Origin of the sequence: Metabacillus mesotrionivorans, assembly GCF_052171315.1 — a bacterium.
Lineage (GTDB): Bacteria > Bacillota > Bacilli > Bacillales > Bacillaceae > Bacillus_P.
Window position 1 is genome coordinate 1 of the sequence record NZ_JBQMFF010000007.1, and the last position, 57,671, is coordinate 57,671.

Genomic DNA, 57,671 nt, shown 5'->3' on the forward strand with positions numbered 1-57,671 from the left:
TTTTCCAGTAAACATTCTAACCAAATTAACCTACGATGTTACGAGTAAGGAGCTAGTTTCGTTCATGATAACTCGCTGCGCTTGCGGGGTCTCCAGCGCCCTCTTCATCCCGCAGGAGTCAAGTGCCTTCCGCTGCAGTCCACTAAATTTCTGATTGTATTTACTCAAAGCAGAGCTGTTCATAAAAAGAACCTTCATCATTCTCCCTATAATCCAAAGTAGTTTCTTCCCGCTAGTATCAAACAAGTTCCTGCTTCCATATATATAGAGAAAACGTCCATGAGGAGAATGCTCCATGCTCGAAGCGATTGATTGGAAAGCGGTCACTTTCGTTTGTGTAAGTCTTGCACATGAGATGGTTGTCCATCTTAACATGCCCCGGGTGTATTATTTTGAACAGGAAAAAAAAGAGCTGATAAAGCAGGCAAAATAAAAAGAGCAGGCTTTCCGCCTACTCTTCAAGTTTTCTGAGGAATTTTTTCGTCCGTTCTTCTTTTGGCGAGTTGAACAAGGCTACCGGTGTGCCCTGTTCGACAATGACTCCCCCGTCCATGAAAATCACTTCATCAGCTGCTTCTTTTGCAAATCTCATTTCATGCGTTACGACAACCATTGTCATTCCCTCAGAAGCGAGATCCTTCATTACTTTCAGTACTTCACCCACTAATTCCGGATCAAGCGCAGAGGTTGGTTCATCAAACAGCATCACCTTAGGTTCCATTGCAAGAGCTCTTGCAATGCCTACACGCTGCTGCTGGCCGCCTGAGAGCTGAAACGGATAGAAGTCCATTTTGTCTCCCAGGCCAACTTTCTCAAGCAGGACCTTCGCTTTTTTTTCCGCTGTTTCTTTGTCTGTTTTTTTAACAATCACTGGCCCTTCAATGACATTTTCCAGGGCAGTTTTATGAGGAAAAAGATTGTAGCTTTGAAAAACCATTCCTGTATTGCTTCTGAATTCTGTAATGGTTTTCTTAGGAACAGGCTTCGTAAAATCAAGTGTTTGCTGATCAAGCGTAATCCTGCCTTTATTCGGCATCTCAAGCACGTTCAAACACCGCAAAAACGTTGTTTTGCCCGAACCTGAAGGACCGATGACAACGACTACTTTCCCTTTTGGAATATCAAGATCGATTCCTTTTAAAACGTCCAGTTCACCAAAGCTCTTGTGCAGCTCTTTAATTGAAATCATGCGTATTCTCCTTTCTTATTTTGCAACATAGCGGTCCAGCTTTCCTTCAATCTGCTGCTGAACGACAGAAAGGATAAAACAGATGATCCAGTACAAGAGTCCTGCCATGGAATACATCAGCAGAAATTCGTAATTCGTTGAAGCAATTTCCTGAGCCTTTCTGAACATCTCTGTTACAAGAATTAATGAGGCAAGTGACGTATCTTTCACCAGACTGATGAACGTATTTGAAAGCGGCGGTATCGACACCCTCGCTGCCTGCGGCAGAACGATGCGTTTCAGTGTCTGGGAATAGCTCATTCCAATGGAGTATCCCGCCTCCCACTGGCCTTTCGGCGTTGACAGAATCGCCGCTCTCATAATTTCAGAAGCATAGGCACCGACATTCAAAGAAAAGCCGATAATTGCTGAGATGAACGGACTGATTGTCACCCCGATACTCGGCAGGCCGTAAAAGATAATGAACAGCTGGACAAGCAGCGGCGTGCCTCTGATAATGGAGACATAAAACCGTGCGATCCACTGCAGCGGCTTAACCGTTGAAATTCTCGCAAGAGCTGTCAGGACGGCTAAAACCAGCCCAACTGTAAACGTAATAAGCGTTAGGGGAAGGGTATAATACAAAGCTCCCTTCACCAAAGGGAGAAGGGAACTTTGTGCAATATTGGCCAAACGTTCTAAACGTTCAGGATCTGCAAAAATGTTATTCAGATACATCTTCGCCAAACCATTTCTCTGAAATCTTCTTGTACGTGCCGTCTTCTTTCATTTCAGCTAGTGCTTTATTGACTTCTTCCACTAATTTTCCGCTGTCTTTACGGAACATCAGACCGCTTTGTGCAGCATCCTTGCTTTCATCCACGATTTGAATCGGTGCGTTTTTGCGCTGATTCTGGAAATCGAGAACAGAAAGCTTATCATTGATGGTTGCATCAACTCGTTTGGAATTGATTAAATCGATTGCCTGTGTAAACCCTTCGACACCTACAAGCTCAGCTCCGTTTTCTTTCGCAATTTCACCGTAGTTGCTTGTAAGGGATTGAGCCGCTTTTTTGCCTTCAAGATCTTTAAATGACTTAATGTCTTTGTTGTCTTTATGAGTCACAAGTACAGCTGCAGATGAAATGTACGGATCAGAGAATGCATACTTCTCTTCGCGTTCAGGCTTAATGCCTACCTGGTTTGCAATCATGTCAAAACGCTTGGCATCAAGGCCTGCAAACATGGCATCCCACTGTGTTTCTTTAAATTCGGCTTTCACGCCAAGGCGTTTAGCAACCTCCTGTGCAATTTCCACATCGAAGCCTGTCAGTTTGTTGCTGTCATCATGAAACGTAAACGGCGGGTATGTACCCTCTGTACCAATCACAAGCACGCCTTCTTCTTTTACTTTATCGTAAAGTCCGGCGTCACCAGCCTGCTCTCCTCCGTTCTTTTTATCGCCGCCTGTTCCGCAGGCAGCTAAAATCAGCGCTGAGACTGATAAAAGTGCAATTAAGCTGAATAATTTCTTCATTGTTAAACCCCCAGTAACCTTATCGGATTTTATATTCATTACGTTAGAATATTACTCGGATTGCATATGGCTGTCAATCTATTTGTTTCCGCTTTTTTAGTGTAACCAGTTCTGGACTGCGTATGTTTTTATTCTGAGGGTATTTTAAAGTACACTAAAAGAAAAGAACTGGAGACTGATACGATGAACATTGCTTTATTCGGAGGAACCGGAAGAGTCGGCAGAGCTTTCTTAAAAACAGCTTTAGAAGAAAACCACCATGTGAGGATGCTTGCCCGTGATCCGCAGCAAGTTGAGGCTCATGTACAGGTCATTGCGGGAAATGCGAGAGAGCTTACAAGCATTGAAAAAACGTTGACAGGCTGTGACGCAGTAGTAAGCTGTCTTGGCACTGACGGCAATGATACTCTGACAGTTGCTGTGCCTCTGATCATTTCAGCTATGAAAAAAGAAGGCATAAACAGGATTATTACAATTGGAACAGCCGGAATTTTGCAGGCAAGAACGTCACCTGATCTGTACAGATTTCAGTCAGGCGAATCCCGCAGAACCCTCACCCGCGCAGCTAACGAACATTTAAATGCCTATTTATCCCTGAAAGAATCGGGGCTGGACTGGACTGTCGTGTGCCCGACCTATTTGCCGAATGGGGAATTGACAAAAACATTTAGAATGGAAGAAGATTTTCTGCCTGTGGAAGGAAAACAAATATCTGCAGAAGATACGGGGTATTTTGCCTATAAAGTGCTTGCGGAAGATCTTTATGTGAAAAAACGTGTTGGGATTGCTTACTGACAACATGAAACAACTTAAAAAGAGCGCCCGATGAGGACGCTCTTCTTTTTAACCTGCAAGGGAATTTTGTTTCCCCTGCTGCAGTTCATACATTTGATAATACTTTCCTTTTTGTTTCATAAGCTCGTCATGGCTGCCCCGCTCGGCAATCTCGCCGCGGTCGAGCACAAGAATCTGGTCTGCATTCTTAATCGTTGAAAGCCTGTGGGCGATGATAAAGGTTGTTCTTCCTTTTTTCAGCACCTCAAGCGCTTCCTGGATGACCGCTTCTGTTTCGGTATCTATACTCGCTGTTGCTTCGTCGAGAATCAGGATGGCGGGATCAAATGCAAGTGCTCTGGCAAATGAAATGAGCTGCCTTTGTCCGGAAGAAAGCGTGCTTCCTTTTTCAATAACCGGTTCATCGAATCCAAGCGGCAAATGTTTCAGGAGTTTGTCAGCACCTACATCAGTTAGTGCCTTTTCAACTTGCTCACGTGAAATCGCAGGGTTGTTCAGACTGACATTCGCGGCAATGGTTCCGGTAAACAGGAACGGGTCCTGAAGCACAATCCCCATATGCTCCCGCACAGTCTGGCGCGGCATCGACATGATGTCTTTTCCGTCTATCATGATTTTCCCTTCCTTGGAGTCGTAAAAGCGGAAGAGAAGATTCATTATCGAACTTTTTCCCGAACCGGTATGGCCGACAAGCGCAACCGTCTCGCCCTGTTTTGCCTGAAAGTCAATATTCTTCAGGACATATTCGCCTTCCTTATAGCCAAACGAGACATTTTCAAATGTAACATCGCCCTTGTAGCGCGGCTCTTTCTTTTCGCTGACATCGATCCCTTTTTCATCAAGCAGCGTAAAGACTCTCTCTGCTGAGACACGTGCTGTTTCAAGCTGGGCAAACTGATTGACAATGCCTGTAATCGGCTGAAAAAGCCGGTTAAGATAATCAACAAACGCATAGAGAACTCCGATTGATACCATGGAACCGACACCGATCGAGGCGCCCCCAAAATACCAGATCAGTGCAACAAAGGCACAGTTTCTCATAAATCCGACCATGTTGTGCGAAAGTAGAGAGTTCAGGCTCAAAAGCTTGTTCTGATAATGAAAATGGGAATCATTCATCTCTTCAAATTCAGCTCTAGTTTCTTCCTGTCTCCGGAAAGCCTGGATGATCGTCATCCCCTGGATGGATTCATTGATCATTCCGTTAATGTCACTGACGAGCGATCTGATCTTATGGTTGTAATCTGATGCATACTTTCTGTATACCACACTCCATACTGCAAGAATCGGAAGGATGACCATACAGATCAAGGCAAGTTTCACATCAAGCAGGAATAACGCAACAAAGATTCCTGTAATATAAATCGCACTTGTAAAGAACGTCGACAGAACCGCAACGAACAGCTCTCTGATCGCCTCTGTATCATTTGTAATCCTCGCTACGACTTTCCCTGCTGGGAGGTTGTCAAAATAGACAACCGGCAGTCTTTGAATATGGGCAAAAACATCCTGGCGCATTTTCTGTATAATCCTGTTGGATGTAACCTGGAGAAAATAACGCTGTCCGTAATGAAAGAAAGAGGCAAAAACAAGCAGGCCGAAATAAATAAAAATTAACGTCAGCAGCCCCCCGATTTCAGGTTCATAAAAAGCAAACAGCTCTTTAGAAGACAGCTTCGTTCCCTGATACGACTCGGACTGCTCTCCCATTGCAATGGTGACTGTATTTCCGTCAGCATTGCGCTCTCCGTCAAACTGAAGCTCACCTGGGATAAAATAATAATCCCGCTGCACTTGGAGGATGTGCACTTCTTTCCCTTTTTCCTCACCGGACTCAAAATAATCTTCCCGTTTGTAAAAGGAGCCATTATAGGCAGCCGTCTGCTCCCCTTTTTCTGTTTCATACCATGTTTTTTCGATGCCCAGAATATGGTCATCAATCATTTTCTTGGCGATGAAAGGACCGGTCAGCTCTGCACCTACGGCAACCGTAAGCATCAGGAGAGCTGCGATCAGCGTTTTTTTATAAAGGGCTGCATAGCGGAATAATCGTTTTCCTGTGCTCATGCTCCCACCCCGCCTTCGTTTTCAGCTTCAATCTGCTGGCGTTCGAATTGCTCCTTGTACCAGCCGTTTTTGGCAAGCAGAGCTTCGTGCCTGCCTTCCTCGATGATTTTCCCTTCATCAAGGACGATAATCCAGTCTGCATGCTCAACCGCAGAAAGACGGTGCGTTGTAATAAACGTAGTTTTTCCGGCACGCTCGCTGCGGATATTCGAAATAATGGCCGTTTCCGTTTTTGCATCTACAGCTGACAGCGAATCATCCAGAATTAGTATTTCAGGATCTATCAGAAGAGCACGTGCAATGGAAATCCGCTGCTTTTGGCCTCCTGACAATGCGACTCCCTTTTCTCCGACGAGTGTGTTAAGGCCCTCTGGAAGCATCTCAAGATCTTTTCTGAAAAATGCAAGATCAATGGCCTTATTCAGTTCTTCATCAGATCCGTCTTTTTTCCCGAAGAGTATATTTTCTCTTACCGTTCTTGAAAAAAGGACATGATCCTGCGGGACATACCCGATAAACCGCTGCAGCGTTTCAAGAGGGATTTTTTCAATTGGAACACCGGATATCAAAATCTCGCCGCTTCCTGCAGGATATTGTCTCAAAAGCTGTTTGACAATCGTTGTTTTTCCGCTGCCGGTTTTGCCGACAATCCCGATTGTTTCTCCCCGCTTGACCGAGAAGCTGACGGCGTTTAAATTCCCCACGTTTGAAGATGGGTACCGGAATGTCACATTTTTGAATTCAATGGATTTAGGCGAACTTACCTGCACCTGCTGATCGGCATTTTTCACATCCGGCTCATAGGAAAGAGTGTCATTGATTCTGTCCAGAGAGGCATTGCCGCGCTGCATAATATTGATCAGCTCGCCAATCGCAAACATCGGCCAGATCATCATGCCAAGGTAAACGTTAAAGGAAACAAGTTCTCCAAGGGTAATTTCATTATGGAAAACAAGATACGCTCCGTATCCGAGACCAATTAAGTAGCTGATGCCGACAAGCAGCTTAATCGTCGGTTCAAACAAGGCATCAATTTTGGCTACATGAACATTCTTTTTATAAACATCATCAGTCAGTTCGTTGAATCTGTTCACGTCAGCCTGTTCCTGAACATACGCGCGGATTACCCTGACTCCTGATACTGATTCCAGCACCTGATCGTTCATTTCGCCAAATGCATCTTGAGCAGCCGTGAACCGCGTATGAATCTTCTTCCCGTAGATCCCCATGGCGATTGCCATGATCGGCAGTGGAAGAATGGCCGCAAACGTAAGCTTCCAGCTGATGAGAATCCCCATTGTTAAAAGAATCGTCAGCATGAACATGCTTGAATCAACCAGTGTCAGGATCCCAAAACCGGCTGTAGTCGATATCGCTTTTAAATCGTTTGTCGCACGGGCCATTAAGTCACCCGTTCTGTTTTTTTCATAAAAACGCGGAGTCATGACCAAAAACTGGCCCATGAGCTTGGATCTTAAAATCCTCTCAGCGAGATGAGCTCCGCCAAATAAACTGTACATCCAGAAGTATGATAAAAAATAGACAAGTACACCAAGACCGATAAATAATACAATGTACTCCACAAGCAAATTGCTCGTAAAATTCCCTGTCTGAATATCATCAATCGCGTTCCCGAGCAGCTTTGGAGGAATAATCTCCAGAACATTTACAACGAGAAGCAGAATAATCGCTGCTGTATAGCGCTTCCAGTATTTCTTAAAAAACCATCCTAATTTCACTAAAACTGCAAACATGCTTTCATCTCCCTTAAAACTTCCTTTTAAGTAACTAGCCGCTTTCCGGATCGCCTTTCTTCACGCGTTTTTCAGCTTTGCTTACCCAAACATTCATTTCATTTCCTCCTTCTTTTGTTTTAAAAATATAAAAAAGGCACATCTCCGTCAGAGATCTGCCTTTTTACACAAACATAAAAAGGCACATGAGTATACAGTGCAGCATACCCCGTGCCTTTTGCTTACAAGTATTTAGAGCAAAAACTCTAAATAGCCGGAAGGCAAGGCGGGGCTGCATAAAAACGGTTTTTGCGATCGAACGGACGTGCAATGAACTTTTTCATGTTGTACCCCTCCTTTACCATTTTTTTGATTTTATTCCTAAAATAGATTACCATTCGTTTCATTATTTTGTCAATTAAGATTTTTCGCTATTTTTCTCATTTTTATAAAGACAGGTTTCAACATCTTAAAAACAAGGTAAAGAACACTATCAAACGACATAGGAAAATCAAAGGAGGAACATGATGAGCCAGTTAGTATCCACAAGTCTTTGTACTCAGAATCCATTCAGAATGGACCAGCTGATCAGTTTGAATCAGCTTGCCAAAAATTATAGCGGGAAGGTGTACTTCATAGCTGGAAGACGAAACATTGTGGATGTTTCAAAACTTCCTTCTTTGATAACGTTCTCTCTTATGACGTCAAGCTCAAAGCAAATAAAAGTTTTAATTGACGGTGAAAATCCAGGCGAGCTACTTGCTGAGATGGATGACATCTGCTCAACAGAATCACGCTTTACATCAAGCTTTCTGCATACAGCTGAAAAAGTAAAGGTATAAAGCTCCAGGGTTTTTACAAAAGATAATGTCAGGACACCCTGTTTTTAATCCACCACAGAAAAGGAGACCGCTGCTATGATCAGAACTATTTTAATCGTAATTGGAGCAATCGTCGTAATCGGCTGGCTGCTTAACGTTATCCTATAAAAACCAATAAGGGAGAGGAACCTTATGTCTGAGCACAAACAAGTAAATGTTGAACGAAAAGAAGAGCACAAGACAAATAACAGCCTTCTTGGCGCCACTTTTATCAAATACACAGCATATCTTGTAATTTTCTTCGGAATTATATGGTTTTTAATTACTTATATTATGCCAATGTTTTAGGATAAAGAGTTTTAAAACCGCGTTCGTACTTGGATGCGGTTTTTTGTTGTGTTTTGTTTTGTGTTGGTGGTGATGGGAGCTGGTGCCGTCAAGCTTCCGGTTTGCGGGTTTGATGGTTCTATTCCACCCGTTCGGAACCACCAGACTTCTGGTTTATGCTTTTGATGGATCTATTCTGCTTGTTTAGTGCCATCAAGCTTCTGATTTCCGATGTTGATGGTTCTATTCTGCTCGTTCGGAACCATCAAACTTCTGCTTACCCTTTTTGATGGTTCTTTTCTGCCTGTTTGGAACCATCAAACTTCTGCTTACCCTTTTTGATGGTTCTTTTCTGCTCGTTCGGAACCACCAAGCTTCTGCTTTCCCGTTTTGATGGTTCTATTCCACCCGTTTGGATTCACCAATCTTCAGGTTCATGCTTTTGATGGTCCTATTCCCCCGTCCAAAAAACACCCGATCGCAAGCCAGCCATTCCAACCGAAATCCGCATAAAAAACCGAACAGGAGTCTCCCTGTTCGGTCTAAAATTAACCGCCCCCGCTGTCTGCCGGAGGTGCAGCAGGCTCTTCAGGCTCGGCTGGCGGTTCCTCAGGTTCTGCCGGCTCAGCTGGCTCTTCGGGTGCTGCCGGTTCCTCAGCTGGCGGCTCGGCTGGCTTTTCTTTTTCTTTTTTCTTCTCTTCTTCTTTTCTTCGTTCCTCTTCTGCTTTCCGTGCTTCTTCTTCAGCTTTCCGCGCCTCTTCTTCTGCCCGTTTAGCTTCTTCTGCTGCTTTTTTTGCTTCCTCATCCTGGCGCTGTTTCTCGTCTGCTTTTCTCTTTTCTTCATCGGCTTTTGCTTTTTCTTCCTGCTTCAGCCGTTTCTGTTCTTCTTTTCTTGCTTTGGCATCTTGTTCTGCCTTTTTGTCAGCTTCTTTATTTCTTTCTTCAGCCCGTTTCTTTTCTTTTTCCTCTCCGCCTGTCTCTTTTTTCTTCACGGGCTTCTTTTCTTCTTTCTTAACCTGCGCAAGTTTAAAGTCTTCAGGCTTTTCGTTTTTCAGTGCTGCATCCATTATGACTTTATAGAGCGGTGCAGCTGTTGCACTGCTGGATGTTTTCAGGTAATGATTTTCATCTGTCTGATCGTAGCCGAGCCACAGCGCACCGACTACGTTCGGTGTAAATCCGACAACCCACTGGTCCTTTGTCCCGTCGATGCCGTCAATGCCAAGCTGGGTGGAACCTGTTTTCGCCGCAAGCTCATGCTTTTCGAGAGCGGCTTTTTTTCCGGTTCCTTCTTTGACAACCCCAAGCATCATGTGTGTCATCGTTTGGGCTACTTCTTTAGTCGTTACTTCTGTTTCTTTCTTTTTCCATTCCGCAATGGTGTTGCCCTGCACATCAACAATTTTCGTGATCGCATGAGCTTCTACGCGCGTGCCGTCATTTGGAAAAGCGGAATAGGCTTCGGCCATGTTAAGCGGTGCAACACCCTCATCAAGTCCTCCAAGTGCAAGACTCAGGTTGCGGTCATTCTCTGTAATCGGCAGGCCGAAACGCTCTGTCGCATCTACGCCTTTTGCAACGCCAATCTCATTTAGCGTCCAGACAGCCGGCACATTATGAGATTTCACCAAAGCTTCATACATCGTAACCTCGCCGTGATAGGAACCATCAAAGTTCTCTGGCTTATAACCGTCAATGTCAAGAGGCTTATCCTCAAGCTTGGAGTTTACAGTCATCCCGTTTTCAAGAGCCGGCGTGTAAACCGAAATCGGCTTCATCGTAGAACCAGGCTGTCTTTTCAGCTGTGTAGCCCTGTTGAATTGCCTGAATGAGTGTTCTCCGCGGCCGCCGATCAGTGCCTGGACTCCGCCTGTTTTAGGGTTCAGGAGAACGGCACCGCTTTGCACCAGCTGATCTCCGCCCAGGTCAGGGAAATTCGCATCGTCTTTAAACACGTTTTCGATTGATGACTGCATGTCCTGGCGCAGTTCTGTATGGATTTCAAACCCGCCGGCAAGGATTTCATTCTGCGTTAATCCGTATTTTTTGATCGCTTCTTCAATCACGTGATCCACGTAGGAAGGATAGCGGCCTTTGTATTGATCCAGTTCTTTTCTTTCAAGAACGACTTTTTCATTTTTCGCTTCGTTCATTTCTGCTTCAGTAATCACGTTTTCTTCTTTCATCAGTTTCAGAACAACGTCTCTCCGGTCTAGAGACTTTTCCATATTCTTGACTGGTGAATAATTCGTCGGGGCTTTAATCAGGCCGACAAGAATCGCTGATTCGTTCAGGGTCAGATCTGCAGGCTCTTTTCCAAAATATACTTTTGAAGCCCGCTTAAGTCCCCAGGCACCCTCTCCGAAATAAACTTTGTTTACGTAAAGTTCCAGTATTTCTTCTTTTGAATATTCATCTTCAATCTTCTGAGAGATAAAATACTCATCAAATTTCCGTTTAAATGTCTGATCGTGAGTAAGCAGGGTATTTTTGGCAAGCTGCTGTGTCAGCGTGCTTCCTCCCTCTACAACTCCTCCCGCCAGCACATTCTTGAATGCAGCACGGACAATTCCGATATAGTCGATCCCATTATGCTTGTAGAAATTCTGGTCCTCTGTTGCCTGAAGCGCCTCATAAAAGTGTTCGGGCACATCTTCATACTTGACCCATTCCTGTTTGGAGCTTGAGATCTTGCTTGCGATTTCTCCGTTCTGATCATAAATAATTGTCGGGGCGTTTGCTCGTTCTTCTAATTTGCTCACATCCTGCGATGCAATAACTGAGTTGTGCACCATAAAGACAAGGATGACTGAAAGCAGCACGAAGATGAGCAGTTTCATGAACACACCCTTAATGGAAAATAGTGACTTAAACATGGATAACCCCCTGATATAGAAAAATAAATCCTATCTCTTATTACCCCAATTACAACAGGTGTACGCCTATTAATAAAAATATGTGTCCGCCTCAGCTAAATTTCTGACAGATGAACGTTTTCCCAAGGAAATATCAGGGTATTTACAAAGAAACCAAATCATCTGCCAAAAGAAAGGAATGAATGAACTTGGATACATTTCACCACATTGTTGTAGCTTATGACGGACAGGATGAAAGTTCAGCAGCTCTTGTTAAAGGAATTCAGCTGAGCAAGCAGCTTGGCACTCGATTAACCGTTGTTCACGTCTATCAGGCAGAGCACGCCATGAATACAGGAGGCGTAAGGCCCGCTATTCCGAGTGCTCCTGCAAACGGTTACCTGACTGATAACCTTCAGAACTATCCGGTGGCGCCTGATGCGGCACGGCAGTTTGATGATCAGCCGAAGAATGAATACTTCGACCATTCTGATGAAGTCACGTCGAGGATCCGAATGAAGCTTGATGAGAACCAGGCAACTGGAGACGTTGAGATTCTGTCAGGCTCCCCTGCAGATGCCATCCTTGCATTTGCTGATGAACATGCAGCCGATCTCATCATTATGGGCAACAGTGATTCAGGAGGCCTTAAAAAACTGCTTTTCGGCGGAGTTAGCGATAAAGTGCATCATCAGTCGAATATTTCAGTGCTGATTGCAAAATAAATGTGATAACGGGTGCTTTTTAGAGCATCCGTTTTTTTGAGTGCTACTCAAAAACCCCTGACACAAACAAAGTTTCAGGGGTTTTTTCGTTCCTTCCAGACTCCAGTTCCTTTTACTTTTATCACCAGTTGACATAGATCAATAGACTGATATAATACTTTTATGCACAAAAGCATAAAAGCGTTTAAGTATAAAAGGAAGGAATTTCAATTTATGAATCAATCAAAATCACTCTCATTCACTGGTTCAGTGATTCTATTTTTATCGATGATCGGCATTATTTTCATCAGTTTATTTTACTTAAAAACAGAACCGCATCTTCCGCTGATGCTTTGCCTTGTTTTTCTCAGCGGCGCTGCAGTCCTATATAAGTACTCCTGGAAGGATATTGAGGACGGAATTGTAAAAGGCATTCAATCCGGTGTTCAGCCGATCATTATTCTGGCTCTTATCGGAATCCTTATTGGAGCCTGGATGTTCAGCGGTACGATACCGACTGTTATGATAGCTGCTTTGTCCATCATAGATCCGGCGTACCTTCTGATTTTGACTCTTATATGCTGCACCATTATTTCAAGCCTTGTGGGCAGCAGTTTTACAACGGTCAGCACAGTCGGAGTTGCTCTTATGGGAGTGGCGATTGCTGCAGGAGTTCCTGTTGAATGGGCTGCAGGGGCTGTTATTTGCGGAGCATGCTTCGGTGATAAAATGTCGCCGATGTCAGATACGACGAACTTTGCCTCCGGTGTGGCCGAGGTCAATATTTTCACACATATCCGCCATATGTCAAAGACAACAATTCCAGCTTATGCGATAACAGCTGTTCTTTTCTGGTATATGGGGACAACACTTGCGGCTGACGCAGCGACACTTGATAACATCAAAGAAATTATGACGATCATGAAGGAGCACGTAACAATCAGTCCATGGACTTTGATCTCTCCTCTGATTGTGATTGGTCTTGCCATTTCCAGGGTACCTGTTATTCCTGCTCTTGCTGCAGGCATAGCAACTGCCGGCATCACAGGTCTCCTCATTCAGGACGGGACAAATCTTTCCGGTCTCTTAGCTGTTCTGCAAAATGGAACAGTGTTTGATATTCAGCAGGAAACCGTCCGGCAAATGCTGAACCGCGGCGGGCTTCAATCTATGATGTGGTCCATTTCGCTGATCATGATCGCCTTTGCTTTAGGCGGATTGATGGATAAAATGCAGCTGATTCAGACTTTATTAAACGGATTGATTGAGAGAATCAAAGTCAAAGGGCAGCTGATCCTTGCAACCATTTCTTCTTCAATCGGAGTTAATCTCGTAACGGGAGAACAGTATTTGTCCATACTCATACCAGGTCAGTCGTTTAAACCGGCCTATGAAAAACTGAACGTTGAAAAGAAATATTTATCAAGATCCCTTGAAGATGCCGGAACACTGATCAATCCCCTTATTCCCTGGGGAGTAAGCGGGGCCTTTTTCGCGCAGACACTTGGTGTCGACGTCATTTCGTATCTGCCATTTGCGTTCTTTCTCTATTTGTCTCCATTGTTTTCTATCCTGTTTGGATTCCTTCCTGCCCGGAAACATACAGTCTAGCAGAAAATCCCGCCTTACCCAGGCGGGATTTTTATTATCTCTCGACCACTTTCGTTTCAATTGCAATCAGTTCATCAAACAGCTTTTGAAGCTTTCTTGTGACAGGTCCGGGTATTCCTTCTCCAATTTTTCTTTCATCAACCTTTATTACAGGAATCACTTCACTGGTCGTAGAGGTGATAAAAGCTTCATCGAGAGAGGCAAGACCGTCTGTGTTCAGTCTTTCTTCCAGAAACTCAATTCCGTTCTGTCTGCAAAGCTCCTCTACTTTCATTCTCGTAACACCATTCAGAATCAGGTTATTCGCAGGATGGGTAAACACACTTCCATTTTTCACCCCGTAGAAATTAGAGGATGACCCCTCCGTAATCATGCCGCTTCGGTGAAGCAGCGCTTCATAAGCCCCGCGGTCATGTGCCTCCTGTTTCGCAAGGACATTTCCGAGAAGATTCAAGCTTTTGATATCGCATCTGAGCCAGCGCACGTCTTCAAGCAGACAGAGAGAAATTCCTTCCTCCTGCTCTTTTACGGGTTTTGAGCATGGAATCGGATAGGCCGTTAATTCAGGAACCGTATCCTTGCCAGGAAACAGATGCTTTCTAGCGGCAGCTCCTCTTGTTACCTGCATATAAACACCGCCGTCTTCTGTCTTATTCAGGCGGAGAAGTTCTTCAAGCTGATTCGTCAGCTCCTCTATCGTATATGGAAGGGCGATTTTAATTTCTTTTCCGCTTCGAATGAACCGCTCCATATGCTCCTTCATCGCAAAATATGCTCCATCATACACTCTGATGACCTCGTAGACCCCGTCACCGAACTGATGGCCCCTGTCTTCAAGATCAATCGAAACTTCATCTCGCTTCCTATACTCACCGTTAACAAGTATGTACATGATAAATCTCCTTTTTTAAGACTTAGTGTAAGCTGCCCTTAAACCTATGGTATGATGAAACACGCTGAACTGTAAAATGGTTTTCTATTTTTCTTTCGACATTTTCATAGATTTCAGTTGAAATTTCACCCCGTGTCATTTATGATGAGAATATCAAATGACACAACATATTGATTATTCACTTAAATTAAAATACTACATATTGAAATTAACAGCAAATCAAGGTGCCAACATGTTGGCTTAAAAGGGAATCCGGTGCAAATCCGGAACTGTCCCCGCAACTGTAAGTGTGACGAACTGGGAATACCACTGTACGAGAGAAATGTATGGGAAGGACTCAGCGCAGAGTGATCACAAGTCAGGAGACCTGCCTTAGATTTGCAGAAGTTTCGAATTCTTCGGGGACTGAGGAGATGAAACGATGGCCAGTAACAGGGATGCGTGCACCCTCTTATTCTATCGTTTGATCCGCTCATGTTCTCATGGGCGGTTTTTTTGATTTTCCGCAGTAATTTCCCTGAAAGATCATGGACCATTATACGAAAATCCGAACTATAAATGAGGAGGATGTCTTATGGCAACCAAAATGACTACTATCATTGTAAACGAACTGACAAACGAAAAAGCCCCGTTCTCACAGGAGCGACTGACTGACTTTATTTCTGAAACCGGAAAAGATTTTAAAGAGCTTGACCTCCGTACATACACCGAAAGAGCTGTTCAAAGCATGGAAGGCCGCACTGTCTGTTCTGCCTCTCAGGTGACCAACCTGCTTATTCTCGAAGGCCTCTCAAATATCAGTGAGCTGCAGCCGGAATGGACCTATTTCTGTGCCCGGATTTATCTTAAAAAGCTTTATAAAGAAGCTGCATTCAACAGGAAATCAGGGGGCGGCACCTTCCTGTCACTGATCAAAACCCTTACGGCAAAAGGCATCTACAGCAGACATCTTCTTGATTCTTATTCCGAAGAAGAAATTGAGCAGCTTTCGCAAGTCATCGACCATGACAAAGACAAGCTTTTTACATACATCGGGCTGCGGACACTCTCTGACCGGTATCTTGCGAGAGATTATGACAAGTCGGTTTATGAGCTTCCCCAGGAGCGGTATCTCGTCATCGCCATGACGCTGATGGCAAAGGAAGAAACGGAACACCGCCTTCAGCTTGTAAAAGAAGCCTACTGGGCACTCAGCAATTTGTATATGACCGTTGCGACTCCAACTTTGTCAAACGCAGGAAAGCCTGTCGGACAGCTGTCCAGCTGTTTTATTGATACAGTTGATGACAGCCTGCAGGGCATCTTTGACAGCAATACAGACATTGCCAATCTCTCAAAATCAGGCGGCGGCATCGGAGTTTATCTCGGGAAGATCCGCAGCCGCGGCAGTGATATTAAAGGCTTTAAAGGAGTGTCATCCGGTGTCATCCCGTGGATGAAGCAGCTTAACAATACGGCGGTAAGCGTGGATCAGCTCGGGCAAAGAAAAGGCGCGATTGCCGTTTACCTTGACGTTTGGCACAAGGATATCTTTTCATTCCTTGATTCCAAGCTGAACAATGGTGATGAGCGTTTACGGACGCATGACCTCTTCACCGGCGTATGCCTGCCGGACCTGTTCATGGAACAGGCAGAAAACCGAGGAGAGTGGCATTTGTTCGACCCTCATGAAGTACGGAAAGTCATGGGTTACTCGCTGGAAGATTACTATGATGAGAAAGTTGGCTCAGGTTCGTTCCGCGAAAAATATTGGGAATGCGCCAATCACCCGGAGCTCTCAAAAACCACGGTTCCTGCGATTGACATTATGAAGGGCATTATGAAAAGCCAGCTTGAATCAGGAACCCCCTTTATGTTTTACCGGGATGAAGTGAACCGGAAAAACCCCAATGCGCATAAAGGAATGGTTTACTGCAGCAATCTCTGTACAGAAATCACTCAAAACCAAAGCCCGACAACAATGGATGAACAGTACACAGAGGACGGCAAAATCATTACCGTTAAAACTCCGGGAGATTTTGTTGTGTGCAACCTTTCTTCCATCAACCTTGCCCGGGCTGTGTCAGATGATGTGCTGGAGCGGCTGATCACAATCCAGGTCAGAATGCTCGATAATGTCATTGATTTAAATGATATTCCCGTTCTTCAGGCCAAGCTCACAAACAAAAAGTACCGCGCAGTCGGCCTCGGAACCTTTGGATGGCACCACCTGCTTGCGCTCAAGCGCCTGCGCTGGGAAGACGAAGAAGCCGTTCAGTTTGCAGATGAGCTATATGAGAAAATAGCCTTTTACACCATTCAGGCAAGCATGAGGCTTGCAGAGGAAAAAGGCGCCTATCCTGTCTTTGAAGGCTCAGACTGGCATACCGGCGACTACTTTAAGAACAGAAACTATACACCTGACTCTATGCCATGGGATGAGCTTTCAGAAAAAATCAAAGAAAACGGCATTCGAAACGGCTATTTAATGGCCGTTGCCCCGAATGCTTCAACATCCATTCTCGCGGGAAGCACGGCAAGCATCGATCCGATTTTTCAAAAAATGTACTCTGAAGAGAAAAAAGACTACAAAATCCCCGTTACTGCACCGGACTTGAATGCTGAAACCACCTGGTTTTATAAATCAGCCTATTTGATTGACCAGATGTGGAGCATTAAACAGAACGCAGCCAGACAAAAGCACATCGATCAGTCTGTCTCATTTAACTTTTACGTCCGCAACACCATAAAAGCAAAAGAGCTGCTGGACTTGCATCTGACCGCATGGAAAGCGGGCCTTAAAACCACTTACTATGTCCGGTCAACATCAAGCGAGATCGAAGACTGCGAATCCTGCGCAAGCTGATAAAGGAGAGATGGCATATGACACACTCATTGAATGCGCGTCCGATCATGGACGCTTCTGCGCCGAACCGTTCAACTTCCATCATTAACGGGAGGAGCTCAAACGTTTTAAACTGGGACGACGTATCTTATCCCTGGGCCTATGCAAAATATAAAAAAATGCTCTCCAATTTCTGGACGCCGTTTGAAATCAATATGTCAGGGGACATTAAACAGTTTCCAGAGCTTTCCGGCGACGAACAGGAGGCATTTTTGAAAATCATCGGCCTGCTCGCCCTTCTTGACAGCATCCAGACGGACTACGCAGGAAAAGTAGCTGAGTATATAACAGACTCAAGCATAAACGCCCTGATGATTATGCTTGCCCAGCAGGAAGTCATCCACAATCATTCCTACTCATATGTTTTGTCTAGCATTGTTCCAAAGCATGTTCAGGATGAAGTGTTTGAATACTGGCGCAGCGAACCGACGCTGCGGAAGAGAAATGAATTTGTGACAAGCGGCTATCAGGCTTTTGCGGAAGAAGCGAATGTGCTGAATCTGCTGAAATCCATTGTATATGACGTTATTCTTGAAGGACTCTTTTTCTACTCAGGATTTGCGTATTTCTATAACCTCGCACGCAATCAGAAAATGGTCGCCACTTCCACGATGATTAACTATATTAATCGGGATGAGCAAATTCATGTGGATCTGTTCGTGAAAATCTTCAAGGAAATTCTCCGCGAATATCCGGAATATGATACGGCTGATCTGGCAGCATTTGTTCAGGAAACCTTTAAAGAAGCAGCCTCCCTTGAAATCGAGTGGGGACGCACCATTATCGGAAACAAAATAGACGGCATCCATATGCAGGATGTGGAAGATTATATTAAGTTTTATGCAAACGTCCGGTGCAATCAGCTTGGCTTTGAGCGCCCGTTTGAAGCCAACCGGACAAACCCGCTGAAATGGATCAAGGCCTATGAGGAAGTTGACCTTGGGAAATCCGATTTTTTCGAGCAAAAGTCCAGACAGTATACGAAAGTCAATTCGATTGACAACGGGTTTGATGACTTGTAAATCACTTATGACGAAAAGCGCCTTAACGGCGTTTTTTTTTTTTGAGAAATCAGTGATACAAATTCAATTTTTTTCCGTTAGCTTTACATCAGGAAAAACCATCTCCCGCTTTCCAATTTGCGACAAAAAATGATATTCTTTAATTTAGATGAATGTCTGATTAAATTAGAGGAGATTAGGAGATGACAGTAAACGACGACGCTATACTGTACGAAAGGATCCTGAGGAAAGACAAAGATGCTCTGGAAGCTATGTACGACCGCTACGAAAAGCTGCTTTACTCTTTTGCCTTCCGCATTACTCATGATCATACCCTCGCTGAAGAAGTTCTTCAGGATGTCTTTATGAAGCTGTGGCACGGGAACCGTGTCTATGACAGCAGCAAAGGAAAATTCACTTCCTGGCTATTAACCGTCACAAGAAATCAGGCCATCGACCTGATCCGCAAACATAAAAAGACGGACACCGTCGAAATATTAGAAAAGGATTCTGTTTCCACTCCTGAACAGTCAGTCGAACATGAGGTTGAATGGATGGAAAAAGGCGAGATTTTACGAGAAGCTGTGGCCAAACTGAAAAAGGACCAGCAGCAGATGATAGAACTTTTCTATTTTAAAGGATTTACCCAGCAGAAGATCTCGGATGTGTACCAGATTCCGCTTGGAACTGTTAAAGGACGAATCAGGCTTGCGCTGAAACACTTGAGGAGCATGCTTGAAAAAGAAGGGAGGGTTATGGATGAGTAGCCAAATGTGTGAGAAGCTGTACGATTATTTTAGTGAAAGTTTACCGCCGGAAGAAAAAGCCGAGTTTGAAGCTCATTTGGAGTCATGTCCTGATTGCAGAGAAGAACTTCAGGAATTGACCTCTCTGACCGAAGACCTCCCTTATCTCTCTGAACCGGTTCAGCCTCCACAGGAAATGAAACAGAGGATTCTCGGAAATGTGTTTGAGTCTGATTCTGCTGCTGTTGAGCAAAATAAAGATGACCGGAACAACCTGGTAAACCTCCCGGTTCAAATCAAGTCCGAAAAACGGCCAAATCGATTTGTCCTCCCGTCTGTTGCAGCTCTGCTGTTTGCATCATTGCTCGGAAATGCTTATTTTTTCACTCAGATGGAAAATGAGTCTCCGGAAGAAAACATTAGTATCGATGATCTGCAAAAACAGGTTGCACTTGCACCGGTTGATGATCAGCTGAGCGAAACGACGGCAATGGCAGCATTGATGAAAAAAGATTCCAAAGAAATGGTCTTCCTTCAGGCCGAACAGCTGAAGCAGCTCGATGAAGGCGAAGTCTATCAAGTATGGCTGATTGAAAATGACAAGCCGGTTGCGGCAGGTTCATTCGTTCCAGATTCATCCGGACATGGTGCCGTCATGTACGAAATGAATCTGGAAGGCGGATTCAACTGGGATACGATAGCCATAACGATTGAACCTAAAGCAGGAAATAAGGCTCCTGAAGGCGCTGTTGTTCTGGCGTCACAGCTATAGTCCCCCAGAGAGTACGGTACTACCGTACCCTCTTTTTTTTGTCATGAAACCTCTTTTTGAGCCGTATTGCTCCCCTCTCTCAACAAAAAATGACAGAATTGAGCAAAAATCCCCTTAATTTACATTATTTTTACATAAAATTCACGAAACCCCTACATCTTCCAGCTAGAATTGAATTTGTGTAAAAAAATTGTAAAAAAAGGAGATTTTCATGTCACGCCAAAAAAGACGTTCCTGTTTTATTTATCCCTTAATCCTTATGATGCTTGTCTCAAATCTGCTTGCCGCTTTTACTCCGGCAAATGTGTCTGCTGAGGTAAATGCAGTTCCATCAGGGGCAGAAACGGCTGTTCCTGCCGAAGAAACGGAGTCTGACAAAAAGGAAAAAGAGGCTCTGCCTGCAGAAGCTGAAGCAATTCCTGACGCCACTGACAGCAAGCCGGAAATGCCGGCTGAGCAAGACAGTCAGCAGGCACCGCCCGCAGCTCAAACTCCGGGTCAGGTAAAGGAGACGGAACCAGCGACTGAACAAAAACCTGTTCAATCAAAAAAAGCAGAAGCTGAACAAGAGCCTGTTGAATCAAATGAACCAAAACCTGAACAGGAGCCTTCCGAAGGAACAAAACCTGACAAGGAAGCTTCTGAAGAAGAGCAAAAAACACCGCCTGAAGCAGCCATTGAGACAGAAAATAAGAGCAGTGTGCCGATGAACGGCTCTCCCCTGCTTATTACAGAAATAATGGCCGACAACGCCGGGGCTGATGAATTTGAATACATAGAAGTACACAATCCGACGGATAAGCCTGTCGTCTTAGATCATTACACCATTTCTCTCCGCTATACGGACGGAAGCAGCACGGATAAACCGGCTCTTTTCAGTCCTTTCACTCTTGGTTCAGGGAAGACAGCCGTACTTTGGCTGAACCTGGCAGATAAATCCCTTGAAGACTTCAATCAAAAATACAGCGTCCAATTAACTGCTGAGCAGGTTGTTGAATTTACCGGCACACCTAACTTTGCAAATGGCGGAAACCGCGGCTTTGCGATTACGGGCCCAAATGGAGATGCCGCAACAGCTTCATATCTCGCAGAAGATATCAGCAGCGGCAAGTCCGTACATTACACATTCCCTGAATCCGGCACGGAAATGAAGAAGCTTGAAAAAAAAGCAGATCCCACACCGGGAATCATTCTGAACACACAGGCACCGGCGGAAGCTGTTCCGACACCTGAAAATCAGGAGCCTTCTGCAGTTCACGAGCCATTAACATCAATTTCTGAAGACAGCACTCCTTCTCTCACTGCAGTTATTACAGATGACACTGCCGACATCAGAGCAAACCTTTATTACAAAACAGACGGTGATTTCAAAAAAGCGCCAATGGCTTCTGAGGGGAATACGTACAGTGCCTCCATTCCAAAGGAAGAGCTGACCGGCGAGAGTTTCTTCTATTACATTGAAATCACCGATCCAAACAACCGGGTGCTGCTGAACAACAGCGGTGCAAACTACAAGGTGACCATTGACCGGCCGGAAGCCCCCCCGGCAGAACCTGATAACCCGGAAGATTTCGACAGTTACCCGCACCTCCTGATTACTGAGATTTCACCGAATTCAGCAGGACCTGGAACTGACTACTATGAATATTTCGAAATCTACAACAACACAGACAAGACTCAGTCGCTTTCTGATTATTCGTTTGCATACCGGTATACGGATACAGGCAGCGAAGTGCCTTTTAAGATTCCTGAAGGTCTGACGGTTAATCCGCAGGAAACGCTGGTCCTTTGGTTTAATAATGGAAATCTTACAGCTGAGGATTTCAACAAACAGTTCGGAACAGCTCTTGATTCAGCCAGCCTTGCGATCTTTAAAGATGTATTCCCTGGTTTCGCTAACGGAGGCAATAGAGCCATCTCGATAAAAGACCGCACAGGAGCTGAAGTCATCTCCGCAGCTTATTTGGCCAACGAAACAGATAATAACGGCAAAACAGTTAAATACCAGTACCCGAAAACAGGAACAGACATGGGCAAGCTTCAAACTCTTGCTGATCCTGATCCTGGAGCCATATCCGCAGAACAGGTCCCTTCTTCTCCTGCGAAAGCTCCTGAAGAAACGAATGATTCTGTTAAGCCTGAAATCACGCATACTCCTGTAACGAAAGCAGAAGGCTTTAAAGAAATTGCGATTGAAGCTGACATTACAGATGATAAAGCTGTCCCTTTTGCAACACTATTCTACAAATCAGCAAATGACAGCACGTTTTTATCTGTTCCGATGAACCCTGATGAAGCAAAACCTGAACAGTACAAAGCAGTGATAGCAGGTACTGACGTCCATTCAGATTTGATTTATTACATTGAGGCCTCTGATGGCATCAACACTGCTGCTACAGAAGAACAAACGATTGCCGTAGATCTTCCTGAAGTGGATACGGAAAAGCTTCCTTCATTCCTTGTTACGGAAGTCGTTCCTGATTCGTCCAATGTCGGTTCAGGTGACGGGTATGAGTTTGTTGAAATCTACAATAATACGAACCAGACTGTTAATTTTAAAGACTACAAGATTAATTACCGTTACGGCATGGAGGCATCTACCGACGTTGTCTGGCCTTCGGTACCTGAAGATCTTTTGATTCCTTCCGGTGAAACACTTGTTTTCTGGATCATCAATGACCACAACAAAAACAGCACAGTAGCCGACTTTAATAAGAATTACGGCACAGACCTTGAAGAAAACAAAGATATTGTCCGTATTTACAGTGGTGGCATGGCAAACGGAAGTGCAAGGGGTCTTGTCGTTTCAACCAACACAAACAAAGAAGTTTCGGTTGCCTACTATAATGAGCAAACCGGAATTGACGATACCGCAGCAGATAAAGGAATCTTCTACAAATATCCTTCTGACGGATCGACAGTTCAGGTGAAGGTCAGCGCAGGCGTGAAGGCGGCAGCGCCGGGTTCTGTTGAAGCCTACCAGATTCCAAAAAAACCGGTTACTCCAAAAGAGGACAACAGTCCGCCAACTATAAAAGACCTTACTGATCTGACAGAAATAGATCAGAAAGAAGATATTCATATTCTTGCAGAAGCAAAGGATAACAACTCTTTAACATCGGTCCGGCTGTTCTACAAGACCGATAAACAATCTGACTACCAGAGCGCTATTCTGAAAGAAAATTATGATGATATGCTCTATCACCATACTATTTATTCACCGGACCTGATTGGAAGAAAATCAGTCGAATATTATTTTATTGTCTCAGACGGATTGAATGAAACAGTCAGCAGCAAAAAGAAAATTGCCATTACAAGTGATTTTGATGATGCCGATCTTCGGTTGAATCTTGAAGATGGACAGATTCTAAGCGGAGAAAAAATCATAAAAGCTACAGCAAAAGACGGAAATCCGGACCAGATTACCATTAAAATTGACGGCAAAGAGACAGAGGAAACCTACCGTTCGATTGAGCGCACAGCCTATTTCGCATTTGAAGCGAACGGCCTCAACACGTATTTCCAGAACGCTGTTACGATGGGCGAGGACATCCTTTATTTAATGGACAAGGATTGGTTAACCGACTGGAAAACGTATACCGTTCCGGTTAATCCTGAGAAAATAAAGACAGGCGAAAATATTCTCACAGTCCGTTCCGGAAATAAAGCGTCGCCATTTGATCTTGAATCAGTGGAAAACCGTGATGATTATACAATCCGGAACGTTAGACTTGTTTTATCCGACGGCACTGTCCTTAGACCGGACAATTTCGCAGATGAAAAGAAAGTTATGACCATGAATGATGCTCACCCGTTTGAAGATTTTTCTTTCCAGCTTGCAGATGAACTTGCAGCAAGCAAAACCTATAAATGGGATACAAAAGCTTCATTTGACGGAGACCATGTCATATCTGTCCAGTATTTAAATCATGCCGTGACAGCAAATGTTAAGGTGGACAATACGGCTCCTGTCATCACTCCTTCAATTGAAGAAGGCAAAGAGTACAAGGGTTCATTTGAGATCAATGCGGGGATCGAGGATTCAATAGCAGGCATCGCTTCTTCAGAGGCATGGCTTGATGGTTCAAAAATTGATCTACCGTACAGCACCGCATCCGGGAAGATGAAGCCCGGTGACCATCAATTAACAGTTAAAGCAGCAGATAAGGCAGGAAATCACGCTGAAAAAGTCATCACATTTAAAACGGCAAACGAAAATCCTGACACAATTGAACTGATTGGACCGGCAGACGGTGCAAAAGGACTTCCTGCAGGCGATCCGAAGCTGCAGGTAAAGGTAACGGACCCTTCAAACGACAGCATGAACGTCTCCTTTTATAAAGGGTATCAATATACACCGTCTGACAGCAGTGTTAAATCATTCAAACATGCAGCGGACACAGAACCGCCAAAGCAGCAAGCACCGGCAGGCGAACAGGCTTTTACGTCTGAAGATATACAGCTGACGTCAAAAAAAGACGGCACCTATCTGACGACAGATTCAAGCACCCAGTTCCCTTATCACAGATTCGATGTAACTGTTGATCCGGCTGTGGATGATAGTGACCGCATTGAGCTGAAGTGGGACGGAAATTCATTAGAAGGCAGAAAAGTATCCATGTATGCCTGGAGCCATAAACAAAAGAACTGGTCCTTGGTAGATGTTGAAATTGCAGGGACAGAGGACTTCGAGCTTACCGGAAGCGTGACAGCAGGAGAATTTGTAAAAGGCTCAAAAATCAATGTGCTTGTTCAGGACGAGATTCCAAAAAGTCCGGAAGAGTATGATTACACATTTGCCTGGATGTCCGACACGCAGTATTATTCGGAAAGCTACCCGCATATTTACCAGCGCCAGACAGAATGGATTGCCCAAAAGCAGGAAGAATTAAAGATTAAGTATGTCTTCCATACCGGAGATCTCGTCAATATCTCTACGGAGGATAATCAGTGGAAAAATGCCGATACGTCAATGAAGGTGCTTGACGATCAAAAAATCCCGTACGGGGTGCTGGCCGGTAACCATGATGTTGATCAGGTATCAAACGACTATACCGATTACTATCGTTATTTTGGAGAGAACCGCTTCCAATCAAAAGACTATTACGGCGGCTCCTATCTTAACAACCGCGGCCACTACGATTTAATTTCAGCCGGAGGCAATGACTACATCATGGTTTATCTTGGCTGGGGAGTAACAGATGAAGGGATAGCCTGGATGAATGATGTTCTTTCCGCCTACCCTGAACGAAAAGCCATCTTAAGCTTCCATGAGTATTTACTGGCAAGCGGCACACGCCACCCATTGGGAGAAAAATTATATAATGAAGTAGTCGTTCCAAATAAAAACGTATTTGCTGTACTGAGCGGCCATTATCATGCCGCAAAAACGTATATTGATCAAATTGACGATAACGGCGACGGCACGCCTGACCGCACGGTTACTCAAATGCTTGCTGATTATCAGGCAGGCCCTGAAGGCGGGCAGGGATATATGAGGCTGCTTCATTTTGATCAGGACAACAACAGAATCCTTGTCAATACGTATTCACCCTATTTAGATGACTATAACTATTACGAGACGGATGAATTCCCTGAAATGGATGAGTTTGAGATCAGTCTTGACCTTGCCCCTGCCGAGAAGAGAATTGCCACCGATTCTTTTTCAGTAAATGTTTATACAGATCAGCTAATCGGCTCGGATGAGAACATAGAAAGCGGCTCGATTGCAGAAACAATCTGGACAGGCCTTGAAACCGGCCAAACCTATTTCTGGTACGCATCAGCCGAAGATTCGTTTACAGGAAACACAGTATCAGACATCTGGTCCTTTACAAAAGGAGAGAAAGTAACGGTTCCTGATGAAGAAGACCCTTCTGCACCTCCTGCTGACGGAGGAGAGGATACAGGAAATTCTCCTGCTGACGGCGGCGGAGATACAGGAAATCCTCCTGCCGGGGGCGGTAATCCGGGAGATGACAGCGGCAATGACGGTCCTGGTGCTTCCCCTGATAAAAACGGCCAGCCTAAGGAGTCTGAAAATCCCCGGGTTCCAGACAAAGAGGAATCGGCACCTGATCATGAAAGTGCACCAGGGGACAGCGATGATGCAGCTAAAGGCAGCCATTTGCCTTCCACTGCAACAGAAATGTACAACCTGTTTGCTGCAGGAGGCTTATTCATCCTCGCCGGAGCATCAGTTTTGCTTTACCAAAGAAGAAAAAGAAGCATCTCTTAAACTGGCTGAACAGCAGCATCATGAACAGGAAAAGGAGACGATCCCGCCGGATCGCCTCCTTTTCTTATTTACATTCCGAAATAATCTGTATCCCGGTTATAGGTATGCATCTGCTGTTCAGCTCTCATTGCTTCAGCTTTAGGGTCGGAGTGATAAACATTCAGCTTTCGTCTTCGCTTAGATCGCAGGTCACTGATCCATCCTATTAGAACAAGCACGAGAAATCCGGCCAGAAGCCAAGCCCAGAGCGGCATTGCTCATCCCCCGTTTCCATTTTCAGGTATGCTCTAACTATATTCTGGATGATCTGCCTTTTCAAGAGACAAATGTATCAAGGATTCACATGGCAGCAGGATTTACGGCTTTACAGCTTCTTCTTCCGCTTTCTCAATTAAAGTTGCTTCGTACATTTCCTCATCAGTCTGCACTTTAATGCTCTCTTCCACACGAATTCTTCCTTTACCCATTTTATCTCCTCCTTTATTGATATCATAATTAATCTGAAAATTTAGTAAATAATGATTTCGTCCTATTTATTTGACGAAATTTTGAAGTCTGTGTAAGTGGATAAGAAAGTTCATCCTACTTTATCTGCAAAGTTTCGACTTTTAGCTTTCAAGAATCCACTCAGACGTACATTTTGACGAATAGCCTAAAAAAAGGACTAATGGCTTATGCGGGAAATGTCTTATTCCATCATTTGATGATGTTTTTTTTCGGATTGTGTCACTAGTGAATGCTCCTCTTTTTAAACCTGCCGCCTCTGACTTCGGTAATGTTTGCTACAGCCAAAAATGCTGAAGGATCCAGCTCTTCGACGATCAATTTCAGCTTAGCCTCTTCCAGTCTTGTAATCACGCAGAAAATGACTTTCTTGCCTTCACCTGTATAGGCGCCTTCTCCGTTTAAGTAAGTGACTCCCCGTCCAAGCCTGGCAAGAATAGCCTGACCGACCTCATCCGGATTTTCACTGATGATCCAGGCAGATTTTGATTCATCAAGCCCCTGAACGACGACATCGATCGTTTTATAGGCAATAAAATAAGCAATCAGCGAATACATCGCCCGGTCCCATCCGAATACAAATCCCGCACTTCCCAAGATAAACAGGTTGAAAAACATAATCAGTTCCCCTACAGAAAAAGGAGACTGCTTGTTAAAGAGAATAGCCAGAATTTCCGTACCGTCAAGCGAGCCGCCATATCTGATGACAAGCCCGACGCCAATACCGAGAATAATCCCTCCAAAAACAGACGCGAGAAGCAAATCTTCGGTTAAAACAGGAACAGGATGCAATAGAGCAGTTGCAAAACTCAGCACGACGACACCAAACAGAGTCGAAAGAGCAAATGTTTTTCCGATCTGATTATAGCCGATGAACAGGAAAGGGACATTGAGAAAAAAGAGAAAAAGACTCAGCTTCATATTTGTCAGGTGAGACAGAATAATCGAGATGCCCACAATACCGCCGTCAATGATGCGATTTGGAACGAGAAAAATCTCAAGACCGACAGCCATAAGGACCGCACCCGAACAAATGAGCACCATCCGCTTTCCAATCTCTGCTTTTGGCAGCTTTTTATGCTGTTTGATCAAGGAAACTTGATGGGGCTCCATTTATCCTCCTCCTTTTAGTCACTCTTTTTCTTGTGGATTTATATATTAAATATAAGTACAGAATGAACGCGGCATGACTAATGAGCAAAAAAAAACCACCCTTAATCCGGGTGATTGCTGCAAATCTCTGTGATAAAATGAAAATAAAGAAAATTCGGACGGTGATGCGGATGAAACTGGTCAACATTTGTTTGAAATGCAATGGAAAAGGAACAATCAGATCCAAACTGCCTTTTTTCAAGAAAACCTGCACTCTCTGCAATGGGACGGGCAAGCGTCAGACGACAATTAAAGACTCCAAGCGCGCCTGACCGTCCTCATCCTCTTTTCATTCACTAATGCTTCTCCTGCCACTTGCCCAATGCTTTCCGATTGGTGGCGATAACCGCTTCTTTGATCAGACGGCTGTATCCGCCCTCTACAAGAACGTTTATTCCTTCCGCTGTAGCTCCCCCTGGTGTTGTCACTTGTTCTCTCAGTTCCTTCGGCGCTTTTTTCAGCTTCAGCATGGCAGAGGAACCAGCCATCATTTGAGAGACAAGCTTTGTTGCATGTTCATGTGAAATTCCGTACGTCTCTGCCTGTTCGATCAAGCTCTCCGCAAATGCATACAGAAATGCAGGGGCACTTCCTGTAATGGCCGTTAACTGATGAACCTGTTCCTCTGTGCACACCTCTGATTCACCAATCGCATCCAGTACATCCTTCAGCATCAATTTATGATGTTCTAAAGCAGCCTGACCGTAGGCAGCAAGTGACATCGACTCGCCGATTTCAGAGGCTGTATTTGGCATGATCCATGCTGCAGGTACATGCTGGCCAAGATGTTCTTCCAGAAAGGACGGGCCGATACCGGCTGCAATCGTCACAACAAATTGCCCCTTTAAGACCGGTTTAAGCTCCTTCAAAAATTCAGGGTGAGCTTCAGGAGGCATAGCCAGCAGAATCATGTCCGCTTTTTCAGCATCACTGCTCCAGCTAAGAGAAGGCCTGATGCCGTACTTGTTCTCAAGATACAGAAGCTTTTCTCTGTTTCTATGATTTGACACATAAATATCCTCGATGTTCGGCGACTTTACGAGCCCGGAAATAATGGATTCTGCCATCCGGCCTGCACCAATAAAAAGAATCGTCTGTTTCTTCAAAGCGTTCTTCCTCTCTTTATGTCATGTAATCAGTGTACCAGAAAAACCGGTGCATCCGCACCGGCTTTAGCTGTACTGCTTTTCTTTTTCTTTAACTTCCTGTTTGGCTCCTTCAACGTAAATGGTCCGGCTCGGAAATGCGAAATCGACGCCTTCCTCTTCCAGGATTGCCATGATTTTAAAGTTGATGTCCTGCTTCACGCTTAAATGGTCGGCATAAGCGGTTGTTTTCGTAAAGAAATTCAGGAAAATATTGAGGCTGCTGTCGCCAAAAGCGTTAAAAACAACGTTGATTGTTTCATCATGAACGCCGTCATGCTCTGTAAGCATATGCTCAATTTTTTTCACGCACGTCTTAAGCTGTTTCTGCGTTGTATCATAAGTGACCCCAAGCGTGAACTGAATCTGCCTTTTCCCCATCTTCGTCCAGTTTGTAATCGGCTCATTGGCAAGCGTAGAGTTTGGAACCGTCACAAGAGCCTGAGCGAATGTCCGGATTTTTGTGCTCCTGAAGGATATGTCTTCTACAACTCCTTCTACACTTGGTGTTTTGATCCAGTCACCAAGGGTAAACGGCTTCTCTGTGATAATAATGATACCCCCGAAGAAGTTTCCGAGTGTCTCTTTGGCAGCAAGAGCAAATGCGAGTCCTCCAAGGCCAAGTCCCGCAACAAATCCGTTAACATCATACTTGAATTCCTGGGCAATAATGCTGAAGGTAAGAGCTAGAATGATAAATCTCATTACCTTGGACAGGAAGGGACCGAGAATATCATCCATTTCAAGCTCAAACCGCTGGTTGACTTTGTCGAATAGCAACGAAGATGATGCTGTCAGGTTATACAGTCCCCACGCGAGTGTCAAAACAATGGAAGACCGGTAAAACTGGCTGAGTATTTCCCTTTGATTGTCCAAAAAAGGAGAATACAGAATCGCCAAATACAATCCGATCAGAATAAAAAACATCCGCAGCGGTTTATCATAGGCGACCAGTACATTTCTGAACAGATCTGTCGGCGTTTTGCTGCTGAATTTAAGAATCATCTTAAACACATATTTCGTAAACAGCTTGCGAAGGACCATGAACAGAACGAAGATCCCTATACTGACGGCGATCTCAATCAGGCTTTCAGTTGAGGTATATTTTTCAAGCAATATGTTTCTCTCCCTTATGTTTGTATCCCTTATGTTTTTCACAAAATACTATTATACTAAACTCTTCGAGATCCTCATGGTCTTTTAGTCCCTATTTGAAAAGACAATTTTCTTAAGCTGCCATTCCGTATTTATCAATCCGTCCGGGTCAGAACAACTTTCTGGATTTTTCCCTGAAATTCTGATACCGTTATCATAAAAAACCAGAGAGAGGTACATTCAATGTCACTAAACACTTGGTTTGCAAAAGGGTTAACTGCACAGGAATACATGGAGCAAATGAATGTCAACAAAGAAGAAATGACGATTATTCATGAAGGATTTTCCCTGGATGAAGATGACATCTCCATTCTCGAAAGCATAAGCACCCAGTCTCTTCGCGTCATTGTCCTGACAGAAGACTGGTGCGGAGACGCCATGCTCAACAACCCGATTCTTTTGAAAATTGCTGAAGAAGCAGGGATGGACGTGCGTTTTCTGCTTCGCGACTCCAACCTTGACTTAATGGACCAGTATTTAACAAACGGAACATCCCGCGCCATCCCAATCTTCATCTTTATCGACCGGGACGGAAATGAAAAAGCGGTCTGGGGTCCGCGCGCCCCGAAAATCCAGCAGCTTGTTGACTCACTCAGAAAACATCTTCCTGAAAAAGATCACCCTGATTTCAAAGAAAAGCAGTCAGAGATGATCAAAAAACTGACTGCCGCTTATAAAGAAGACGAATCGCTGTGGAAAGAAGTTTCATACAGCATCATTACAACCCTCAAAAAACGAAGATTGCATGTATAAGCAATCTGAATAAACAGCAAAGCAGCCGTTACTCAGCGGCTGCTTTCTTGATTTCTGCCTGAAGTTCGATTTCCACATTCCCTTTAACCGCACGGCTGATCATACACGAACTTTCAGCACGTTCAGCAAGTTTCTTCGCAAGCTCTATATCTTTTTCCGATGCTGCGGCTTTTAGCGTGATAACAGGACGATGCACGATTCGCTTATAGGTGATTACCCCGTTTACCACTTCAACAATCCCCTCAGATTCCATCGTTAAATCCTCTTTTTCAAGGCGGCTGCGCTCCATCATGGCCGCAAGCGTAATAATGTAGCACGTTGCTGCAGCGCCGAGGAGCATTTCATCAGGATTTGTTCCGACACCCGGCCCATCCATTTCAGGCGGTATGGAAATTTTTGTTTTAAGCTGTCCGCTCTCGATTTCCCCAACGTCATTTCTGAGTCCGGGCCAATGAGCTTTCAGATAAAAAGAATGTTCAGCCATATAGATCCCTCCAAAAATAATGTTCATCTCACCATTAAAGTATAGCTTCAGCAAACATGAATGTCAGAAATTGTGCTCAGTCAGGAAACCGACACACCGGACATCAGTCCCAAATAGGCTGAGACAATGAAAAGCAAAGCAAGAACAACGGCTGCATAAGCGTTTCTTTTTTTCATAAAACTTAAACCAATCATTCCAAGAAAAAGGCCTGCCAAAAATAATAGAAGGATGCCATCTATTGAAAAATCAAGGCTTAGCGTTACCTGAGGCTCTATGGCCAAGCCCTTGATCCACTCAAACAGGGGAGCAGCTCCTTCTGAACGCAGCGTCACATTCACGTCGTGAGGCGGAGCCTGTGTTCCAAGAAAGCCTGTAAGAAAAAAGACAGTTCCAACAATCAAACTCTCCGCTCTGACCCACGCGAACGTTCCCTTTTCACCTGCCTTCCTTCCGATAAAGCCATTTAGAAAAGCAAATACCAGCAGGGGGATAATCGCCAGATGCTTTAGCAGAATCACCTGGCCATACGACAGCGGCCATGCCTGCACATAATCCCGCAAATCAACCATCAGATTCATAACAAACAGACCCGCTGCGGTCAGGACCGCGAAACAGGCAACCGCAAAAGGCGTAAACCACTTAAGAAAGGCCGGCCAGTTTACAGGATGAACGGTAAACCAGGCTACATGAAGCAAAACACCCGCCCATAGAGCCACAGCAAGAAAATGAATACTGTGCGAAGCCATGCCCGTCCAAAACGATAATGAAGCGGCATGGCTTGCATAGCCAAGTGCAAAGATCATAAACAGCAGCAGCATGCTCTGAATGAATTTTGGACCATCCATATAAAGAACGAGCCATAAGACTATCGCAGCAGCCGCTGTGAGCATCCAGGATTGTCCAATCTGGAAATCCATCAGCACAGACTGCACGGTCTGGCTGATTCCCGCCGCTTGATAAAAGCTCAGGATCACCTTTAAAACAGGCAGAAATGTAAGCCCGATGATCAGCACAACAGACAGCAGCAAGAACCTCTTAGACACAACCACTTCAGGTTTTTTTGAGGCAGGCACAAGCTGCAGAACCACATGGCCAATTAAAAAGGAGAAAAGAATATAGGTTATTCCTTCTCCGATGGGTATCAGGATATTCACAGCTCTTTACCGTTTTTTTCTCATGAGAGAAATGATGAAAATAACGGCCAGAACACCAATTGCCGCAAGGGCTATTGTCATAACGGGAGAGCCTTCCTCCGAAGCTTCGGCATTTCCGGTCTGCTCATCAGCCGGCTGTTCCTTTGCAGCTTCTTCTTCAGATTCCCCGCTGTCTCCAGGTTCTTCCGTTTGCGGGGCTTCCTCATCTGTTTGCGGAGCTTCTTCTGCAGCCTCCTGCTGAACATTGAAAGCAAGCGTTCCTTCCATTTCATGTCCGTCTTCGCCGATAATTTTCCATTCAGCTGTGTAAGCTCCGTTTTCAAGCTCACCTTGAGGCGTGCCTATAAGCTTTTCCCCTTCTGCTTTGACCTCAACAGGCACCTCAGATCCATCTTTCACAAGCTTCATTGAACTTAGGGGTTCTATCTTTGTATCAAATGTCAATTCGATTGTTTTCAAGGGTTCTGTAACGGTTGAGCCGTCTTCAGGAAGAGAAGAAGTCATATGTGTGTGCGCCATAACGGCATTCGGAAAAATCAGCAAAACGGCCATTGCCGCTATACTTATCCATTTTTTCATCTCGATCAATTCCTTTCACTTTTATCATCCACTGTATCTTATCACGGTATACCGGCGGGACACCCGCCTAATTTCAACAGTTTTCTAAACTTCTGTCAGCACTGATTACATAGAGAACGCTCTATTTGTGAGTTTGGATGTTTCCCAAACAAAAAAACCGGATCACTTACAATCCGGGTTTTGCTGCATAATTTTACAGAGGTATATTTATCAGAGTAGTTTATCCCCCGTGCTGCTGTGATTTTATTCTTTTTCTCTGAACATAGCGCAGCAGAATCATTCCTGCAAACAGTGCGCAGCCTGATGCTATAAAAGCCGGGCCAAAGCGGTTTAACAGGGCATTAACTGTTTCAGCCGAGTCGCCAAACTGGTTGCCGAGCCAAAAAAAAGCGAGAGCCCATATAAAAGCAGACCCGTATGCAAGCAGCGCGAATTTCCAGAACTTCACTTTGTTCATCCCCGCAAGAACGGGACCTAAATGCCGCAGAAGCGGAAAAAAATAAGTGATTCCAAGCGTATATTCTCCGTATCTTGAGAAACGAAGCTGAAATCGTTCAAACCGCCTCTTTGCTCTTTCTTTTCTGACAAGAATGGAAAGAGCAAGCCCGCCAAAACTTTTCCCAATTAAAAACCAGCATGTAAGGGCCGTCATAATGCCCAAATAAGATGTGAAAAAAGCAGGAACCGGATGCAGGATTCCGTGTGAAGATGCAAATCCCCCCATCATGATGATGACTTCGTTAGGAAGGGGAATAAAGAAGGTCCCCGCTGACAGCATGACGTAAAGGGCAACATATCCGTATTCCTCCATAAAAATAAGAAGCTCAGAACTCTCCATATTTTTCACTGCCCTTTCATTTAAGTGAGCCTGATTATTCTATAGTAATGAAATTCGGAGTTCTGATTTCTACTCAGAACTCTCGGTCGCTTCATGGCTTTCCCCATGGAAAATCGCTTTGATTTTTTCGCGGTTCTTTTTAGAAACAAGAATATACAGTGTATCACCGGAGAAGATATTCGTTTCCCCCCGCGGCGTATGAAGTTTTTCATTTCGGATGACAGCTGTTATAAGCGCATCATTCGGAAGCTCAATGTCTTTCAGTTCTTTTCCTGATACAGCAGCGCCTTCTCCGACTTCAAGCTCCACCATTTCATTGTTCGTCCTCCCGATTGAAATCAGCTCAAGCGAATGAGGCACGGAAATTTTCTTGCTTTCCGACAGTTTTAATTTGTTTGCAAGAGGCGTCAGGGTTGCCCCTTGGAGCAGCGCAGATGTCAGAACGACGAAAAAGACGACATTAAAGATCAGCTGGCTGTTTTCAAGCCCCGCGAGCATCGGATAGGTTGCGAGGACAATCGGAACGGCCCCTCTCAGTCCCGCCCACGAAATAAACAGTTTTTCTTTCACTGTAAACTTGGAGGCAATCATGCTGAGGAACACTCCTGCCGGACGCGCGACGATCATAAGAATAATGGACAGCAGCAGTCCTTCCCAAATGATGTCAACAAGCTGATTTGGGAATACAAGCAAACCGAGTAAAATAAACATCAGAATCTGCATCATCCAGGCGAAGCCTTCGTTAAAACGGATGATCGAATGACGGAATGTAAGATCCGAATTTCCTACAATAACTGCCATCACGTATACCGCAAGCAGTCCGCTTGCATGTGCGGCCGTAGTTAGGCCGTAAGTAAGAATTGCCATGGCAAGTGACAGAACCGGATAAAGACCGGAAGAATCGAGATTGATTTTGTTTATGACCCAAACAGCCAGTTTCCCAAACAGCAGTCCTGCAGCGAGCCCAAAACCCATCTCCCAGAAGAAGCGCAGGATAAGACCGAAGAATCCCGTTTCAGGCTGGCCGATTAAATGGATAATGGTAACAGTTAAAAAGACAGCCATTGGATCGTTTGTTCCTGATTCTGCTTCAAGTGTGGAAGTCAGTCTTTTCTTTATGTTTTTATTGCCGAGCACGGCAAAAACAGCTGCTGCATCCGTAGATCCGACGATCGCACCGAACAGAAGCCCTTCAAGCCATGTCAGATCCAGAACATATTTAGCGAATACCCCTATGATAATGGTTGTAACAAAAACGCCGATTGTCGCAAGCATCGAAGATGGAACGATGATCTTGCGTACATCCATCCATTTAGTCTGAAGACCTCCGTCAAAAATAATGATAATGAGGGCAATCACTCCAAAAAGCTGGGCAAGCTTTGCATTGTCAAAGTAAATATAATGGCTCAGCACCATTCCGACAGCAATAAAGAAGACGAGTGAAGGCAGTCCAAGCCGCGAGGAAAACTTTGCGGTCATAACTCCGACTGTCAGGAGAACAGCGAATATGAGAATGATGTTATCTACAGAAAATGTCAATATGGCCTCACCTCTGGATTTAGATTTATAGTAAAGAATGATTAAATGAAGATGTCAGCCTGGGGCTGGTTATAAAGGAATTGCGGAAAGACCGGTTTTGAAGGTCTTAAATAGGGGAATAAGTCTATTTTATCGCATTTCTGCCCCTTCAGTCTAATATTTGAACCGGGAAATGGGTTTCTTTTCAAGGCTGCTGGATGCTTCTTCCTCCTCTAAAACAGTTCCAGTATGGTAAGATAGTTGAAGATAGTATACATGGCAGAAATCGGGTCATAACATTTAATTGATAGATTCTGAGGTGACAGAATGAATATAGATACTGCTGCTTTTACAAGATTGCTGCTTGACGGCAATCAGAATGGAGCATGGAATATCTTAAAAGAAAGCCATGATGGCGGTACACATCCTCTGGAGGTTATGCAGGAGCTATTGACCCCTTCTATGGCCAAGATCGGCCTGCTGTGGGAAGAAGATGAGATTTCAGTAGCTGATGAACACCTGGCAACCACAACCTGTGACTATATTCTGTCGCGGTACAGAGAATACAGTCTAAAGCAAATACCGAAAACCGCAAAAAAAGCCATGTTTCTTTGCCTGGAAGATGAACTTCATCATCTGGGGCTGAAGATGGTTTCTATTTTGTTTGAATGGCACGGTTATCAGACGCGGCTGTTTGGAGCAAGCCTTCCGCTGGAATATGCTCTTGAATACGCAGAAGAATGGAAGCCGGATGTAGTCGGACTTTCTTTTTCTCTCCGCAAAAACTCTGAACGTCTGTCACACTATATAGATGAAATAGAAGAACTTGATCACTCTCCTCAGGTGATTGTAGGAGGAAGACTGGTTGCTTCGTATGACTTCAAGAACATCTGTTCATCAAACACCCAGCTTTTCTCCAGTCTATCCGCAGCAAATGACTGGCTGCTGAAGGAAAACAGCTATGCTTGACGGCAGACACCTTCCGCTTCCTTTCTTTAAATTAGATAAAAAATTCCGTATCCTTGAACGCTCTCTTGCAGCCGGCAAGCTGTTTGCAGAGAAGGAAAGCTTTCTTGATCTGGCTGATGAGGACAGCAGAAGAAAAGCCGAGAAAGTGTTATCTTCCGGAAAAAACGACTCAGAGCTTGTACTCAGAACCTTACAATCTCCCCTAGCTCTGTTTAAATTGAACATAAATACAGATAATGAATATCTGTATCTGATTCTTACTGAGCAAAACTCAAAAATGGAGATGCTCGTTCAGCAGGTCGAGCTACACCGCAGAAGACTTGCGGAAACAGACCTGCAGCTGCTTGCAAAAAAAGAAGAGGCAGAGGACGCTTACAGGAAGATCATTGAGCTTTCGTGTCCATTCATTATGCTCACGAAAAAGACCGCCCTCCTTCCCTTATACGGTGATTTAACCGAAGAGCTCGTTTCAGCTAACGCCGGAAGACTTTTAAATCTTCTCCAGGAAACCTGCGCAGAGCAGATCCTGATTGATTTTCATGGTGTAGGATCCGTCTCTGAAACAGGTATTAAGGCTCTAGCAGATCTCGTGAAGGAGTTCACGCTGATGGGAGCATCAACCTGTTTTGCCAGCTTAAATCCGGTTCAGGCAAAGCAGGTTTACCATTGTCATACCTCACTGGATGTCACATATGTGAACAGCCTCAGCTTCGCACTTGAAACCTATCTTTTATGATGGGTTTTTCTTTTTATCTGCCGCCATACAAGGAATTTGCTAATGAATACAGAAGTTCTCTTAAAAGAAAGCGATACAGGAGGCAGTGATGAAAAAAGAACCTTACAAGAATGAGAACAGAGATTTGATGAGCTCAATTTATGATGAATTTGAGAAAAAAGGCGGTGCTGCAAAACTGCCGGGAATGGGAAAACCCCTGCCTAAAAATGCTCTCGAAGGGGATATTTTCTCCAAAATCGTCAAAAATGCTAACTATCTGCCCGCATGGCTGCAGCGTCAAAAAGAAATCAAAAAGCAAATTGCGATTGTTATGAAACTTAAAGATGAAAATCAGCGTATTAAAGAAGTTGAGCGGATCAATCAGGAAATCATCAAATATAACCGTTTGTGTCCGCCTGCTCTCCAAAAAAGTCAGCTTTCATCAGGTCACCTTGAGAGCCAGTACAAACAGTGGGAATAATCACTTGGTTTCATTCACTCCCTTCACGGGAAAAGCTGATTATGGCAAATTGCCGAAGCTCACGAAAGTGAGAAATACTTTAGAAAGTGGTGCATCTATTTGCCGAAAGACAAAATCTTTAAAATCGGATACGGCATTATTATTTTTCTGACAATCATTCTTTTATCAACGAAAGTGGATTTCATCTTCAGACCTCTTGAAATCATTTTCACGACTCTATTCTTCCCTTTTCTTGTATCAGGCATCATTTTTTATCTGCTCCGGCCCATTGTAAGATTTCTCGGGAGAAAAGGAGTTCCAAATACCATTTCCATCATTATTATTTACTTGCTCGTGATAGGACTTGGCACACTCGCTGTTTTCCTGATCGGTCCGCCGATTCAGCAGCAGTTTCAGCAGCTGATCAACAACTTCCCGCAAATCGTTCAGACTCTGCAGGACAACCTTCTTGCACTGAGGGAAAACAAATGGTTTGCCCGCTTTGAACAGAATGACATTATGACGTTTGAAAAAATGACGGCTTCTGTCACAGATTATTTTCAGTCAAATGTCAGCAATATCGGCAGCAGAATCACTGGATTTATCGGGATTCTGACAAGCATTGCGACGATTTTTGTGACCGTTCCGTTTATCGTCTTCTATCTGTTGAAAGACGGGGACCATGCACCGAAACAAGTGCTCCGTTTTCTTCCATACACAAAAGCTGAAGAAGCAAAGCTGATATTAAAGGATATGGACCATGCCCTCAGCTCCTATATTCAGGGGCAGGCCCTTGTCAGCCTTGTCGTCGGGGTCATGATGTATATTGGCTACCTGATTATCGGGCTTGATTATTCCATTCTCCTTGCTCTGTTTGCGATGCTGACTAACGTTATTCCTTTCCTCGGACCGTTTATTGCAGTCATTCCGGCTGTGATTGTTGGCTTCTTGGACTCTCCATTTATGGTCATTCAGGTTCTGATTGTGGTCATCATCGTTCAGCAGATTGACGGCAACGTTACATCCCCGCTGATTATGGGCAAAAGACTGGATATTCACCCGTTGACCATTATCCTGCTGCTCATTGTCGCAGGAAGCATGGGCGGTCTGCTCGGCATGCTTCTCGCTGTTCCGACCTATGCCATTTTAAAAGTCATAGTCAGTCACTCATACAGACTGTATCTGCTCAGAAAAGAAAAGAAGGATCCGCTCCGCAATTCATCAATTGACATCGAAACGGAGTAATTTTTCCGATTTGCAAGATAGTAATAGGAAATGACCAAATAAAAACGGGCAGGTGGAACTATGTCGTTTTTTCAACTACTGAAAAAGGGAAACAAATCATCAGGGATTGCCGCTCTTGGAAATACGGCTTTGACCATTATTAAAGGAATTGCCGCCTTCATAAGCGGCAATGGAACGATGTTTGCAACAACTCTGCATTCAGCGGCAGACGCAATCAATCAGGGCTTCGTTTTTATCGGAAGCGCGCTTGCAGAAAAGGCTCCGACAAAGCGTTTTCCAACAGGCTTCGGCCGGGTGGTGAACCTTTTTGTACTCATAGCGGTAATTGTCATTTCCATTATGGCTTATGAAACGCTTCATAAAGGATGGGAACTGATCCAGCATCCGAAAGAGACCACAAACATTTTGCTGAATGCCGGAATTCTGGTGATTGCCGTTATTGTTGACGGGCTCATACTCATTAAAGCCATGAAAGAAATTGCACACGAAACAAGAACAGAAGGAAAAGGACTTGGGCTTGCCTCGAATGCATTCAAAAATGTGAGCCTTGCCTCTCCCCCGACCCGGCTTGTTTTTTATGAGGATATTATCGCAACGTTCGGTGCACTTCTTGCTCTTGTATCCATTGTTGTTTCTTATTTCACCGGCCTCTATGTGCTTGACGGTATCGGCACGCTGCTGATTGGAATCCTGCTTATTGTCATCGCAGTTAAAATCGGATATGAGAATACGATCGGCCTGATCGGGGTTGCTGCACCGAAAGATGTGGAAGAGCGGATTGCCGAATTAATCCTGACAGACCCGGACGTTGATGATATTAGAAACCTCCGCATACTCCAGGAAGGCCGGAGGTATCATGTTGAAAGCTACCTGGAACTGAAGCCGGGATTATCCCTAGCTGTAGCTGATGATATTAAAATCAGAGTCCGGGACCTGCTCTATACAGATCCGGACGTTGCTGATGTTGTACTGGGCATTTTTGAATCTGACGGAATTAAAACGTGGGGAGACGAACCTACCGTTTAAGCAATTAAGCTAAATACAATCCGAGCTGGGCTAACCAGTTCGGATTTTTTATGGATAGGAAGGTCTTTTCGGCAAGGACCCCTAATGTGTTCTATTCCTGCTATTTTCCTATTTAAGGGTTTTGAACTGGACAACAAAGGGAAAATTTCAAATGTTTTCCAATAGTGTCAGGGGGTAAAAAAAGTGAAACTTTAAGAGATGTCAAACGTTTAAGAGTATGTACAGCTTGATAGACCAAATCAGAGAGGAGCTTGTTTATTTTGAAAAAGTGGAGTTTATTGATCAGTTTACTGTTTACACTCGTTTTGGCCGGATGCGGACAGAGCACTGCAACAAATGAGGAAAAAGAAGACAAACAAGCAGAAGCTGAAACGACCGAAACAGCAGATACAGAGAAAGAAGCTACAGCTGAAGAAGTCCTTGCATCGGCTGCCGAGAAATCAGCTGACCTTAAAAACTTCGCCATGGACGGAACAATGGACATGATCGTAACATCAAGTGAAGGAAAAATGGAAACAACGGCCGATATGCAGACAAAAACGAATATTGAGCCGCTCGTCATGCAGCAGACGATGAATATGTCAGCTGAAGGACAGACAACTTCCATTGAAATGTATATGGATGACCAGTACATATACATGAACGACCCTGCTTCAGGAGGCTGGATCAAAATGAGCCAGGCAGGACCGGGCATGGGAGAAATGATGAACCAGGCAAAAACAATGACGCCTGCAGACCAGATTAAGCAAATGGAAGCAATGGCAGACGACATTCAGCTTGAAGAAACAGACACTGAATATATCCTGAGCGTAAAAGGAAACGGCGAGAAACTGATGAGCCTGACTGGAAACATGATGGGTTCTGATCCGAACATGCAGGCTGCAATGGAACAAATGGAAATCGAGCAAATCGATTATACGTATACACTTGATAAAGAAACCTACTATCCGAAAGCACTGGATATGGTTATCAAAATGTTCGTTACAGAAAACAACGAGGAAGTAGAGCTGCAGCAGTCCATCTCCACAAAGTTTTCAGAAATGAACGAGCTTGAAGGCTTCAGCATCCCAAAAGAAGTTCTTGATCAAGCTGTGGAAGTTCAACCTGGAGGCTAAGAACAAAAGCGGAAGCGCCTTGCTCAGATCCGATAGGCAGATAAGAATCCGACGGAAAAGTCCGGGTCCCGCCTTTTTTGACGGATTAGTTCTGACAGAGGATTTAGGCGCTGGAGCTGGATGCAGATAACTTTGTTATATTATCCGCATCCTATTATTCTTTATAACTTCCTTACAACAAACTAAAGAACCATCCGGAAGAGTTTCCGGATGGTTCTTTTCATAGTTCATCTGCTATCCAATCATCCCAAGCACAATTCCGCCGGCAGCAGCCAGCAGTACGACAAGCCATGGAGGCAGTTTAAAGTAAACAAGCAGAGCGAATGCTGCCAGGGCAAGGGCAAAGTCTCCTGTCGATTTAATCGCACTTGTCCAGACCGGATCGTAGAGTGCAGCAAGGAGGATACCGACTACAGCGGCATTTACTCCCATCAGTGCTGCCTGCACGCTGCTTTTCTCCCTGAGAAAATTCCAAAACGGAAGCATGCCGACAACCAATAGGAATGAAGGCAGAAACATGGCAGCTGTCGCAACAAGAGCTCCTGTTACACCGTTCATTGACGCCCCGAGATAACTCGCGAACGTAAACAGCGGTCCTGGAACCGCCTGGGCGGCCCCGTACCCGGCAAGGAAGGTTTCCTCAGAAATCCAGCCCGGAGGAACAACCTCTCTCTCGATCATCGGAAGAACGACATGCCCTCCGCCGAAGACGATCGATCCGACACGGTAAAACGTATCAAACATTGCCATCCAAATAGACGGGAAGACCTGGCGGAGCAGCGGAAGTCCGATCAGCAGTCCCGCGAAAAGAAACCAGGCTGCAGCTCCTGTCTTTTTACTGATGGAAATAGCAAGTTTATCAGCCTTTGGAACGTCCTGATTCCGGTACATGATGTAACCGGTCACTCCGGCAATGATGATGATGGCAATTTGTCCGATTGCTGTCGGGAAAAACAGGGCGCATACCGCAGCAATCACAGCGATGGCAATCCTCGGCCGGTCAGGGGCAAGATTTTTCCCCATTCCCATAATCGCCTGTGCAACAACCGCAACTGCAACAATCTTCAGACCCGTGATCCATCCGGCATCTTCAGCCTGAAATCCGGTAACAAAGTAGGCAAACAGGATAAGGGCAATCACAGACGGCATCGTGAATCCAAACCAGGAGATGAAGCCACCGACCAATCCTCCTCTGACAATTCCTATGGATATGCCCACCTGGCTGCTCGCAGGTCCGGGCAGAAACTGGCACAGCGCCACAAGATCTGCATAACTCCGTTCGTCAAGCCACTTCCTCTTTTTCACATATTCATCTCTGAAATAACCCAGATGAGCCACTGGCCCGCCAAATGAAGTGAGGCCAAGCCTCGTTGACACCAGCAAAATTTCAATCCACGTTTTAAGCATTAATACTCCTCCCTCAACACTTCTTTTGCAAGCTCTCTCAGCATTCTTTTCGCATCGATGAGCGCTTGCTCTCCTTCTTTTGTGATGCTGTAGTATTTGCGGATCCGGCCGTTTTCCTTCCGGTCTTCCCTTGTTAAATAACCTGCCTTCTCAAGATTGTGCAAATACGGATAGAGTGTTCCGGGCCCGATATCATATCCGTGGCTTCTAAGCTCCTCAATCATGAAAGAACCGTAGACCGGCTCGATTTTCGCATGGTACAGAATGTGAATTTTAATGGCGCCTAAAATAAATTCACGCACGAATGACCATCACCTTTCCTGATATCGAAGTCCGATATCGCTAATCAATATTGTAACAAAGAATAATTAATTTCATGTAAAGATTGAAGATTTTTTATCCTATAAAAAAAAGCCTCCGCTGGAAGCTTTTAGTGATGAGAATGTTCTTCGTTTTTTTCTTCTTCCTTATTTGTGAGAGCGCCTTTCCCGACAACAAATTCTTTTTTGGGCATAACATGCAAGTCACGGGCCGTGACATGTGTCTGAACAAAGTAGCTGCCTTCTTCACTGAACGATTTCTGAATTTCATAGATGCCGTTCCCTGTGTGCTCCGCTCTGATCATTTCACTTTCTTCCTTGCTGTCTGCCTTCCAGATTTCAAACTGCACCTCAGAAGCATTTTCCACAGCCTGATCTCCTTGGGAGACAGTGACAGATAAGGTTTCTTCCTTATTCAGGCTGATCGTTTCAGGAACGCTGATTTCAGCATGTACCATCAGTGAACCTTCTGCCGCGTTTTCTCCTTTTGAACAGGCAAAAAGAACAAATACAGCCGATACCATTAAAATCCCCGCTGCTATTCGTTTCATCTTTCATTCATCTCCTATGAAAAAATAAACCTCCCATTATTGTAACCGCTTCAATGGACAAGCACAACTCGGCCATTGTGGTTATTCTGCTTCATATACAGCCTTTCCTCCATAGAACACGGCTTTTCTCTTTGTTCTTCTCGCAATGGCTTCCGCAGAGCAGGATGCTTCTGTTAAAAGAAAATCCGCACGGTCTCCCGGTTTTGGCCAAAGCTGCTCTCCTTCTTTTGACATCGGAGTTATTCCCTTTGTGATATAGCCCAGCGACTGACTCAAGGCAAGTTCATCCTTCCACCGGTTTACCTGGGAAAGCACGTTAGCCTTCTCAAGCATATCCCCTGTCCCAAACGGATCCCAGTGATCGGTAATGCTGTCATTGCCAAGATAAACGTCCACTCCTTCAGCCTTCATTAAAGCAAGCGGCATCTTAAAATCAAGGGGGACGGTTGAAGCAATGCTGACTCCAAGTTCTGCAAATCTTATAGCAAGCTCCCGTGCTTCACCTTCTGACAGTGCAGCAAGTCCAAATGCGTGGCTGATTGTCACAGGCTTTTTGAATTTCGCATCTTCAAGCATTGTTAATAGTCGTTTGATCGTATATATGCCAAGGTGTCCTCTGTCATGCAAATGCAGATCGATTCCTGCCCCAAATTCCACAGCAATCTCGATCATCGCAGAGAGTGACTTTTCAATATCTTCATCCACTGTCGCCGGATCAACTCCCCCGACAAACTGAGCTCCGTTTCTCATCGCCTCTTTTACAAGCTCAACACTGCTGCTCCTGAGCAAACCATGCTGGGGAAAAGCTACGATTTCGCCTTCAAGCTGGTTCTCAAAGCTCTTAAATGCCTGCTGGATCAGCTCAATATGCTTCACACCGATAACCTGATCGACATTGCAGTGTGTTCTTACAAATCCGGTCCCGTTCATCAGCTGGAGCTCAAGCAGCTTTTCTGCGCGTTCCTGCACTGAGGGCAGCTGCTCGAGAAGAAGCGTTTGTTCCTCTTCTATTCTCGTAAAAATCGATTTTGCCTTAGTCGGGGCTTTCCATTTCCCTCCGTAATAGGTTTTGTCCAAATGGATATGCATTTCCGCAAACGAAGGAAGTGCCAATGCGCTTTCTGCATCGAACAACTCATAATCTTCCAACTCTCCTGAACCGGCAGGCACAATCTCTTCAATTCTCCCATCAGCAAGAATGAAATCAACCATCTCTGTTTCTGTACCTGTGACTTCTCCCAATTCATTATAAACATAGCCCTTTTCAACAAGCACATTCTTTACAAGCGTTTTCTTCACGATTACCCCTCCGTATGTCCCTTTTTCTTTTCTTGCAGAAGATCAATAAAGTTCTGTGCCGTTTTTGGCAGGTAGTGATTTTTCAAATATATAAGTCCGGATTCCCCTAACCCCTCTGTCTCTTCAAGCAGATAAATGTGAAGGCCCTCAGGCGGTTTTAATTTGATGACCGTTTCCGGGACAATCGTTGCCCCGAAACCTGCTGAGACCAGATCAAAGAGAATGGTGACATCCGAGCATTCACATATGACGTCAGGATCAAGGTCCCTTGATGTAAAAACAGATAAAATCTTGCTGTAAAGACCGAGCCCTTCTGTACTTGGGATAATGAGAGGCACATTTACAGTTTCCTCTGCTTTAACCGTTCTTTGATCAGGATTAAGCGGACTTGAAGAGACAAAGTAAAACGGTTCAGGGTCAAGATGAATGACATGATAATCATTCAGATCTAGAGGCAGTCTGACAATGGCAAGATCCAGGACTTTTTCCTTTAACAGCCTGCAAAGCTGGGCGGAATCATTCTGCTGAATTTTATAGGTCACGTCAGGATATTTCTCTTGAAAATCCTTTAATAAACTGGGCAGCTTATCGTTTGAGAGTGTGTTCACCCCGATGGACAGCTTCCCTTTTTTCCCGGTACCAGTTTCTTTCACCTCAAAAAGGGCCTCTTCCATTGCATCTGTTACTTTTAATGCATGCTGGTAAAGTTTTTCCCCGGCATCCGTCAGCTCAAGTGATTTCCCTTTGCGCTCAGCAAGAATCAGTCCAAGCTCTGTCTCCATCTGCTTCAGCTGCTGGCTGAGGGGCGGCTGGGCCATTTTCAGTCTGTTTGCAGCTGCTGTGATCTGGCCTTCTTCAGCAATTGCAATGAAATAATTCAATTGTCTGATATCCATATGCAACCCTCCCTATTACCATATGTTTTTCGTATACTTAATTGATTATATAAATATTTTTCATATACATGACTGTATGATAGCATAAATTGAATGGATGAAGATGGGTCTTTTTCAAAAATCTATTTGCCTTTCCCACTTTAAAAATGATGTTTGACAGATTAGATACAGAAGTATGTCAGAGAGGAACGATTGAAACATGAACAACTCTAAATTTACGACGCCGCTCGCCTCTGTGCAGTGGCTGTTCTTTATTTTTGCAAATACGATTGTGGTGCCGATTTCTGTCGGAACTGCTTTTGATCTGACTCCCGACCAGATTGCCGTCACGCTCAGAAGCTCCCTGATTTTCACGGGTATTGCCTGCTTTCTTCAAGGATGGATCGGCCACAGATATCCTATTATGGAAGGCCATTCAGGGATTATCTGGGGTCTGATTCTTAACCTCGGCATGTCTGCGTCATCTCTTGGGATGAGCTTTGCCCAAATTGGAGGAGGCATTGCTTCCGGCATTTTGCTAGCTGGGATTGTCACCATCATCCTCGCTGTTTTTAACTTAACTGCTGTGGTTCAGAAAATCTTTACGCCAATGGTTGCAAGCGTCTATTTATTCCTGCTTGCCTTTCAGCTGATTCTTACCTTTTTTAAAGGGATGCTGAAAATAGAAGATGACGGAACACTAAACGTGGCTGTGAGCTTATTTTCCATCCTGCTCGTTCTGTTTGTCAGCTTCCTGAAAATAAAAGGAAATGCCTTTCTCGGAAATTTCTCCATTCTGCTTGGAATTGCGGTCGGCTGGATTCTCTATTTGATCCTCTTCCCCGGCGAAACAGCAGCTGAATCCGTTTCTCCTGAAGGATCCATCTTCTTCCCGCTTGGCCTTCCGAACCTGGAATGGGGCATTGTCTTAATTGCTTTTCTCGGCGGAATGATGAACTTAAGCAACACGATCGCTTCCATCCAGGCGGCTGCGAAGCTTTATCAGGACGAACCTGAACCAGCGTCCTTCAGAAGGTCCTTTTTCCTTACAGGCTCGTATTCGGTTGGCGCTTCGGTACTTGGGCTTGTTTCGTATGCGCCATTCACCTCTACCATCGGTTTTCTGGAGAGCACTCAAATACTTCGGCGCAAACCGTTTCTGATCGGCGGAGCGATGATCACGATTATGGGAATCTTTCCGCCTCTTGTATCCATTCTGGTCACTCTCCCGATCACTGTAGGCAACGCCGTCCTGTTTGTCGCCTATCTCCAGCTCTTTGGCACTGCGCTGAAAAGCATACAGGGCAAGGCATTTGATTCAAAAACCATCTTCCGGATCGCAGCCCCGCTCCTGATCGGCGTCAGCATCATGAACACAGATCCGGCCGTGTTCCGGGACCTATCCGTCTACATCTCGCCGCTGCTTTCAAACGGACTGATGATGGGGATATTGCTGTCGATATTGTTGGAGGCGTTTGTGAAATGGGAATAGAGAAAAGCGGAATTGCTCGTTTAGCTCCGGGAGTCAGATAAGGAAACAGCGGTAAAGGCGCTTTTTGCCTTTGCCGATGGTTCCGTTCTGACAGAGGAGTTGAGCGATGGAGCTGGACAATGCGAAAAGCGGAATCAGCCGTTTAGCTCCGACAGACAGAAAAGAAATCCCCCGATAAGTCCGGGTTTGACTTTTCGGGGGATTTCTTTTCTGGTACTATCCGCCATTCCAATTCTCGGTTTTCAAAGGTGCGATTCGCGCTTGCATACCCTCCCAAATCGTTTCTCGGTTTCCGAGGGTACGATTCGCACGTTTGCTTACCCTCTCAGATCGTTTCTCGATTTCCGAGGGCACGATTCGTGCTTTTGCTTATCCTCCCAAATCGTTTATCGATTTCCGAGGGTACGATTCATTGCTTTGCTTACCCTCTCAGATCGTTTCTCGATTTCCGAGGGTACGATTCATTGCTTTGCTTACCCTCTCAAATCGTTTCTCGGTTTCCGAGGGTACGATTCAAGCTTTTGCTTACCCTCCCAAATCGTTTCTCGGTTTCCGAGGGTACGATTCAAGCTTTTGCTTACCCTCCCAAATCGTTTCTCGGTTTCCGAGGGTACGATTCATTGCTTTGCTTACCCTCTCAGATCGTTTCTCGATTTCCGAGGGTACGATTCATTGCTTTGCTTACCCTCTCAAATCGTTTCTCGGTTTCCGAGGGTACGATTCGTGCTTTTGCTTACCCTCCTAAATCGTTTCTCGGTTTCCGAGGGTACGATTCATTGCTTTGCTTACCCTCCCAGATCGTTTTTGACCTGAAAATACCGTACGTTTGAACTACTTTCTTACGCTGTCAACACGCCGGATAAAAAAAAGCAAACACAAAAAAACTCCAATCCCAATCGATTGGAGTTTTTTTTCACTCCCTCTTAAACACACTTTTTCCCATTCTTCTCACAGGCTTTAATCGCATTGATTTCTCCTCCGATCAGGATGGCAAAGCCTGATAAATACAGCCACATGATCAGCACGATGACGCCCCCGATACTTCCGTATGTAGCATTATAGTTCCCAAACTGCGAAACATAAAAGGCAAATCCGAGAGAAATCACCTGCCAAATGACAGTGGCGACGATGGCTCCGAAGTACACACTTTTCAATGTCATATCCTCATTAGGTGCAAGATAGTAGAGAACCATCAGCACCGCACACATCATAAAAAATGAAATGATGAATCTCAGGACGTTTAAGAAAATCTCATTTTCGCTCACGACAGAAAAGTAGTTGCCGACAAATTCTATAATGGCACTTCCGAAAATCGGGAGGACAAGTGTCAGAGCGAACGTCAGGACAAGTCCCACCGTCATAATGATGGCCTGGAGCCGGATTTTCCAGAACGGCCTCGTTTCCTCGACAATAAACGCTTTATTCAGTGAACGGATTAAGGCGTTGGTTGCATTAGAAGCAGACCAAAGGGCCGCTAGAAGTCCGAATGAAAGCAGGCCCCCGTTTGGCTCATTTATGAGACCGGTCAAGTGGTCCGTCAGCATGGATCCCGCCTCAGCCGGGGCATATTGCTTAATAACATCCACGATTGTCGCTGTCTCAATCTGCAGGTATGGAAGCAGTGCTACAAGAAAAATCAGCAGCGGAAATAATGAGAGCAGGAAGAAATGGGACAGGACGGCTGCCTGATCCCCTGTTTCATGAAGCTGAATGCGTTTTATCAGTTCTTTTATCATTGTGCAGCACCTCCAATTGTAGTATTCTATTTACCTAAAATCCTGCAATTGAAACCACATGTTTGCTTGCTTGTGAAACGTGGTATTCCTACTATTAAACGCATAAGGAGCATGTTCATGAAAAACGAAGCACAAGAGCGCCTGTCCAAATCATTCATTATGTACTCCATCCTTCTCATCGGCGCATGCTGTTTTGTCTTTATCGAATTTGCCGATGAAGTCATAGAAATGGAACTTAAATCCTTTGATACTCCTATCATTCAATACATACACGGCCTTCGGACTCCTTGGTTCGGCGAAATCATGTCCGCCATAACCTCCCTCGGATCTGTAACAGGCATTATGATCGGCATGTCCATTGCCCTGATCTTTCTTTTGATTGCCAGGCAATGGTGGGAAGGTCTGTTTCTGATCGTATCAGTATCCGGCTCGTCTCTTCTGAATTATTACCTGAAATGGCTGTTTAAAAGAGACCGCCCGACTTTTAACCCTCTTTTAGAGGAGAGCGGGTACAGTTTTCCAAGCGGCCATTCCATGGTTTCCTTTTCCTTTATCGGCATCTTAGCCTACCTGCTGACGACCATGGTCAGAAAAAAAAGCGTGAAAGTCCTGATTCTGGTTCTGTCGATGCTTCTCATTCTATTAATAGGATTCAGCCGCATCTATTTGGGTGTTCATTATCCAAGCGATGTGATCGCAGGGTTTGCAGCAGGCTGCGCCTGGCTCGTGATTTGTATCGCAGCATTAAAATACAAGCTTCAGCGATAACAAAAACAGGGACTCCCTTCATTGGGTAGTCCCTGTTTTTTGTTAAATAATCAGTCTGCGGTTTTGACATAAATCAAATGATCCGTCCACTCATCGTTTTCATATATAAAACCTTTTCGCGTGCATTCGTATGCCATGCCTGCACTTTGGGCCAGTTTGATTGAAGCCGTATTATCGAGGTTGATATGGGCTTCGATGCGGTGGAATTTCAACTGGTGAAAAGCCATGGAAAGAGCTTCTTTAACCGCTTCGCTGCCGTATCCCTTTTTCCAATGCTGATTATGGATGGTATACCCGATCCGTCCCCACTGAAAATCATCTCTTGCCAAGGTTGAAAAATCAACCGTGCCTATGTTTCTGCCGTCCGATTTCCTGAAAATATCAAAAACATGAGCGGTATCCGAAAGTGCGAGCCTTTGATACTTGTCTACAAGCTGATGAAACCACTCCAGTGAGCATTCACTCATATCTATTTTCCCGCTGTCGTGCCGGTTTAGTGATGGATGACGTGCTTCAAATTCATTCAGCCAGTTCTCATAATCTTCTTTTTGCAATGGTCTTATGATTAATCTTTCTGTTTCTGAAGCGATTTGAAATCCTTCCTCTGTCTCTTTCAATGCTGCAGCCCCCCTGCAAAGACTCATTCTGCGCTTTCCATTATTTCTCTATTTAAGTTTATCACAGGCTTCCGCATTAGTTTTACAAAAAAACACAAACCCCCACCAGGATTTGTGTTCTTCATTCTGCTTTTTATATCCATCCTCTGAACCGTGATGCTTCAGCCATTTTACGGCTGCCGATCATGTAGGCGGCAAGTCTCATGTCAACTCTGTGAATGAGTGCAGTCTGAAACGTGTTTTCAAACGAATCGACCATGACCTTCTGCAGACGCTCTGCGACTTCTTCCTCGCTCCAGTAGTAGCCCTGGTTGTTCTGCACCCATTCGAAGTAGGAAACGGTTACCCCTCCTGCACTTGCCAGAACGTCCGGAACGAGCAGGACTCCGCGCTGGGTGAGGATTTTGGTAGCTTCGATCGTCGTCGGGCCGTTTGCTGCTTCTACGACGATGGATGCTTTAATCTTACTGGCGTTTTCAGCCGTGATCTGATTTGAGATAGCTGCCGGCACAAGGATGTCGCAGTCGAGCTCAAGCAGCTCTTTGTTTGTGATGGTATCTGTAAAAAGAGTTGTGACCGTGCCAAAGCTGTCGCGGCGGTCAAGCAGGTAGTCAATATCAAGTCCGTTTGCGTCATGCAGGGCGCCGTACGCATCTGAAATGCCGATGACTTTTGCTCCTGCGTCATGCATGAATTTGGCGAGGAAACTGCCTGCGTTGCCAAAGCCCTGAATGACTACTCTGGCTCCTGCCAGGCTGATGCCTTTTTTCTTTGCCGCTTCTTCGATGCAGATCGTCACTCCCCTTGCTGTTGCCGTTTCTCTTCCGTGGGAACCGCCAAGGACAAGCGGTTTGCCTGTTATAAAACCCGGTGAATCAAACTCGCGCAGTCTGCTGTATTCATCCATCATCCACGCCATGATCTGGGAGTTTGTAAACACATCCGGGGCAGGGATATCTTTTGTAGGACCTACAATCTGGCTGACTGCACGGACATATCCGCGGCTCAGTCTTTCAAGCTCCTTTAATGACATTTCTCTCGGGTCGCAGATAATGCCGCCTTTTCCGCCGCCGTACGGCAGGTTGACTATGCCGCATTTTAAGCTCATCCAGATGGAAAGGGCTTTTACTTCATCTTCATTTACTTCCGGATGAAAGCGCACGCCGCCTTTTGTCGGACCGACGGCATCGTTGTGCTGGGAACGGTAGCCTGTAAAAACTTTGACCGAGCCGTCGTCCATCTGAATCGGTATGCGGACAGTGAGCATTCTCACAGGCTCCTTCAGCAGCTCATAAAATTCTTCTGAGTAGCCTAATTTCCCCAAAGCCTCTTTGATAATTGTCTGCGTCGACTGAAATAAATTCAAGCTTTCTTTTTCTTTATCTGCCTGTTGTACGTCCTTAATAATCCCCATGATTCCACCCCATTGATATAATAATAGCTTTTTATTTAGATAGTACTCTTGTAATTCTTTCAATTGCCCACTGGAGATCATCTTCTGAAATCACAAGCGGAGGTGCAAAGCGAATAACCGTCTCATGAGTCTCTTTGCAGAGCAGGCCTTCTTCTTTTAATTTTTCGCAGTACGGACGCGCCGGTACAGTCAGCTCCACCCCAATAAATAAACCTCTTCCGCGCACTTCTTTAATGAGAGGATTTTTTATTTCTGCAAGCTTCTCTTTAAAGTAAGCTCCCAGTCTCAATGAACGCTCTGCCAGCTTCTCCTCTTCCAGCACCTCAAGCGCAGCGACCGACACAGCACATGCCAGCGGATTTCCTCCAAACGTGGAACCGTGTGATCCCGGGTTGAAAACACCGAGTATGTTCTTATTTGCGGCCACACATGAAATCGGGAATACCCCGCCACCAAGTGCTTTGCCTAAAATGTACATATCAGGAGCAACCCCTTCCCAGTCACATGCAAATGTTTTCCCGGACCGGCCAAGACCTGACTGAATCTCATCAGCGATAAAAAGGACGTTTTGTTCCTGACACAGGACGGATGCCTGCTTCAGGAATCCATCAGGCGGAATAACGATGCCCGCTTCTCCCTGAATCGGTTCAATTAAAAAGGCTGCCGTATTAGGCGTAATTGCTTCTTTTAAAGCTTCAAGATCTCCGTAAGGAATCAGTTTGATGCCCGGCAGCATTGGACCAAAGCCACGCTTGTATTCTTCCTCTGATGACAGGGATACAGCGGACATTGTACGGCCGTGAAAATTTCCGATGCATGCGATGATCTCAGCACGGTTTTCTTCCACGCCTTTCACGTCATATGCCCATCTGCGTGCAGCTTTGATTGCTGTTTCAACTGCTTCTGCCCCCGTATTCATTGGCAGAACCATCTCTTTACCCGTCAGCTTTGCCGTCATTTCATAGAAAGGCCCAAGCTGGTCGTTGTGAAAAGCACGGGATGTCAGGGTGATTTTATCCGCCTGATCTTTCAGGGCTTTAATAATTTTCGGATGCCTGTGACCCTGATTCACTGCAGAGTAAGCACTCAGCATATCCATATACTCATTGCCTTCAGGATCCTTCACCCATACCCCACACGCTTCCGAAATAACGATCGGCAGCGGATGGTAATTGTTTGCTCCAAACTTGGATGTCTGCTGGATCAGTTCCTGTGATTTTGTCAGTGTTGTCATCTTGTTTCCTCCTTCATTCTTTCATTACAGATATAGATGCAAGTTCCGTGCCAACTTAGAAAAGCGGAGCCGACTGTTTAGGCCTGACAGGCAGAAAAGAAATCACCGGAAAAGTCCGGGTCCCGCCTTTTTCGGGGATTTTGTTCTGACGGAAGGACTAGGAGGCGGAGCTAGACAATATGAAAAGTATAAAACTAAATTTTGCAATTAGTATTGAAAGACGAGAGAAAACGGCTTTTGCATGCAAACTTTTTTTGCATTGCCAATATTATTTGCATTCAAAACGCAAAATTTTTTTGCGCATCATAGCGAATCAGGGTAAAATAAAAGAAAAACCTGGAGCAAAATCATGAATAAAAACATAGAATACATGCAGCTTTTCATGGAAGCCATCATCGATGAAATAGATGTCGGGCTCCATGTGATAGACAAAAACGGCACCACCATTCTCTACAACAAAAAAATGTCCCAGCTTGAATCCATGGACAGCAAAGATGTGATGCACAAAAACCTTCTTGATGTGTTTATGTTTTCAAAGGAAGGAAGCACGCTTGTGCAGGCGCTCCAAAACGGCACGGAAACAAAGAACAGCAAGCAGACCTACTTCAACAACAGGGGCAAGGAAATTACAACGGTCAATAACACCTTTCCAATAAAAAATGGCCATGAAATTATTGGCGCGGTCGAAATCGCCAAAGACATGACCAAGATCGAAAGTCTGATGAAGAACACGATGAAAGGAAGAAGCGGAACATCTTATACGTTTGACAGCATCATCGGGGAAGGGTCTGCTATAAAAGATGTGATTGAGGGGGCAAAACGGGCGACACGGACAACCTCCTCTGTTCTGATTGTCGGCGAAACCGGCACAGGGAAAGAGCTGTTCGCTCAAAGCATACATAACGGAAGCAGCCGTTCTGCCGCCCCGTTTATTTCCCAAAACTGCGCCGCACTTCCGGACAATTTGATTGAAAGCCTGCTGTTCGGCACGAAAAAAGGGGCTTTTTCGGGGGCAGTCGACCATCCGGGTTTGTTTGAACAGGCAGAAGGCGGCACGCTGCTGCTTGATGAAATCAACTCATTGAATCCAAACCTACAGTCCAAGCTGCTTCGGGCCTTGCAGGAGAGAACGATCAGAAGAATCGGCGATACGAAAGACACGCCGATTGATGTGAGGATCATCGCAACCATCAACGAAGATCCTATTGAGGCCATTACGAAAGAACGGATGCGAAAAGACCTTTACTACCGATTAAGCGTTGTCACTGTTTTTGTTCCGCCTCTGAGAGACAGAACAGAAGATATTCCTCTGCTGATCCAGCGCTTTATCAGGAAATATAATGAGCTGTTCCAAATGGAGGTTAGGCGCGTTGATCAGGAGGTTATGGACATGCTGATCACGTATGACTGGCCCGGCAATGTAAGAGAGCTGCAGCACATGATTGAAGGCGCAATGAATGTGATGGCAGATGAAGAGACAATCCGCTTCAGCCACCTTCCCATGCACTTTCGCTCCAGATCATTTGCGAGGACACCTGCCTCTGCTCCTCCCCTTGAGGTTGAGGTACACCGAGAGGAAGAGACAGAATCCATACAGCTGAAAGAGCATTTGGAGCGGACAGAAGCAAGCTATATCCGTTCTATGCTGAAAAAAAACCGCGGCAACATTACAAAAACCGCATCAGATGCCGGGCTGAGCCGCCAGAGCCTGCAGTACAGGATGAAGAAGCTTGGTATACATGCGTAAAAAAACTTTCGGGTGATCTTGACGGTTACGTTTCGGAATGCAAAATAGAAAGGACTTGCACACCATTTACCAGCTAAAATGGTGTGCTTCTTGTATTGCAACCCAATCGACTGTTTTATCCTATTCCTTTTCAGGTTTCTTATTTAAAATAAAGCGAAGTTCATTAATATCATCATCAGATAGCGTATCTTCCTGAATGAATTGGACAAGCATGGATTTCAGGGTGCCTCCATAGATGCGGTTGATAAATGATTCAGTTTCGGCACGCTGGCACTCTTCCTGTGTATAAAGCGGGTAAAAGGTGTAAATTCTTAGATTTTTATTGACGCCCACTACATCTTTTTGAACCAGTCGATCGAGAAGAGTGCGTATCGTTTTCGGCTTCCAGTCGGTACTCTCCTGTAAGGAGGATATGATGTCACTCGCTGTTTGAGGGGCTTTTTCCCAAAGCACGTTCATGATTTCCCATTCTGATTCTGAAATACTAGGTATGTTTTTCTCCATATTTCACCCCTCCATTTCCTTTGTAGATTCCTAAATCCCGTAAGATTGATAATGTAATTTCTGACGCCTTGCTTCCTGATGAATCAACTTTGTTTTGTATATTGGCAGCAAAGAAATAAGTATTGTCCTTCGTCTCTACATAACCGATAAACCAGCCATTGATGTTTTTTCCATTCACTGTTCCTGTACCTGTTTTTCCCGATAGGCGAGCTTCTTCATTCTTTTCTATGAGCAGTGCTTCTTTAACAGTTTGGATATGCGTTTGCTCATATCCAAATTGGTTGTGATAAAAGGATTGCAGAAGTTGGACTTGCTCGACTGGAGAAATTTTCAATGAGGATTCGAGCCAAAATTCATCTAATCCTCCTGATATATCAGAATTTCCATAGTTTATCTCTTTTAGATTGGATTGTATGATTTCAAATCCTGTTCTGCGATCTGCTTCTTGGAAATACCAGCTTACAGATTTTTGCAGAGCAGATGAGACATCCTGATCCTCATTCCAAGCGTCATAGGGCTGCTCTGTCCCATCCCATGCAAGAGTGGATTCTTCAGGTGAAATCACATTTGATTCTAGTGCAAATAAGGCACTGTAGATCTTGTAAGTGGAATCAGGTGATACCCGCAGCGTACTTTTCTCTTCATTATAAATGCGATATTGCTTTGCATTCTCATCATATAAAACAAAGCTTCCTTCATACCCTTGAAAGAATTGATGTAAATCCTCATACACTGCTCCGTCATTATTAAAATAGTATCGGTCGTTTTCCGTCGCAAATGCAGAAACGAAAGGTAACTGGATTGTCAGAATGATGCTGGCCAGCACATAAATAAAGATGCTTTTTCTTATTGATTTTCCTGCGGAATGCTTGTAGTCAGAAATGTGTTCAATCCGTTTTTTGATTTGAACCTTCGAACCGTTTAATTGCGTCACTAACTGCAGCTTGCTTGACCGCTTTGAAAGAGCCAGAAAATTAATGATTGTATGTCCATAATCACTAAAAGAGTGATCATCCAGCAACTGTAAGACAGATGCATCACATGCAATTTCCCGATCGAATCTCATTTTTCTAAAAGCAAGCCAGATAAGGGGATTAAACCAATAAATAATTTGATAGAACAATATCACGTAATTTGTCAGCAAATCCTTGTTTTTATAGTGACTCAGTTCATGAAGAAAGATATACTCGTAATTTTTCAAGCTGAGCCAGTGTTCATGCTGAGAAGGTAAAACGATAAATGTCTGAAATAGTCCGAATATCATTGGCGATTGGACTCTTTTCGAACGAACAATCTTTATTGATTTTTTAATCTGCAGTCGTTTCTTGCATTCTTCAAAAAGCACGAGAACTTCGTGATCGGCAAACGCAGAAGAATCCTTCTTTATCCTGCTAAGTTCGATCAATCCGCGAACCATAGTAAAGGCAACTATAAGCATCCCCGAAACCCATAAACCCGCCACACTCATAGTAAGCAAAGACAGGTCCGGCCGGTTGACAGATTCAGAAAAATCTTGAATAAGGTTCAGACTCTGCATCGTTCCATTTTTTTCTGTCTGAGAGCTGGGTGCATTAGCCTGATATGTATCTCCGCTGCTAAAGAGAGAACTAAAATGATATAAATCAGCCGGTATGAATGGAAGTGCTAAAGACAAAAAAAGAAACATCCACAAATGATAAGTCCATTTTGCTGTTAATTGTCTTCGAAACCATATTCGTATAAGCAGAATAACAATAATAGAAAATGAAGACACCAGCAGACCTATTATAAACAAAGGTAAAGACATGTCTTTCAATACCACCTCTCTTGACTATAAATTTTTAAAAAACAGAAATATAGCATATTTATAGTGGCTTGATGACAAAAAAATAAAGTATTGACTTCATTCGATTACACATGTAATACTATACTACAGATGTAGTCGGACTACAAATGTAATCATTTTAATAGTCCTTGTATGAGAATAAACATTCAATTCGTACATTAGTAGGTCTTCATTCTACATCCAGAACAAAAGCTAGGGCGCAAGAGTTAAAGAGGCGGTTGCCATCAGAGAAGCATACATAATAAATACTTTTTAGAAAGAGGTTGAATGTTAATGAAATCATTAAGCAATATTTATCGTAATTCATCTTTCAAAAAAATAGTGCCTGTTCTATTCCTTTCATGTGCAACGCTTATAGGTTGTTCAAACAATAATGTGCATACCGATATAACTAAACCCAAGGAACAAGAAAATGCCACTAATCATGATTTTGCTGAGCTTGAAGAAAAATTTGATGCCAAACTTGGTGTCTTTGCCCTGGATACTGGTACAAACCGGACAGTAACCTATCATCCAGATGAGCGTTTTGCTTATGCATCCACTCATAAGGCTCTGGCTGTAGGAGCCCTTTTACAACAGAAATCAATAGAAGACCTTAATCAAAGAATTACTTATACACGCGAGGATCTTGTTAATTATAATCCGATTACAGAAAAGTATATTGATACGGGGATGACTCTTAAGGAGCTTGCTGATGCTTCTCTTCGATACAGTGACAATACTGCCGGGAACCTTATACTCGAACAATTGGGCGGACCGGCCGGATTTAAGAAAGCACTGGAGGATATTGGAGATAACACGACAAGCCCTGAGCGTATGGAGCCAGATTTAAATGAAGTTAATCCTGGTGAAACCCATGATACGAGTACACCAAGAGCACTTGCTGCCAGTCTTCAGGCTTTTATATTGGGAGATGCAC

The 57,671-nt window shown here is 44.6% G+C and carries 49 protein-coding genes and 1 riboswitch (1 of these 50 running past the window's edge); of the genes, 21 read left to right on the forward strand and 28 right to left on the reverse strand.

Going from position 1 to position 57,671, the window contains the following annotated elements; genetic code table 11:
- The first annotated feature begins 295 nt into the window (after positions 1–295).
- Positions 296–433 (forward strand): hypothetical protein, encoded by a 138-nt coding sequence (locus ACTSEZ_RS16615; RefSeq protein ID WP_369735389.1) that lies wholly within the window; start codon positions 296–298, stop codon positions 431–433.
- 18 nt (positions 434–451) lie between these two features.
- Here the strand turns inward: ACTSEZ_RS16615 and ACTSEZ_RS16620 are convergent, their stop codons facing one another.
- From ACTSEZ_RS16620 to ACTSEZ_RS16630, 3 genes are read right to left on the reverse strand one after another with little or no spacing between them, the layout of a single operon-like run.
- Complete coding sequence (locus ACTSEZ_RS16620; RefSeq protein ID WP_369735390.1) at positions 452–1,189, reverse strand: amino acid ABC transporter ATP-binding protein; 738 nt, start codon at positions 1,187–1,189, stop codon at positions 452–454.
- A 15-nt stretch (positions 1,190–1,204) separates the two neighbouring features.
- Positions 1,205–1,906: an amino acid ABC transporter permease gene (locus tag ACTSEZ_RS16625; protein WP_369735582.1), complete on the reverse strand. Its 702-nt coding sequence runs from the start codon at positions 1,904–1,906 to the stop codon at positions 1,205–1,207.
- A complete protein-coding gene (locus ACTSEZ_RS16630; RefSeq protein ID WP_369735392.1) occupies positions 1,893–2,705 on the reverse strand; it encodes an amino acid ABC transporter substrate-binding protein in 813 nt (270 codons plus the stop codon). Before ACTSEZ_RS16630 ends, ACTSEZ_RS16625 begins: the two co-directional genes overlap by 14 nt.
- A gap of 183 nt (positions 2,706–2,888) precedes the next feature.
- On the opposite strand from ACTSEZ_RS16630, the gene ACTSEZ_RS16635 reads away from it, so the two are divergent.
- A complete protein-coding gene (locus ACTSEZ_RS16635; RefSeq protein WP_369735394.1) occupies positions 2,889–3,500 on the forward strand; it encodes an NAD(P)-dependent oxidoreductase in 612 nt (203 codons plus the stop codon).
- Between the two features lie 48 nt (positions 3,501–3,548).
- On the opposite strand, the gene ACTSEZ_RS16640 is transcribed toward ACTSEZ_RS16635, so the two are convergent.
- On the reverse strand, positions 3,549–5,567 hold the full coding sequence (locus ACTSEZ_RS16640; protein WP_369735395.1) for an ABC transporter ATP-binding protein: 2,019 nt from the start codon (positions 5,565–5,567) through the stop codon (positions 3,549–3,551).
- Positions 5,564–7,321: a multidrug ABC transporter ATP-binding protein BmrC gene (gene bmrC / locus ACTSEZ_RS16645; protein WP_369735396.1), complete on the reverse strand. Its 1,758-nt coding sequence runs from the start codon at positions 7,319–7,321 to the stop codon at positions 5,564–5,566. The genes ACTSEZ_RS16640 and bmrC overlap by 4 nt, the downstream gene beginning before the upstream one ends.
- A gap of 506 nt (positions 7,322–7,827) precedes the next feature.
- Between bmrC and ACTSEZ_RS16650 the strand changes: the two genes are divergently transcribed.
- On the forward strand, positions 7,828–8,142 hold the full coding sequence (locus ACTSEZ_RS16650; RefSeq protein ID WP_369735398.1) for a hypothetical protein: 315 nt from the start codon (positions 7,828–7,830) through the stop codon (positions 8,140–8,142).
- An 854-nt stretch (positions 8,143–8,996) separates the two neighbouring features.
- Here the strand turns inward: ACTSEZ_RS16650 and ACTSEZ_RS16655 are convergent.
- The gene (locus ACTSEZ_RS16655) at positions 8,997–11,324 is read right to left on the reverse strand and encodes a transglycosylase domain-containing protein (protein ID WP_369735399.1); all 2,328 of its coding nucleotides are present in this window, start codon (positions 11,322–11,324) and stop codon (positions 8,997–8,999) included.
- A 188-nt stretch (positions 11,325–11,512) separates the two neighbouring features.
- Here ACTSEZ_RS16655 and ACTSEZ_RS16660 point away from each other — a divergent pair, with 188 nt between their 5' ends.
- On the forward strand, positions 11,513–12,028 hold the full coding sequence (locus tag ACTSEZ_RS16660; protein ID WP_369735401.1) for a universal stress protein: 516 nt from the start codon (positions 11,513–11,515) through the stop codon (positions 12,026–12,028).
- Positions 12,029–12,241: 213 nt separating this feature from the next.
- Positions 12,242–13,618 carry a Na+/H+ antiporter NhaC gene (gene nhaC, locus ACTSEZ_RS16665; RefSeq protein WP_369735402.1) on the forward strand — a complete coding sequence of 459 codons (1,377 nt, stop codon included), beginning with the start codon at positions 12,242–12,244 and terminating at the stop codon, positions 13,616–13,618.
- A gap of 34 nt (positions 13,619–13,652) precedes the next feature.
- On the opposite strand, the gene dat is transcribed toward nhaC, so the two are convergent.
- On the reverse strand, positions 13,653–14,510 hold the full coding sequence (gene dat, locus ACTSEZ_RS16670) for a D-amino-acid transaminase (RefSeq protein ID WP_369735403.1): 858 nt from the start codon (positions 14,508–14,510) through the stop codon (positions 13,653–13,655).
- Between the two features lie 206 nt (positions 14,511–14,716).
- A riboswitch (cobalamin riboswitch) is annotated at positions 14,717–14,899 on the forward strand.
- Positions 14,900–15,084: 185 nt separating this feature from the next.
- Here dat and ACTSEZ_RS16675 point away from each other — a divergent pair.
- From ACTSEZ_RS16675 to ACTSEZ_RS16695, 5 genes are all read left to right on the forward strand, one after another.
- Positions 15,085–17,355, forward strand: coding sequence for a ribonucleoside-diphosphate reductase subunit alpha (locus tag ACTSEZ_RS16675; protein ID WP_369735404.1), 2,271 nt, complete (start codon positions 15,085–15,087; stop codon positions 17,353–17,355).
- Positions 17,356–17,372: 17 nt separating this feature from the next.
- The gene (locus tag ACTSEZ_RS16680) at positions 17,373–18,416 is read left to right on the forward strand and encodes a ribonucleotide-diphosphate reductase subunit beta (RefSeq protein WP_369735405.1); all 1,044 of its coding nucleotides are present in this window, start codon (positions 17,373–17,375) and stop codon (positions 18,414–18,416) included.
- Between the two features lie 182 nt (positions 18,417–18,598).
- The gene (locus ACTSEZ_RS16685; RefSeq protein ID WP_369735406.1) at positions 18,599–19,162 is read left to right on the forward strand and encodes an RNA polymerase sigma factor; all 564 of its coding nucleotides are present in this window, start codon (positions 18,599–18,601) and stop codon (positions 19,160–19,162) included.
- Complete coding sequence (locus ACTSEZ_RS16690) at positions 19,155–19,913, forward strand: anti-sigma factor (RefSeq protein WP_369735407.1); 759 nt, start codon at positions 19,155–19,157, stop codon at positions 19,911–19,913. Before ACTSEZ_RS16685 ends, ACTSEZ_RS16690 begins: the two co-directional genes overlap by 8 nt.
- A 211-nt stretch (positions 19,914–20,124) precedes the next feature.
- A complete protein-coding gene (locus ACTSEZ_RS16695; protein WP_369735409.1) occupies positions 20,125–26,151 on the forward strand; it encodes a lamin tail domain-containing metallophosphoesterase family protein in 6,027 nt (2,008 codons plus the stop codon).
- Positions 26,152–26,219: 68 nt separating this feature from the next.
- Here ACTSEZ_RS16695 and ACTSEZ_RS16700 read toward each other — a convergent pair whose 3' ends face one another.
- The 5 genes from ACTSEZ_RS16700 to ACTSEZ_RS16720 form a co-directional block, all read right to left on the reverse strand.
- Positions 26,220–26,405: a hypothetical protein gene (locus tag ACTSEZ_RS16700; protein ID WP_029567283.1), complete on the reverse strand. Its 186-nt coding sequence runs from the start codon at positions 26,403–26,405 to the stop codon at positions 26,220–26,222.
- A gap of 102 nt (positions 26,406–26,507) precedes the next feature.
- Entirely contained in the window at positions 26,508–26,618 is a 111-nt protein-coding gene (locus tag ACTSEZ_RS16705) for a YhdX family protein (RefSeq protein ID WP_087946378.1), read from the reverse strand.
- Between the two features lie 262 nt (positions 26,619–26,880).
- Positions 26,881–27,768 (reverse strand): YitT family protein, encoded by an 888-nt coding sequence (locus ACTSEZ_RS16710; RefSeq protein WP_029283574.1) that lies wholly within the window; start codon positions 27,766–27,768, stop codon positions 26,881–26,883.
- Between the two features lie 335 nt (positions 27,769–28,103).
- Positions 28,104–28,913 (reverse strand): pyrroline-5-carboxylate reductase, encoded by an 810-nt coding sequence (gene proC / locus ACTSEZ_RS16715; protein WP_369735411.1) that lies wholly within the window; start codon positions 28,911–28,913, stop codon positions 28,104–28,106.
- A gap of 66 nt (positions 28,914–28,979) precedes the next feature.
- The gene (locus ACTSEZ_RS16720) at positions 28,980–30,068 is read right to left on the reverse strand and encodes a mechanosensitive ion channel family protein (protein ID WP_369735413.1); all 1,089 of its coding nucleotides are present in this window, start codon (positions 30,066–30,068) and stop codon (positions 28,980–28,982) included.
- Positions 30,069–30,290: 222 nt separating this feature from the next.
- Here ACTSEZ_RS16720 and ACTSEZ_RS16725 point away from each other — a divergent pair, with 222 nt between their 5' ends.
- Positions 30,291–30,860, forward strand: coding sequence for a thioredoxin family protein (locus tag ACTSEZ_RS16725; RefSeq protein ID WP_369735414.1), 570 nt, complete (start codon positions 30,291–30,293; stop codon positions 30,858–30,860).
- A 28-nt stretch (positions 30,861–30,888) separates the two neighbouring features.
- Here ACTSEZ_RS16725 and ACTSEZ_RS16730 read toward each other — a convergent pair whose 3' ends face one another.
- The 5 genes from ACTSEZ_RS16730 to ACTSEZ_RS16750 all read right to left on the reverse strand — a co-directional run bounded on the left by ACTSEZ_RS16730 (position 30,889) and on the right by ACTSEZ_RS16750 (position 35,454).
- Complete coding sequence (locus ACTSEZ_RS16730) at positions 30,889–31,344, reverse strand: OsmC family protein (protein ID WP_369735415.1); 456 nt, start codon at positions 31,342–31,344, stop codon at positions 30,889–30,891.
- An 80-nt stretch (positions 31,345–31,424) separates the two neighbouring features.
- The gene (locus ACTSEZ_RS16735; RefSeq protein ID WP_369735417.1) at positions 31,425–32,498 is read right to left on the reverse strand and encodes a CopD family protein; all 1,074 of its coding nucleotides are present in this window, start codon (positions 32,496–32,498) and stop codon (positions 31,425–31,427) included.
- 6 nt (positions 32,499–32,504) lie between these two features.
- Entirely contained in the window at positions 32,505–33,077 is a 573-nt protein-coding gene (locus ACTSEZ_RS16740; protein WP_369735418.1) for a copper resistance CopC family protein, read from the reverse strand.
- 220 nt (positions 33,078–33,297) lie between these two features.
- The gene (locus ACTSEZ_RS16745; protein ID WP_369735419.1) at positions 33,298–33,915 is read right to left on the reverse strand and encodes a DedA family protein; all 618 of its coding nucleotides are present in this window, start codon (positions 33,913–33,915) and stop codon (positions 33,298–33,300) included.
- A 69-nt stretch (positions 33,916–33,984) separates the two neighbouring features.
- On the reverse strand, positions 33,985–35,454 hold the full coding sequence (locus ACTSEZ_RS16750; protein WP_369735421.1) for a potassium/proton antiporter: 1,470 nt from the start codon (positions 35,452–35,454) through the stop codon (positions 33,985–33,987).
- Positions 35,455–35,760: 306 nt separating this feature from the next.
- Between ACTSEZ_RS16750 and ACTSEZ_RS16755 the strand changes: the two genes are divergently transcribed.
- The 6 genes from ACTSEZ_RS16755 to ACTSEZ_RS16780 all read left to right on the forward strand — a co-directional run bounded on the left by ACTSEZ_RS16755 (position 35,761) and on the right by ACTSEZ_RS16780 (position 40,963).
- The gene (locus ACTSEZ_RS16755) at positions 35,761–36,402 is read left to right on the forward strand and encodes a cobalamin B12-binding domain-containing protein (protein ID WP_369735423.1); all 642 of its coding nucleotides are present in this window, start codon (positions 35,761–35,763) and stop codon (positions 36,400–36,402) included.
- A complete protein-coding gene (locus ACTSEZ_RS16760; protein WP_369735425.1) occupies positions 36,395–37,138 on the forward strand; it encodes an STAS domain-containing protein in 744 nt (247 codons plus the stop codon). The genes ACTSEZ_RS16755 and ACTSEZ_RS16760 overlap by 8 nt, the downstream gene beginning before the upstream one ends.
- Positions 37,139–37,226: 88 nt before the next feature.
- Positions 37,227–37,598 carry a DnaJ family domain-containing protein gene (locus ACTSEZ_RS16765; RefSeq protein WP_369735426.1) on the forward strand — a complete coding sequence of 124 codons (372 nt, stop codon included), beginning with the start codon at positions 37,227–37,229 and terminating at the stop codon, positions 37,596–37,598.
- A 99-nt stretch (positions 37,599–37,697) separates the two neighbouring features.
- Positions 37,698–38,822: an AI-2E family transporter gene (locus tag ACTSEZ_RS16770; protein WP_369735427.1), complete on the forward strand. Its 1,125-nt coding sequence runs from the start codon at positions 37,698–37,700 to the stop codon at positions 38,820–38,822.
- 60 nt (positions 38,823–38,882) lie between these two features.
- On the forward strand, positions 38,883–39,848 hold the full coding sequence (locus ACTSEZ_RS16775; protein ID WP_369735429.1) for a cation diffusion facilitator family transporter: 966 nt from the start codon (positions 38,883–38,885) through the stop codon (positions 39,846–39,848).
- A 260-nt stretch (positions 39,849–40,108) separates the two neighbouring features.
- A complete protein-coding gene (locus tag ACTSEZ_RS16780) occupies positions 40,109–40,963 on the forward strand; it encodes a DUF6612 family protein (RefSeq protein WP_369735430.1) in 855 nt (284 codons plus the stop codon).
- Between the two features lie 234 nt (positions 40,964–41,197).
- On the opposite strand, the gene chrA is transcribed toward ACTSEZ_RS16780, so the two are convergent.
- The 5 genes from chrA to ACTSEZ_RS16805 all read right to left on the reverse strand — a co-directional run bounded on the left by chrA (position 41,198) and on the right by ACTSEZ_RS16805 (position 45,436).
- Positions 41,198–42,370 (reverse strand): chromate efflux transporter, encoded by a 1,173-nt coding sequence (gene chrA / locus ACTSEZ_RS16785; protein ID WP_369735432.1) that lies wholly within the window; start codon positions 42,368–42,370, stop codon positions 41,198–41,200.
- Positions 42,370–42,672 carry a PadR family transcriptional regulator gene (locus ACTSEZ_RS16790; protein WP_369735433.1) on the reverse strand — a complete coding sequence of 101 codons (303 nt, stop codon included), beginning with the start codon at positions 42,670–42,672 and terminating at the stop codon, positions 42,370–42,372. The genes chrA and ACTSEZ_RS16790 overlap by 1 nt, the downstream gene beginning before the upstream one ends.
- Before the next feature lie 128 nt (positions 42,673–42,800).
- Positions 42,801–43,241, reverse strand: a complete 441-nt coding sequence (locus ACTSEZ_RS16795) for a FixH family protein (protein WP_369735434.1) — start codon at positions 43,239–43,241, stop codon at positions 42,801–42,803.
- A gap of 81 nt (positions 43,242–43,322) precedes the next feature.
- The gene (locus ACTSEZ_RS16800; RefSeq protein WP_369735435.1) at positions 43,323–44,540 is read right to left on the reverse strand and encodes an amidohydrolase; all 1,218 of its coding nucleotides are present in this window, start codon (positions 44,538–44,540) and stop codon (positions 43,323–43,325) included.
- Between the two features lie 2 nt (positions 44,541–44,542).
- Complete coding sequence (locus ACTSEZ_RS16805; protein WP_369735436.1) at positions 44,543–45,436, reverse strand: LysR family transcriptional regulator; 894 nt, start codon at positions 45,434–45,436, stop codon at positions 44,543–44,545.
- A 199-nt stretch (positions 45,437–45,635) separates the two neighbouring features.
- Here ACTSEZ_RS16805 and ACTSEZ_RS16810 point away from each other — a divergent pair, with 199 nt between their 5' ends.
- Positions 45,636–46,907 carry a uracil/xanthine transporter gene (locus tag ACTSEZ_RS16810; protein ID WP_369735438.1) on the forward strand — a complete coding sequence of 424 codons (1,272 nt, stop codon included), beginning with the start codon at positions 45,636–45,638 and terminating at the stop codon, positions 46,905–46,907.
- 923 nt (positions 46,908–47,830) lie between these two features.
- Here the strand turns inward: ACTSEZ_RS16810 and ACTSEZ_RS16815 are convergent.
- Positions 47,831–48,643 (reverse strand): YihY/virulence factor BrkB family protein, encoded by an 813-nt coding sequence (locus ACTSEZ_RS16815; protein ID WP_369735439.1) that lies wholly within the window; start codon positions 48,641–48,643, stop codon positions 47,831–47,833.
- Between the two features lie 117 nt (positions 48,644–48,760).
- Here ACTSEZ_RS16815 and ACTSEZ_RS16820 point away from each other — a divergent pair, with 117 nt between their 5' ends.
- A complete protein-coding gene (locus ACTSEZ_RS16820; protein WP_369735441.1) occupies positions 48,761–49,411 on the forward strand; it encodes a phosphatase PAP2 family protein in 651 nt (216 codons plus the stop codon).
- Between the two features lie 50 nt (positions 49,412–49,461).
- Here the strand turns inward: ACTSEZ_RS16820 and ACTSEZ_RS16825 are convergent, their stop codons facing one another.
- The 3 genes from ACTSEZ_RS16825 to ACTSEZ_RS16835 form a co-directional block, all read right to left on the reverse strand.
- Positions 49,462–50,055 (reverse strand): GNAT family N-acetyltransferase, encoded by a 594-nt coding sequence (locus ACTSEZ_RS16825; RefSeq protein WP_369735442.1) that lies wholly within the window; start codon positions 50,053–50,055, stop codon positions 49,462–49,464.
- 106 nt (positions 50,056–50,161) lie between these two features.
- The gene (locus tag ACTSEZ_RS16830; RefSeq protein WP_369735444.1) at positions 50,162–51,442 is read right to left on the reverse strand and encodes a Glu/Leu/Phe/Val family dehydrogenase; all 1,281 of its coding nucleotides are present in this window, start codon (positions 51,440–51,442) and stop codon (positions 50,162–50,164) included.
- A 31-nt stretch (positions 51,443–51,473) separates the two neighbouring features.
- A complete protein-coding gene (locus tag ACTSEZ_RS16835; protein WP_369735446.1) occupies positions 51,474–52,676 on the reverse strand; it encodes an ornithine--oxo-acid transaminase in 1,203 nt (400 codons plus the stop codon).
- Positions 52,677–53,025: 349 nt separating this feature from the next.
- Between ACTSEZ_RS16835 and ACTSEZ_RS16840 the strand changes: the two genes are divergently transcribed.
- Entirely contained in the window at positions 53,026–54,423 is a 1,398-nt protein-coding gene (locus tag ACTSEZ_RS16840) for a sigma-54 interaction domain-containing protein (RefSeq protein ID WP_369735448.1), read from the forward strand.
- 120 nt (positions 54,424–54,543) lie between these two features.
- Here ACTSEZ_RS16840 and blaI read toward each other — a convergent pair whose 3' ends face one another.
- Complete coding sequence (gene blaI / locus ACTSEZ_RS16845; RefSeq protein WP_369735449.1) at positions 54,544–54,927, reverse strand: penicillinase repressor BlaI; 384 nt, start codon at positions 54,925–54,927, stop codon at positions 54,544–54,546.
- Positions 54,908–56,713 carry a BlaR1 family beta-lactam sensor/signal transducer gene (locus ACTSEZ_RS16850; RefSeq protein WP_369735450.1) on the reverse strand — a complete coding sequence of 602 codons (1,806 nt, stop codon included), beginning with the start codon at positions 56,711–56,713 and terminating at the stop codon, positions 54,908–54,910. Before ACTSEZ_RS16850 ends, blaI begins: the two co-directional genes overlap by 20 nt.
- A 312-nt stretch (positions 56,714–57,025) precedes the next feature.
- Here ACTSEZ_RS16850 and bla point away from each other — a divergent pair, with 312 nt between their 5' ends.
- On the forward strand, positions 57,026–57,671 hold the 5' portion of the coding sequence (bla, locus tag ACTSEZ_RS16855) for a class A beta-lactamase (protein WP_369735451.1). The gene runs 287 nt beyond the window's last position; only the first 646 of its 933 coding nucleotides appear in the window; the start codon lies at positions 57,026–57,028; the stop codon falls past the right edge of the window.

Coding starts and splice junctions, on each gene's coding strand:
- ACTSEZ_RS16740 (WP_369735418.1), bottom strand. CDS start 33,077: ATGAAAAAATGGATAAGTATAGCGGCAATGGCCGTTTTGCTGATTTTT.
- ACTSEZ_RS16705 (WP_087946378.1), bottom strand. CDS start 26,618: ATGGGTAAAGGAAGAATTCGTGTGGAAGAGAGCATTAAAGTGCAGACT.
- ACTSEZ_RS16710 (WP_029283574.1), bottom strand. CDS start 27,768: ATGGAGCCCCATCAAGTTTCCTTGATCAAACAGCATAAAAAGCTGCCA.
- ACTSEZ_RS16850 (WP_369735450.1), bottom strand. CDS start 56,713: ATGTCTTTACCTTTGTTTATAATAGGTCTGCTGGTGTCTTCATTTTCT.
- ACTSEZ_RS16755 (WP_369735423.1), top strand. CDS start 35,761: ATGAATATAGATACTGCTGCTTTTACAAGATTGCTGCTTGACGGCAAT.
- dat (WP_369735403.1), bottom strand. CDS start 14,510: ATGTACATACTTGTTAACGGTGAGTATAGGAAGCGAGATGAAGTTTCG.
- bmrC (WP_369735396.1), bottom strand. CDS start 7,321: ATGTTTGCAGTTTTAGTGAAATTAGGATGGTTTTTTAAGAAATACTGG.
- ACTSEZ_RS16625 (WP_369735582.1), bottom strand. CDS start 1,906: ATGTATCTGAATAACATTTTTGCAGATCCTGAACGTTTAGAACGTTTG.
- ACTSEZ_RS16810 (WP_369735438.1), top strand. CDS start 45,636: ATGAACAACTCTAAATTTACGACGCCGCTCGCCTCTGTGCAGTGGCTG.
- ACTSEZ_RS16650 (WP_369735398.1), top strand. CDS start 7,828: ATGAGCCAGTTAGTATCCACAAGTCTTTGTACTCAGAATCCATTCAGA.
- ACTSEZ_RS16640 (WP_369735395.1), bottom strand. CDS start 5,567: ATGAGCACAGGAAAACGATTATTCCGCTATGCAGCCCTTTATAAAAAA.
- ACTSEZ_RS16745 (WP_369735419.1), bottom strand. CDS start 33,915: ATGGAGAGTTCTGAGCTTCTTATTTTTATGGAGGAATACGGATATGTT.
- ACTSEZ_RS16835 (WP_369735446.1), bottom strand. CDS start 52,676: ATGACAACACTGACAAAATCACAGGAACTGATCCAGCAGACATCCAAG.
- ACTSEZ_RS16655 (WP_369735399.1), bottom strand. CDS start 11,324: ATGTTTAAGTCACTATTTTCCATTAAGGGTGTGTTCATGAAACTGCTC.
- ACTSEZ_RS16760 (WP_369735425.1), top strand. CDS start 36,395: ATGCTTGACGGCAGACACCTTCCGCTTCCTTTCTTTAAATTAGATAAA.
- ACTSEZ_RS16815 (WP_369735439.1), bottom strand. CDS start 48,643: ATGATAAAAGAACTGATAAAACGCATTCAGCTTCATGAAACAGGGGAT.
- ACTSEZ_RS16680 (WP_369735405.1), top strand. CDS start 17,373: ATGACACACTCATTGAATGCGCGTCCGATCATGGACGCTTCTGCGCCG.
- ACTSEZ_RS16635 (WP_369735394.1), top strand. CDS start 2,889: ATGAACATTGCTTTATTCGGAGGAACCGGAAGAGTCGGCAGAGCTTTC.
- chrA (WP_369735432.1), bottom strand. CDS start 42,370: ATGCTTAAAACGTGGATTGAAATTTTGCTGGTGTCAACGAGGCTTGGC.
- ACTSEZ_RS16700 (WP_029567283.1), bottom strand. CDS start 26,405: ATGCCGCTCTGGGCTTGGCTTCTGGCCGGATTTCTCGTGCTTGTTCTA.
- blaI (WP_369735449.1), bottom strand. CDS start 54,927: ATGGAGAAAAACATACCTAGTATTTCAGAATCAGAATGGGAAATCATG.
- ACTSEZ_RS16725 (WP_369735414.1), top strand. CDS start 30,291: ATGTCACTAAACACTTGGTTTGCAAAAGGGTTAACTGCACAGGAATAC.
- ACTSEZ_RS16630 (WP_369735392.1), bottom strand. CDS start 2,705: ATGAAGAAATTATTCAGCTTAATTGCACTTTTATCAGTCTCAGCGCTG.
- ACTSEZ_RS16685 (WP_369735406.1), top strand. CDS start 18,599: ATGACAGTAAACGACGACGCTATACTGTACGAAAGGATCCTGAGGAAA.
- ACTSEZ_RS16825 (WP_369735442.1), bottom strand. CDS start 50,055: ATGAGTCTTTGCAGGGGGGCTGCAGCATTGAAAGAGACAGAGGAAGGA.
- ACTSEZ_RS16730 (WP_369735415.1), bottom strand. CDS start 31,344: ATGGCTGAACATTCTTTTTATCTGAAAGCTCATTGGCCCGGACTCAGA.
- ACTSEZ_RS16615 (WP_369735389.1), top strand. CDS start 296: ATGCTCGAAGCGATTGATTGGAAAGCGGTCACTTTCGTTTGTGTAAGT.
- ACTSEZ_RS16695 (WP_369735409.1), top strand. CDS start 20,125: ATGTCACGCCAAAAAAGACGTTCCTGTTTTATTTATCCCTTAATCCTT.
- ACTSEZ_RS16830 (WP_369735444.1), bottom strand. CDS start 51,442: ATGGGGATTATTAAGGACGTACAACAGGCAGATAAAGAAAAAGAAAGC.
- ACTSEZ_RS16805 (WP_369735436.1), bottom strand. CDS start 45,436: ATGGATATCAGACAATTGAATTATTTCATTGCAATTGCTGAAGAAGGC.
- ACTSEZ_RS16795 (WP_369735434.1), bottom strand. CDS start 43,241: ATGAAACGAATAGCAGCGGGGATTTTAATGGTATCGGCTGTATTTGTT.
- ACTSEZ_RS16840 (WP_369735448.1), top strand. CDS start 53,026: ATGAATAAAAACATAGAATACATGCAGCTTTTCATGGAAGCCATCATC.
- ACTSEZ_RS16690 (WP_369735407.1), top strand. CDS start 19,155: ATGAGTAGCCAAATGTGTGAGAAGCTGTACGATTATTTTAGTGAAAGT.
- ACTSEZ_RS16675 (WP_369735404.1), top strand. CDS start 15,085: ATGGCAACCAAAATGACTACTATCATTGTAAACGAACTGACAAACGAA.
- ACTSEZ_RS16820 (WP_369735441.1), top strand. CDS start 48,761: ATGAAAAACGAAGCACAAGAGCGCCTGTCCAAATCATTCATTATGTAC.
- nhaC (WP_369735402.1), top strand. CDS start 12,242: ATGAATCAATCAAAATCACTCTCATTCACTGGTTCAGTGATTCTATTT.
- ACTSEZ_RS16620 (WP_369735390.1), bottom strand. CDS start 1,189: ATGATTTCAATTAAAGAGCTGCACAAGAGCTTTGGTGAACTGGACGTT.
- ACTSEZ_RS16775 (WP_369735429.1), top strand. CDS start 38,883: ATGTCGTTTTTTCAACTACTGAAAAAGGGAAACAAATCATCAGGGATT.
- ACTSEZ_RS16765 (WP_369735426.1), top strand. CDS start 37,227: ATGAAAAAAGAACCTTACAAGAATGAGAACAGAGATTTGATGAGCTCA.